Origin of the sequence: Tropicimonas isoalkanivorans (assembly GCF_900112335.1) — a bacterium.
Lineage (GTDB): Bacteria > Pseudomonadota > Alphaproteobacteria > Rhodobacterales > Rhodobacteraceae > Tropicimonas > Tropicimonas isoalkanivorans.
The window spans coordinates 286,235-341,740 of record NZ_FOLG01000003.1; the positions used below are offsets into that span (position 1 = coordinate 286,235).

The 55,506-nt window shown below is 65.0% G+C and carries 56 protein-coding genes and 2 pseudogenes (2 of these 58 only partly in view); 36 read left to right on the forward strand and 22 right to left on the reverse strand.

Annotated features, from left to right (window positions below; genetic code table 11):
• Positions 1 to 575 carry the 5' portion of an NADPH:quinone oxidoreductase family protein gene (locus BM075_RS08455; RefSeq protein WP_093360228.1) on the reverse strand. 442 nt of this gene lie to the left of the window's left edge, so only the first 575 of its 1,017 coding nucleotides appear in the window; the start codon lies at positions 573 to 575; its stop codon lies beyond the left edge, outside the window.
• Positions 572 to 1,393 (reverse strand): enoyl-CoA hydratase, encoded by an 822-nt coding sequence (locus tag BM075_RS08460; protein WP_093360229.1) that lies wholly within the window; start codon positions 1,391 to 1,393, stop codon positions 572 to 574. Before BM075_RS08460 ends, BM075_RS08455 begins: the two co-directional genes overlap by 4 nt.
• A gap of 218 nt (positions 1,394 to 1,611) precedes the next feature.
• On the opposite strand from BM075_RS08460, the gene BM075_RS08465 reads away from it, so the two are divergent.
• Genes BM075_RS08465 through BM075_RS08475 form a run of 3 tightly spaced genes read left to right on the forward strand, consistent with a single transcriptional unit; the run spans position 1,612 to position 6,329 of the window.
• Positions 1,612 to 2,619, forward strand: coding sequence for an NAD(P)H-dependent flavin oxidoreductase (locus BM075_RS08465; RefSeq protein ID WP_093360230.1), 1,008 nt, complete (start codon positions 1,612 to 1,614; stop codon positions 2,617 to 2,619).
• A gap of 20 nt (positions 2,620 to 2,639) precedes the next feature.
• A complete protein-coding gene (locus BM075_RS08470) occupies positions 2,640 to 4,166 on the forward strand; it encodes a class I adenylate-forming enzyme family protein (protein WP_177208288.1) in 1,527 nt (508 codons plus the stop codon).
• 42 nt (positions 4,167 to 4,208) lie between these two features.
• Positions 4,209 to 6,329 (forward strand): acetate--CoA ligase family protein, encoded by a 2,121-nt coding sequence (locus BM075_RS08475; protein ID WP_093360232.1) that lies wholly within the window; start codon positions 4,209 to 4,211, stop codon positions 6,327 to 6,329.
• Between the two features lie 22 nt (positions 6,330 to 6,351).
• Here BM075_RS08475 and BM075_RS08480 read toward each other — a convergent pair whose 3' ends face one another.
• From BM075_RS08480 to BM075_RS08510, 7 genes are read right to left on the reverse strand one after another with little or no spacing between them, the layout of a single operon-like run.
• Entirely contained in the window at positions 6,352 to 6,804 is a 453-nt protein-coding gene (locus BM075_RS08480; RefSeq protein WP_093360233.1) for an acyl-CoA thioesterase, read from the reverse strand.
• Positions 6,801 to 7,826, reverse strand: coding sequence for a glutathione S-transferase family protein (locus BM075_RS08485; RefSeq protein ID WP_177208289.1), 1,026 nt, complete (start codon positions 7,824 to 7,826; stop codon positions 6,801 to 6,803). Before BM075_RS08485 ends, BM075_RS08480 begins: the two co-directional genes overlap by 4 nt.
• 4 nt (positions 7,827 to 7,830) lie before the next feature.
• Positions 7,831 to 9,036, reverse strand: a complete 1,206-nt coding sequence (locus tag BM075_RS08490; protein ID WP_093360235.1) for a CaiB/BaiF CoA transferase family protein — start codon at positions 9,034 to 9,036, stop codon at positions 7,831 to 7,833.
• Positions 9,033 to 9,869, reverse strand: a complete 837-nt coding sequence (locus BM075_RS08495) for an ABC transporter permease (protein ID WP_093360236.1) — start codon at positions 9,867 to 9,869, stop codon at positions 9,033 to 9,035. The genes BM075_RS08490 and BM075_RS08495 overlap by 4 nt, the downstream gene beginning before the upstream one ends.
• On the reverse strand, positions 9,857 to 10,672 hold the full coding sequence (locus BM075_RS08500) for an ABC transporter permease (protein ID WP_093360237.1): 816 nt from the start codon (positions 10,670 to 10,672) through the stop codon (positions 9,857 to 9,859). Before BM075_RS08500 ends, BM075_RS08495 begins: the two co-directional genes overlap by 13 nt.
• Positions 10,669 to 11,763, reverse strand: a complete 1,095-nt coding sequence (locus BM075_RS08505) for an ABC transporter ATP-binding protein (protein WP_093360238.1) — start codon at positions 11,761 to 11,763, stop codon at positions 10,669 to 10,671. The genes BM075_RS08500 and BM075_RS08505 overlap by 4 nt, the downstream gene beginning before the upstream one ends.
• A 2-nt stretch (positions 11,764 to 11,765) precedes the next feature.
• A complete protein-coding gene (locus BM075_RS08510) occupies positions 11,766 to 12,818 on the reverse strand; it encodes an ABC transporter substrate-binding protein (protein WP_177208290.1) in 1,053 nt (350 codons plus the stop codon).
• A 220-nt stretch (positions 12,819 to 13,038) separates the two neighbouring features.
• On the opposite strand from BM075_RS08510, the gene BM075_RS08515 reads away from it, so the two are divergent.
• Genes BM075_RS08515 through BM075_RS08530 form a run of 4 tightly spaced genes read left to right on the forward strand, consistent with a single transcriptional unit; the run spans position 13,039 to position 17,151 of the window.
• Complete coding sequence (locus BM075_RS08515; protein WP_093360240.1) at positions 13,039 to 14,166, forward strand: acyl-CoA dehydrogenase family protein; 1,128 nt, start codon at positions 13,039 to 13,041, stop codon at positions 14,164 to 14,166.
• Between the two features lie 2 nt (positions 14,167 to 14,168).
• Positions 14,169 to 15,056 carry an SDR family oxidoreductase gene (locus BM075_RS08520; protein WP_093360241.1) on the forward strand — a complete coding sequence of 296 codons (888 nt, stop codon included), beginning with the start codon at positions 14,169 to 14,171 and terminating at the stop codon, positions 15,054 to 15,056.
• The gene (locus BM075_RS08525; protein ID WP_177208291.1) at positions 15,053 to 16,672 is read left to right on the forward strand and encodes an AMP-binding protein; all 1,620 of its coding nucleotides are present in this window, start codon (positions 15,053 to 15,055) and stop codon (positions 16,670 to 16,672) included. Before BM075_RS08520 ends, BM075_RS08525 begins: the two co-directional genes overlap by 4 nt.
• A gap of 50 nt (positions 16,673 to 16,722) precedes the next feature.
• Positions 16,723 to 17,151 (forward strand): PaaI family thioesterase, encoded by a 429-nt coding sequence (locus BM075_RS08530; protein ID WP_093360243.1) that lies wholly within the window; start codon positions 16,723 to 16,725, stop codon positions 17,149 to 17,151.
• 15 nt (positions 17,152 to 17,166) lie between these two features.
• On the opposite strand, the gene BM075_RS08535 is transcribed toward BM075_RS08530, so the two are convergent.
• Both BM075_RS08535 and BM075_RS08540 read right to left on the reverse strand, forming a co-directional pair.
• Entirely contained in the window at positions 17,167 to 18,207 is a 1,041-nt protein-coding gene (locus tag BM075_RS08535) for a CaiB/BaiF CoA transferase family protein (protein ID WP_093360244.1), read from the reverse strand.
• Position 18,208: 1 nt separating this feature from the next.
• Positions 18,209 to 19,339, reverse strand: coding sequence for an iron-containing alcohol dehydrogenase (locus BM075_RS08540; RefSeq protein ID WP_093360245.1), 1,131 nt, complete (start codon positions 19,337 to 19,339; stop codon positions 18,209 to 18,211).
• A 164-nt stretch (positions 19,340 to 19,503) separates the two neighbouring features.
• Here BM075_RS08540 and BM075_RS08545 point away from each other — a divergent pair, with 164 nt between their 5' ends.
• From BM075_RS08545 to BM075_RS08555, 3 genes are read left to right on the forward strand one after another with little or no spacing between them, the layout of a single operon-like run.
• Positions 19,504 to 19,875 carry a Zn-ribbon domain-containing OB-fold protein gene (locus tag BM075_RS08545; protein WP_093360246.1) on the forward strand — a complete coding sequence of 124 codons (372 nt, stop codon included), beginning with the start codon at positions 19,504 to 19,506 and terminating at the stop codon, positions 19,873 to 19,875.
• Complete coding sequence (locus tag BM075_RS08550; protein ID WP_093360247.1) at positions 19,875 to 21,023, forward strand: acetyl-CoA acetyltransferase; 1,149 nt, start codon at positions 19,875 to 19,877, stop codon at positions 21,021 to 21,023. The genes BM075_RS08545 and BM075_RS08550 overlap by 1 nt, the downstream gene beginning before the upstream one ends.
• On the forward strand, positions 21,020 to 21,814 hold the full coding sequence (locus BM075_RS08555) for an enoyl-CoA hydratase/isomerase family protein (RefSeq protein WP_218152837.1): 795 nt from the start codon (positions 21,020 to 21,022) through the stop codon (positions 21,812 to 21,814). Before BM075_RS08550 ends, BM075_RS08555 begins: the two co-directional genes overlap by 4 nt.
• Before the next feature lie 115 nt (positions 21,815 to 21,929).
• Here the strand turns inward: BM075_RS08555 and BM075_RS08560 are convergent, their stop codons facing one another.
• Together BM075_RS08560 and BM075_RS08565 are read right to left on the reverse strand one after the other, a co-directional pair.
• Positions 21,930 to 23,069, reverse strand: coding sequence for a CaiB/BaiF CoA transferase family protein (locus BM075_RS08560; protein ID WP_093360248.1), 1,140 nt, complete (start codon positions 23,067 to 23,069; stop codon positions 21,930 to 21,932).
• Between the two features lie 92 nt (positions 23,070 to 23,161).
• Complete coding sequence (locus tag BM075_RS08565; protein ID WP_245758787.1) at positions 23,162 to 24,037, reverse strand: IclR family transcriptional regulator; 876 nt, start codon at positions 24,035 to 24,037, stop codon at positions 23,162 to 23,164.
• Positions 24,038 to 24,226: 189 nt separating this feature from the next.
• Between BM075_RS08565 and BM075_RS08570 the strand changes: the two genes are divergently transcribed.
• From BM075_RS08570 to BM075_RS08615, 9 genes are all read left to right on the forward strand, one after another.
• On the forward strand, positions 24,227 to 24,988 hold the full coding sequence (locus BM075_RS08570) for an SDR family oxidoreductase (protein ID WP_093360338.1): 762 nt from the start codon (positions 24,227 to 24,229) through the stop codon (positions 24,986 to 24,988).
• Positions 24,989 to 24,999: 11 nt separating this feature from the next.
• Entirely contained in the window at positions 25,000 to 25,908 is a 909-nt protein-coding gene (locus BM075_RS08575; RefSeq protein WP_093360249.1) for an SDR family NAD(P)-dependent oxidoreductase, read from the forward strand.
• Positions 25,908 to 26,765 (forward strand): MaoC/PaaZ C-terminal domain-containing protein, encoded by an 858-nt coding sequence (locus BM075_RS08580; RefSeq protein WP_093360339.1) that lies wholly within the window; start codon positions 25,908 to 25,910, stop codon positions 26,763 to 26,765. The genes BM075_RS08575 and BM075_RS08580 overlap by 1 nt, the downstream gene beginning before the upstream one ends.
• A 184-nt stretch (positions 26,766 to 26,949) precedes the next feature.
• Positions 26,950 to 28,095, forward strand: a complete 1,146-nt coding sequence (locus BM075_RS08590; RefSeq protein ID WP_093360251.1) for an acyl-CoA dehydrogenase family protein — start codon at positions 26,950 to 26,952, stop codon at positions 28,093 to 28,095.
• 29 nt (positions 28,096 to 28,124) lie between these two features.
• The gene (locus BM075_RS08595; protein ID WP_093360252.1) at positions 28,125 to 28,604 is read left to right on the forward strand and encodes a MaoC family dehydratase; all 480 of its coding nucleotides are present in this window, start codon (positions 28,125 to 28,127) and stop codon (positions 28,602 to 28,604) included.
• Positions 28,601 to 29,848: a CaiB/BaiF CoA transferase family protein gene (locus BM075_RS08600; protein WP_093360253.1), complete on the forward strand. Its 1,248-nt coding sequence runs from the start codon at positions 28,601 to 28,603 to the stop codon at positions 29,846 to 29,848. The genes BM075_RS08595 and BM075_RS08600 overlap by 4 nt, the downstream gene beginning before the upstream one ends.
• Entirely contained in the window at positions 29,845 to 30,963 is a 1,119-nt protein-coding gene (locus BM075_RS08605; protein WP_093360254.1) for an acyl-CoA dehydrogenase family protein, read from the forward strand. Before BM075_RS08600 ends, BM075_RS08605 begins: the two co-directional genes overlap by 4 nt.
• A complete protein-coding gene (locus BM075_RS08610) occupies positions 30,960 to 32,138 on the forward strand; it encodes an acyl-CoA dehydrogenase family protein (protein WP_093360255.1) in 1,179 nt (392 codons plus the stop codon). The genes BM075_RS08605 and BM075_RS08610 overlap by 4 nt, the downstream gene beginning before the upstream one ends.
• A 15-nt stretch (positions 32,139 to 32,153) precedes the next feature.
• Positions 32,154 to 33,380 carry a CaiB/BaiF CoA transferase family protein gene (locus BM075_RS08615; RefSeq protein ID WP_093360256.1) on the forward strand — a complete coding sequence of 409 codons (1,227 nt, stop codon included), beginning with the start codon at positions 32,154 to 32,156 and terminating at the stop codon, positions 33,378 to 33,380.
• A 102-nt stretch (positions 33,381 to 33,482) separates the two neighbouring features.
• On the opposite strand, the gene BM075_RS08620 is transcribed toward BM075_RS08615, so the two are convergent.
• Positions 33,483 to 34,220, reverse strand: coding sequence for an enoyl-CoA hydratase/isomerase family protein (locus BM075_RS08620; RefSeq protein WP_245758788.1), 738 nt, complete (start codon positions 34,218 to 34,220; stop codon positions 33,483 to 33,485).
• A 185-nt stretch (positions 34,221 to 34,405) separates the two neighbouring features.
• Between BM075_RS08620 and BM075_RS08625 the strand changes: the two genes are divergently transcribed.
• On the forward strand, positions 34,406 to 35,227 hold the full coding sequence (locus tag BM075_RS08625; protein ID WP_093360258.1) for an IclR family transcriptional regulator: 822 nt from the start codon (positions 34,406 to 34,408) through the stop codon (positions 35,225 to 35,227).
• Here BM075_RS08625 and BM075_RS08630 read toward each other — a convergent pair.
• Complete coding sequence (locus tag BM075_RS08630) at positions 35,181 to 35,987, reverse strand: enoyl-CoA hydratase/isomerase family protein (RefSeq protein ID WP_093360259.1); 807 nt, start codon at positions 35,985 to 35,987, stop codon at positions 35,181 to 35,183. The genes BM075_RS08625 and BM075_RS08630 overlap by 47 nt on opposite strands.
• 244 nt (positions 35,988 to 36,231) lie before the next feature.
• Between BM075_RS08630 and BM075_RS08635 the strand changes: the two genes are divergently transcribed.
• From BM075_RS08635 to BM075_RS08680, 10 genes are all read left to right on the forward strand, one after another.
• Complete coding sequence (locus BM075_RS08635) at positions 36,232 to 37,452, forward strand: acyl-CoA dehydrogenase family protein (protein WP_093360260.1); 1,221 nt, start codon at positions 36,232 to 36,234, stop codon at positions 37,450 to 37,452.
• Positions 37,449 to 38,603 carry an acyl-CoA dehydrogenase family protein gene (locus tag BM075_RS08640; protein ID WP_093360261.1) on the forward strand — a complete coding sequence of 385 codons (1,155 nt, stop codon included), beginning with the start codon at positions 37,449 to 37,451 and terminating at the stop codon, positions 38,601 to 38,603. The genes BM075_RS08635 and BM075_RS08640 overlap by 4 nt, the downstream gene beginning before the upstream one ends.
• Positions 38,604 to 38,606: 3 nt before the next feature.
• On the forward strand, positions 38,607 to 39,452 hold the full coding sequence (locus tag BM075_RS08645) for an SDR family oxidoreductase (protein WP_093360262.1): 846 nt from the start codon (positions 38,607 to 38,609) through the stop codon (positions 39,450 to 39,452).
• A 34-nt stretch (positions 39,453 to 39,486) separates the two neighbouring features.
• Positions 39,487 to 40,245 (forward strand): electron transfer flavoprotein subunit beta/FixA family protein, encoded by a 759-nt coding sequence (locus tag BM075_RS08650; protein WP_093360263.1) that lies wholly within the window; start codon positions 39,487 to 39,489, stop codon positions 40,243 to 40,245.
• Positions 40,245 to 41,171, forward strand: coding sequence for an electron transfer flavoprotein subunit alpha/FixB family protein (locus tag BM075_RS08655; RefSeq protein WP_093360264.1), 927 nt, complete (start codon positions 40,245 to 40,247; stop codon positions 41,169 to 41,171). The genes BM075_RS08650 and BM075_RS08655 overlap by 1 nt, the downstream gene beginning before the upstream one ends.
• On the forward strand, positions 41,171 to 42,040 hold the full coding sequence (locus BM075_RS08660; protein WP_093360265.1) for an alpha/beta fold hydrolase: 870 nt from the start codon (positions 41,171 to 41,173) through the stop codon (positions 42,038 to 42,040). The genes BM075_RS08655 and BM075_RS08660 overlap by 1 nt, the downstream gene beginning before the upstream one ends.
• A complete protein-coding gene (locus tag BM075_RS08665) occupies positions 42,041 to 42,868 on the forward strand; it encodes an enoyl-CoA hydratase/isomerase family protein (RefSeq protein ID WP_093360266.1) in 828 nt (275 codons plus the stop codon).
• A gap of 110 nt (positions 42,869 to 42,978) precedes the next feature.
• Positions 42,979 to 43,719, forward strand: coding sequence for an SDR family NAD(P)-dependent oxidoreductase (locus BM075_RS08670; RefSeq protein ID WP_093360267.1), 741 nt, complete (start codon positions 42,979 to 42,981; stop codon positions 43,717 to 43,719).
• On the forward strand, positions 43,719 to 45,575 hold the full coding sequence (locus BM075_RS08675) for a feruloyl-CoA synthase (protein ID WP_093360268.1): 1,857 nt from the start codon (positions 43,719 to 43,721) through the stop codon (positions 45,573 to 45,575). Before BM075_RS08670 ends, BM075_RS08675 begins: the two co-directional genes overlap by 1 nt.
• Positions 45,562 to 46,755, forward strand: a complete 1,194-nt coding sequence (locus BM075_RS08680) for an MFS transporter (protein WP_093360269.1) — start codon at positions 45,562 to 45,564, stop codon at positions 46,753 to 46,755. Before BM075_RS08675 ends, BM075_RS08680 begins: the two co-directional genes overlap by 14 nt.
• 4 nt (positions 46,756 to 46,759) lie before the next feature.
• Here the strand turns inward: BM075_RS08680 and BM075_RS24785 are convergent, their stop codons facing one another.
• The 4 genes and pseudogenes from BM075_RS24785 to BM075_RS08695 form a co-directional block, all read right to left on the reverse strand.
• On the reverse strand, positions 46,760 to 46,948 hold the full coding sequence (locus BM075_RS24785) for a hypothetical protein (RefSeq protein ID WP_245758789.1): 189 nt from the start codon (positions 46,946 to 46,948) through the stop codon (positions 46,760 to 46,762).
• 166 nt (positions 46,949 to 47,114) lie between these two features.
• Positions 47,115 to 47,603: pseudogene (locus tag BM075_RS25160) on the reverse strand (oxidoreductase); the annotation flags it as partial.
• A gap of 325 nt (positions 47,604 to 47,928) precedes the next feature.
• Positions 47,929 to 48,669 (reverse strand): SDR family NAD(P)-dependent oxidoreductase, encoded by a 741-nt coding sequence (locus BM075_RS08690; protein ID WP_093360270.1) that lies wholly within the window; start codon positions 48,667 to 48,669, stop codon positions 47,929 to 47,931.
• A gap of 1 nt (position 48,670) precedes the next feature.
• A complete protein-coding gene (locus BM075_RS08695; RefSeq protein WP_177208292.1) occupies positions 48,671 to 49,573 on the reverse strand; it encodes an SDR family NAD(P)-dependent oxidoreductase in 903 nt (300 codons plus the stop codon).
• 206 nt (positions 49,574 to 49,779) lie between these two features.
• On the opposite strand from BM075_RS08695, the gene BM075_RS08700 reads away from it, so the two are divergent.
• The 6 genes and pseudogenes from BM075_RS08700 (at position 49,780) to BM075_RS24400 (ending at position 54,606) form a co-directional block, all read left to right on the forward strand.
• Positions 49,780 to 50,565, forward strand: coding sequence for an enoyl-CoA hydratase-related protein (locus BM075_RS08700; RefSeq protein ID WP_093360272.1), 786 nt, complete (start codon positions 49,780 to 49,782; stop codon positions 50,563 to 50,565).
• Between the two features lie 24 nt (positions 50,566 to 50,589).
• A complete protein-coding gene (locus BM075_RS08705) occupies positions 50,590 to 51,141 on the forward strand; it encodes a TRAP transporter small permease subunit (protein ID WP_093360273.1) in 552 nt (183 codons plus the stop codon).
• Positions 51,142 to 51,163: 22 nt separating this feature from the next.
• Positions 51,164 to 52,477 (forward strand): TRAP transporter large permease, encoded by a 1,314-nt coding sequence (locus BM075_RS08710; protein ID WP_093360274.1) that lies wholly within the window; start codon positions 51,164 to 51,166, stop codon positions 52,475 to 52,477.
• Positions 52,467 to 53,441 carry a DMT family transporter gene (locus BM075_RS08715; RefSeq protein WP_143089837.1) on the forward strand — a complete coding sequence of 325 codons (975 nt, stop codon included), beginning with the start codon at positions 52,467 to 52,469 and terminating at the stop codon, positions 53,439 to 53,441. The genes BM075_RS08710 and BM075_RS08715 overlap by 11 nt, the downstream gene beginning before the upstream one ends.
• A gap of 168 nt (positions 53,442 to 53,609) precedes the next feature.
• Positions 53,610 to 54,158: pseudogene (locus tag BM075_RS24790) on the forward strand (aldo/keto reductase); the annotation flags it as partial.
• A gap of 82 nt (positions 54,159 to 54,240) precedes the next feature.
• The gene (locus BM075_RS24400; RefSeq protein ID WP_245758790.1) at positions 54,241 to 54,606 is read left to right on the forward strand and encodes an SDR family NAD(P)-dependent oxidoreductase; all 366 of its coding nucleotides are present in this window, start codon (positions 54,241 to 54,243) and stop codon (positions 54,604 to 54,606) included.
• A 25-nt stretch (positions 54,607 to 54,631) separates the two neighbouring features.
• Here the strand turns inward: BM075_RS24400 and BM075_RS08730 are convergent, their stop codons facing one another.
• The 3 genes in view from BM075_RS08730 to BM075_RS08740 are tightly spaced (at most 51 nt apart) and all read right to left on the reverse strand, a layout consistent with a single transcriptional unit that may run on beyond the window.
• Positions 54,632 to 54,892: a hypothetical protein gene (locus tag BM075_RS08730; RefSeq protein WP_143089839.1), complete on the reverse strand. Its 261-nt coding sequence runs from the start codon at positions 54,890 to 54,892 to the stop codon at positions 54,632 to 54,634.
• A gap of 51 nt (positions 54,893 to 54,943) precedes the next feature.
• Positions 54,944 to 55,282, reverse strand: a complete 339-nt coding sequence (locus BM075_RS08735) for a type 2 periplasmic-binding domain-containing protein (protein ID WP_093360278.1) — start codon at positions 55,280 to 55,282, stop codon at positions 54,944 to 54,946.
• Positions 55,283 to 55,506 carry the 3' portion of a type 2 periplasmic-binding domain-containing protein gene (locus tag BM075_RS08740; protein WP_143089840.1) on the reverse strand. The gene runs 76 nt beyond the window's last position, so the window shows 224 of its 300 coding nt (coding positions 77–300); the start codon falls outside the window, past its right edge; its stop codon occupies positions 55,283 to 55,285.

Consider the following 55,506-nt stretch of genomic DNA (forward strand, 5'->3'; position numbering starts at 1 on the left):
CCTGCGCCGAGCCGCAAGGCCGCGGCCACCTTCTCGTCCGAGGACACCAGTGCGATGGGGGTCGCTCCCAGAAGCCGCGCATATTGCAGGGCCATGGAACCCACGCCCCCCGCGGCGCCGGTGACCAGCACGGTCTCTCCCGGCTGAAGGTCGAGCCGCAGTTTTATCGCGGCGACCACCGTCGCGATGACGGTACCCGTCGCCGCCGCGTTGGCAAAGCTGACGCCATCGGGCAGCGGCACGCAGGTATGGGCGGGGACAGCGGCGTATTCGGCAAATGCGCCGAAGGGCGGCTGCGCTGCCACCCGGTCACCGATGGATACGCCCTCCACCCATTGGCCCAGAGCCACGACCTCGCCCGCGATGTCTCGGCCGGGCACGAAGGGAAGCGTCGGCTTCACCTGGTAGCCGCCCTCGATCATCAGCAGGTCCGGAAAGTTCAGTGCTGCGCCGCCTGAGCGGATTAGCACCTCTCCGGCACCGGGCTGCGGCACCGGCACCTGCTCGATCGCCGCGTCCCGCCAGTCGCCGTAGTTGCGGACGACCAGCGCCTCCATGGTTTCGGGTAGGGTCATTCCAGGTCCTCGACGCCGGCGAAGTCCGGTGGGCGCTTTTCCTTCCAGCTGGCGACGCCCTCGCGGAAGTCATCGCTGTCGTTGGTCTCTATCATATGCTGGTTGGCCATGCGGACGTGGTCGTGCAGGTTCTGATACGGCACATCCCACAGAAGCTGTTTCATCCGCATCATCGAACCCGGGGCGCACCAGGTCGCGAGTTCCTCGGCATAGGCACGGGTCTCGGCCTCCAACTCTGCCGCCGGAATGGCGCGGTTCACGACGCCGAGTTGCTTGGCCTCTTCCCCCTTGAAACGGCGGGCGGACAGCAAAAGGTCGAGCGCATTCGCGTGTCCCGCGACGCGCGCAAGCATCCAGGCCATCCCGTATTCCGCCGACAGCCCGCGGCGCGCGAAGGCGGTGGTGAATACCGCATCTTTAGAGGCGAGCCGGACGTCGCACATGAGCGCATAAACCATCCCGAGCCCGGCGCAGGCGCCGTTGATCATGCCGATCACGGGCTTGCGGATGCGGGCGAAATAGGTGTGCCGGGTCTGGTAGTCCGGGCGGGCGTCGATGTCGAAGGCGCGGGGCAGCTTCGTCAGCAAGGCCTTCGGGTCGATATCGCCGAAGCCGTTGATGTCGCCGCCCGCACAGAAGGCCCGCCCTGCGCCGGTCAGAATGATGGCGCGCACCTCTCTGTCGCCATCCGCGCGCCACATGGCGTCGTGCAATTCGGCGACGATCTCGTCGTTGAGAGAGTTCATCGCCTCCGGTCGGTTCAGCGTGATCGTGGCGACCCGGTTGCGGGCCTCGTAGAGGATTGTCTCGTAAGTCATTGGTCTTCCGGAAGATCTGGGACGGCCTGACGGCCTTTTACGTGATATTTGCGCGTCGCGGGAGTTTTGACGAGCCGTCCTGCACCAATCATCACGGTTGTGTCGATCCCCGCCGCAACCGGCCCAGCGGCTTCAAGCTTCGACCCGCGCCGTCATAGTCAGTCACGCCACAGTGTCGCCAAGGGGCCATCCGCCCGCACGACAGGAGAGACAGTAACATGCGAGACCCGATCTTCCGAACCGAGATCACACGAATGCTGGACATCCGTCACCCGATCCTCTGTGGAGGGCTGGGACCGGGCGTATCCGACGGCGCCTATGTCGCGGCGGTCGTGAATGCGGGCGGCATGGGATTCGTGGTCTCGTCCGGCTATGATGCGCCGGACGAGTTTGAGCGGCAGCTGGCCATCTGCCGCGAGCGGGTTGGAGGGCGCGGTTTCGGCGTCAACCTCTACATCTCGCGGCAGGCGGGCGGGATCGAACGGGTGACGGACCTGCTGCCGCTGCTCAAGCGGCACGGGGTCACCTGTGTCGAGACGGCTGGCGCCAGCCCCGAACCGATCGTGCCGGTCCTGAAGGGCATGGACATCCGCATCCTGCACAAAGTACCCGCGATCCGTTATGTCGCCACCGCCGAGCGTGTCGGCGCCGATGCGGTGATTGTCGTGGGCCAGGAATGCGGCGGACATCCCGGCGTCTATATGATCGGCTCCATGGTGCAGGCCGCACAGGCGCCGCGCGCCACGGCTCTTCCCACGATCGTTGCCGGAGGATTTGCCACGGGACGGCAGCTGGTCTCGGCACTCGCCATGGGCAATGCAGCCATGTTGATGGGGTCGCGGATGATGGTTGCCGAGGAACTCTGGATCGACAGGAAGATCAAGGACTTTGCAGTGCGTTCCGACGGCAGCGAAGGGATGGTCGTCAAGAAGATCTTCCGCGACAATCATCGGGTGCTGGGCAATGACAGCGCCCGGGCCGTCCTTGCGCTCGAGGCCGAAGGCAATACCGATTTCGACAGCTACCGCCCGCATGTCGTCGGCGGCGTCACGCGCGAGGCCTATCGGTCCGGCGATCCGTCGACCGGAATGATCGACTGGGGCCAGGCGATGGGGTTCGCCGACCGCGTGGCCAGCGTCGAATCGATCTTCGACGAGATCATCGACGACGCCTCCGCAGCGATGGCGCATCTGGGAACTGTCCAGGCGGGGAAGGCCGTGGCATGAGCGGAACGCAGGAGGCCAACATGGCTGTTCACGAGCCGGGCGCACCGGACTGCCGGACGGTTCCCGATCTCGTCGACCGGGCAGCACAGGAGGCGCCGGAAGCGCCCGCCCTCCTGACCGCCGATGTCGCGCTGAGTTACGGCGACCTTGCCCGTATCACGCGCGACCTAGCGGCAGAGTTGAAGGCGCGCGGGCTCGAACCCGGAGACCGGTTGCTGATTGTCGCCGAGAACGACCTCGCGTCTCCCGTTCTGATGCTGGCGGCGGAACGTGTCGGGGCTTGGCCTGCGATCCTGAATGCCCGGGTCCCCGCAGTCGAGATCGCCAAGCTGCACAACCTAATCGACCCGCGTCTGACGGTGGTGACATCGGACGCGGGATCGGAGAAATCACGCGCGGCTATGGAGGGGCATGATTTCGCGCCGCTCATGATCGAGGGGGCTGGCACCGTCGGCTGCGCGGTGCACGCCCCGGGGCCAGCCGATACGACCGATCCGCCTGCCGGAGACGTGGCGCTGGTGCTGTTCTCCTCCGGGACAACGGGCATCCCCAAGGCAGTCCTGCACGGCCATACAGGCCTGTTGAAGCTGGGCGAAACCCTGCGGCAGGTGCGGCAGGTCTGCGCCGGGGGACGGTATGACGGCGGCGCGCCGCTGAGCCACGTCATGGGCATCTCGACCCTGATGTCGGTGCTGGCGGCACGCGCTTCTCTGCGCCTTCTGCCAAGGCTCGACATTCCGGACTTGGCGGCCCAGCTTGCGGCAGGGCAACTGACACACCTGTCCTACGTGCCGACAGTGTACACCCGCCTGCTGGACCACATCGACCACCACGGCATCGACGTTTCCGGTCACCGGCTCGAATACATCTCGTCGGGGGGTGCGCCGCTCGATCCGACGCTGAAGGCCCGCGTCGAAGCCCTGTTCGGGACGGTTCTGGTGAATGGCTACGGGATGACCGAATGCTGCCCGATCGCCCGCACACCTCCCGAACCCGGCGCCGCGCCCGGCTATATCGGCAAGGCCGAGCCCGGTTCCGAGATGACGGTGCGGCGCCGGGACGGAACCGAAGCGGAGCGCGGAGAGACCGGAGAGATCTGGGCACGGGCCGCGGCGACAATGCTGGGGTATTTCCGCAACCCCGACGCCACCAAGGCGGCCATGCGGCCCGGCGGCTGGGTTGCCACGGGCGATCTGGGGTCGATGGACCGCCGCGGTGGCGTGACCATCGCAGGACGCGCCAAGGAAATGATCATCCGTTCCGGCTTCAACGTCTTTCCGGCCGAGGTTGAGGATGTCATCAACAGCCATCCCGCGGTCGTCCAGTCAGCGGTGTTCGGCAAACCTGCTCCGAACGGCGATGAGTACGTCGTCGCCGTCGTGCAACTTAGACCGGGTGAGACACTGACTTGGGGCACGCTGGTTCAGTGGCTCAAGGAACGACTCGCCGCGTACAAGGTTCCGCACCTCATCCACTTTTCGCCGGACCTGCCAATCGGCCCGACGGGCAAGATTCTCAAACGCGAACTCGCCCGCCAGTTCGGGTAATTGCCGCCACCGCTGATCCTGCACCACCTCCCAAGGACTGCCATGAACACTCGCACCTCACACCTCGTCATAGACCCGCGGCTGGACCGAATTCTCCGCCCTCGATCGGTCGCCGTGGTAGGCGCATCGAACGACATCGCGCGCATTTCCGGGCGGCCCCTGCGTTACCTGCTCGAGCACGGGTTTGACGGGACCATCTACCCGATCAATCCGAAGCGCGACGAGGTCCAGGGTCTGAAGGCGTGGCCATCTCTCGCCTCGCTGCCCGAGACGCCGGATGTAGCGATCCTGGCGATTCCTGCGGTCGCGATCCCGGACACGCTGAAGGAGGCCGGACAGATCGGCCTCCCGGGCGCCATTATCATGGCATCGGGCTTTGCAGAGGCCAGCGAGGACGGGCGCGCCTTGCAGGACTATGTGCGCGACATAGCTGCCGAGGGAGGCGTGCGGCTCATCGGCCCCAACTGTGTCGGGCTGTTCTCGACAGGCGCAAGGTTCTACGGCACCTTTACGCAATCGCTGGACGCAGGCGTTCCGCAAGACGGTGGCGTGGCAGTGGTCTCACAATCCGGCGCCTACGGGGGTTACATCGCCTGGCTGGCGCGGCAGCGGGGTCTGGGCGTCGGCACCTGGATCACAACGGGCAACGAGGTCGACCTGGAAGTCGGCGAATGCGTCGCCTGGCTTGCCGGGCAAGACGAGGTCAAGGTCATCGCGCTGTACCTCGAAGGCATTCGCAACGGTCCCGCCTTCCTCGATGGTCTTGCCCGCGCCCGGGCGGCCGGCAAACCGGTGGTTGCGATGAAGGTTGGGCGATCGGAAGCGGGCGCGCGCGCGGCGACGTCGCACACGGCCTCTCTTGCCGGTGCGGACGAAGTCTATGACGCGATCTTCCGCGAGTTCGGCGTTTACCGGGCCGAGACCACGGAAGAGCAGCTCGACATCGCCGAAGCCTGCCTGCACGGTGTGTTCCCGTCGGGCAACCGGCTGGGCATCCTCACGCTGTCGGGCGGGGTAGGCGTCCAGATGTGCGACGCGGCCGTGAAATACGGCCTGGATGTGCCGCCGATGCCGCAGGATGCGCAGGCGGAACTCAAGGCGCTACTTCCCTACGCAGCGGTCACCAACCCGATCGACACCACCGCCCAGATGATGAACGACATGTCTCTGGTCACCAAGAATTTGCAGATGGTGCTGGAGCGCGGCGGATACGATTCGCTGGTCAGCTTCCTGACCACAGTGCCCGGCGCGGAGGCCTATTCGGGACCACTTCGCGATGCGATCCTGAAGGGGGTCGAGGGGTTCGAGGAGCGGCTTGCCGTCCTGTGCATGGCCGCGCCCGAGGAGGCCAAACAGGCCTACCGCGACGCGGGGTTCGTCGTCAGCCAGGATGCCGACCGCGCGGTGCAGATCGTCGGGGCACTGACGGCATTCGGGCAATCCTTTGCGGCCGCCGCCGCAACGCGGCCTGTCCTGCCTGCACCGGATCCGACTCTGACGGCCGCCGACACCCTGTCCGAGCACGCGGCCAAGCAGGTCCTGGCGCGCGCGGGCGTGCCGTTTCTGCCCGAACGGCTTGCCAAGACGCGCGACGAGGCGGCAGCCTTTGCAAAAGAGGTTGGAACGCCGCTGGCGATGAAGGTCTCTTCGGCGCAAATTCAGCACAAGACCGAAATCGGCGGCGTGCTGCTGAATGTCTCCGGCGCCGATGCCGCCGCAGCGGCGTACCAGACGCTGGAAGCCAACGCGGCCCGCAACGCGCCCGATGCTGTGCTGGACGGGATCCTCTGCGCGCCCATGGCGCCCAAGGGTGTCGAGGTTATAGTGGGCACCCTGCGCGATCCGGTCTTCGGCCCGGTCGTGATGTTCGGTCTGGGCGGCGTGCTGGTAGAGTTGTTCCGTGATGTGACTTTCGAACGCGCGCCTTTCGACATCGGGACCGCCAGAAAGATGATCGGACGGGTCCGAAGCGCGCCGCTGCTTGCGGGTCTCCGCGGAGCAAAACCGTCGGATACCGAGGCTCTGGCAAAGTTGCTGTCGGACGTATCGTGCTTCGCGGCTGCGAATGCCGAAACCGTGGTGAGCATGGATCTGAACCCGGTTCTCGTGCTGCCGGAGGGTGATGGTGTCGTCGCGCTGGACGCAGTGGTCGAGCCAGGCTGAGAGGTTTCAGGCCGGCCCCCGCCTACCCGGCGGGCGCGCAGAGCCGTCTCATCTCGTCGGGCCAGGGCTCTGCTCGGCCAGTGGAACGCGAGAACCAGACGTTGATTGCCAACCCCTCTCCTACCAATGTGCCTTTGGGTCTTTCCGGATCGGGGCGGTCGGGATCGAGAAGCGCGATCCGGTGGGTCAGGCTTGCCCTCCCGATGCGTGTCACAGCAAGTTGACAAAGCACACGACCTGGATAGTGCATCTCGGCCCGGAAGTCGTATTCGATCCGACCCATCATCGGCCCCGCGGTACGCCCATGGCCCGGCGCGAATCCCAGCGCGTGATACCAGTCACGGAACGTCCGGTTGATGTATTCGAAGTAACGGGCGTTGTTCACATGCGTGCCATAGATGTCGCCCGGCTCAATCTCGACAAGCCGTTCCGTCACACTTAATGCGCCATCGGTCAGCGCTGCAAGTTGGGTCATGCCGTGTTCCCCTGCGAGTATGATGCGAAGTGGTTCCGCGCGGCCGCGAGGTGCGGGATGCAACCCGTTTCCTCCAAGAGCAGAGCGATGTCGGGGTCGATGGCGACGGGCATTGCCCCGATCAGGCTGCGCAGGGACTTTGCGGAATAGCGCTGGGACCGGGCGCGGAAACCGCCGCCAAGGAGACGGGCCTGGAAGTCCGGTTCCCCGGTTGTCGCGGCGCGCATGTTCGCGAGCGACCACGGCAGGAAGTCCTCTGCGATCCAGGCTAGAAGCGGGTGTAGCACCTTGCGGGTTTCGGCGGCCGGGGCGAAGATGCCTTCACAGGCGGGCGTCATCATGCGGTCAAGCCAGCGGGAAACGGCGGGGGTCGCGGCAAGCCATTTCCCGGCAGTCGGGTCCAGCCGCATCTGCACGACCTGTCCCCACAATCCGAAGTCGGCCAGCGATGGCCGGTCACCCATGAGGAAACGCCGATCCTTCAGCGCCTTGTCCAGCGCCGCCGACAGGCCGGTCAACGAGGCCTCGAAGGCAGCGGCGTTGCCCGGTTCGATGCCCGCGACCTCGAAGATCTTTGGCAGCCTCGTCGTCTCTATCCTCTCGATCTCGGCGGCGATTTCGGCCTGCGTGCCATGAGGCAAACGCATGCGGGCGGTGCGCGACAGGCTCTCCGCGCGGTCGTGGGTCCAGCGGAAGGCAGCGAGCAGACGGTTGCCCCACTCGTCCGCCGCCTCCTCGATCAGCATCGACACGAACCGAAGACCTTCGTCATCCGGAAAGATCGCAGGTTCCGGAAAGCGACGTTCAAGCGCCAGGATCACCGGGGTGCTGTCCTGCATCACTGTCCCGTCAGGGGCCACCAGCAAAGGCAGGAGCGGAAGTTTTGCAAGACTGTCGAACTCCGCTCGGGTTTCGGCGGTGCGCGGCACCCAATCGACCGGCAAGCCCTTGAAGCGCATGTAGCTGCGCAGCTTCACCGAGTAGGGCGAATGATCGGAGCCGAAAAGTCGCCATCTCGTCATGGCCTCAGCCCAGCTGTCCCGCTGCCCGGAGGCGCGCCCGCGTCTTGGCGTCGACGCCGAGCGCGTCAAGGATCGCGTCGCCGTCAATGCCCACCTCGCGCGGTGCCGCGCGATAGACCGGTGCCGCGCCATCGAGTCCGATCGGCGTGGCCACCGTGCGGCCCGCAGCCGCCTCCGGCATTAGCCCGGCCACCTCAGCCTGCACGTCCTGCGTGGCCTCGGCGGCATCCTGCACCGACCCGGTGACCACCTGTACGGCACCGAGCCGGGCCTCCCAGTCCGCCCGGTCGCGGGTGGCGAAGGCCGCATCGAACTCGGCGATCAGCATTCCCGCATTGGACGCCCGCGCTTCCGGTGTGGCAAAACGGGGGTCGTCCAGCAAGTCTGTTCGCTCTATCGCAGCGACAAGCCGGGGCCAGCCGCGCGCCTCTCCGTTGGCCAGTGTCAGGACCAACCAGCGGCCATCGCGGCACCGGTAGCTGTTGAAGCAGGCGTTTGGCATGTCTGTCCGCGCCGGGCGCGGTCTGGATCCGGCCCCGGCCAGCGCGCCCTGGATACTCACGGCGTTGACCCAATAGCCGGTGCCCATGAGTGAAGCGGTCGCCATGCCGCCCTGCCCGGTCCGTTCGCGGCGGTAGAGAGCCGCGGATATCGCCCCGAAAAGGCTGAGGGCACCGATCTGGTCCCCGGCTCCCGGCGGAAAGCGCGGGGGGTCAGCCTCTGCCGGGCCGGTAAGGCGCATCAACCCGCTGCGGGACCAGAACGCGGTGGAATCGAAGCCGGGCTTGTCGCGGTCAGGACCATCCTCGCCATGTCCGGTGAAAGCGGCGTAGATCAGCCCAGGGTTCCGGGATGAAAGCACGTCGTGTCCGATCCCGAGCCGTTCGCGAACCCGGGGCGGAAAATTCGTGACGAAAACATCCGAGTCGTCCGTCAGCCGCAAGAGGATCTCCAACGCTTCCGGGGCCTTCAGGTCCAGCGCGAGGCTTCTCTTGTTGCGTGAGATCAGATCCCAGGGGTAGGCGCTGTCCGATCCTGCCAGGTCTGGATGCAAGTGCATCCGGCGCAGCGGATCGCCCTGGCCGGGCGGCTCGATCTTGATGACGTCTGCGCCGAGGTCTCCCATCAGCGCAGCGGTGGCCGGAGACGCTATGAAGCTGCCGCAATCGACCACTCTTAGGCCCGCGAAAGGCAGTGCCTCCGGGATCATGCCCGACCTCCGCCGACACGGCCGCCGAGCAGGGTGACGGCGATCATCAGCACGCTGACCAGCAGGATCTGCAGCACCGAAACTGCGGCGACCGTGGGGTCGATGGCGGTCATGATGCTTTCGAACATCTTCTTTGGCAGCGTTGCGTCGGCACCTGCGAGAAACATCGCCACGACCAGTTCGTCGAACGAGGTTATGAATGCCAGGAAGGCCGCCGAGATCAAGCTGGGGCTGATATCGGGCAGCGTGACCCGCATTACGGCACCCAGGCGCGACGCCCCCAGCCCCATGGCGGCAAGCTCCAGGTTGCGATCGAAGGCGCGCAGGCCGGCCGTGGTCACGATGACCACGAATGGCAGCGCGAGGATCGTGTGCGCCACTGCAACACCGAGCCATGGCCCGACGAGGCCAAGTTTGTAGTAGAAGCCGAAGACCGCGATCGAGAAGACGATGTTCGGAACGATCAACGGCGCGGCGATGCCTTGTTCGAGCAGCGCCCGCCCCGGGAACCGGCCCCGCACCAGCGCAAAGGACAGCGGCACACCGAACGCCAAGGCCAGGACCGTGGTGACCACGCCCACCTTAAGGCTGCGGATCGTCGCGGCCATCCAAGCGTAGTCGTTCAGGTAGGCTTCGTACCACCGCAGGGAATAACCGGGCGGCGGGAAGGTTATGAAACTGGCGCTGCTGAACGAGACCGGCACGACGACCAGGAGCGGCAGCGTCAGGAACAGGAACACCAGTGTCACGAAGATGATCAGCGGCAGCCGCTTCGAGACGAGGGCGGCGCGGCGGGCGGCAGGTTTGGCCTGTGTCGCGGTCAGCGTGCCCATCGCAGCCACCTCCCCGCCACAACGGCCATGAGCCCGGACACCGCCAGTGTCACGGCGAGCAGGACCAGGGCCATGGCCCCCGCCAGCTCCCAGTTGAGGGATTCGCGCACCTGCTGTTCGATCACCATGGCGAACATGAAGACGCGCCCTCCGCCCAGCAGAGCAGGCGTGATGAAGAAACCAAGCGACAGGACGAACACCAGCGTGATGCCCGCGATCACCCCCTGCAGGGTCATCGGAAGGTAGATGCGTGCGAAAACCGACCAGCTTCCCGCGCCAAGCGAGCGGGCGGCGTCCGGCACTGCGGGATCGACCTTTTGCATGGCGTTGTAGATCGGCAGGATCATGAACGGCACCATGACGTGCACCATGCCAATAATCACGGCGAATGGCGTATTGAGAAGCGTGAGCGGCTTCTCGATCGCGCCCGAGGCCACCATCAGCTTGTTAACCGGACCGTTGCGGCCCAGCAGCATCATCCAGGCATAGGTGCGCACGAGGATCGAGGTCCAGAACGGCAGCATGACGACGGCAAACCCGAAGGCGCGCCATCCGCGCGACGTCGTGGCCAGCAGGTAGGACACGGGGTAGGCGAGTATCAGGGCCACGAGCGTGACTTGCGCGGCAATGCCAAACGTACGGACGAGCACCGGCATGTAGAGGTCGCTTGTCAGCAGTCCCGTGTAGACGCCGATGCCCTCGGCGAAGCTGCCGGCGAACAGGCGGACCAGTGGCCAGATGAACAGGGCCAGCAGGAAGACCAGCGCCGGTACGGCCAGCCACAGGCTCCGGTCACGACTCATGCTGCTACCTCCTTTGCGATGTGGCGCCGAAGAATTCGTGCGGTGTCCGGGTCAAAGCCCACATCCATAACCTCGCCCGGCGTCGGGCGTACCATTCCAGCCGGCAGCCGCATGATCAGGCTGCGTCCATCCTCGGTCTCCAGCAGCACGCGGTTGGTCGATCCCAGGTAGGCCGTTTCCGACACCCTCGCGCGCAGGGAGGGGCCTTCTGTACCGTAACCGGGCCGCAGACGTTCCGGGCGGACCAGCACGCTGACGGATTGCCCGGCGTCGTGCACAGATCCTCCGTGCGGCAGCCGGAGGCGAAGACTGCCGGCCTCGATTTCGCTGAAAGTATCGCCGTTCGCGAGTACCCTGGCTTCGAGGATATTCGATTCCCCGACGAACTCGGCCACACGCAGGTTGGCGGGCCGGTCGTAGATCTCTTCGGGCGTTCCGACCTGCTGAATCTCGCCCTCGAACAGGACGGCGATGCGGTCGGACATGACCAGCGCCTCCTCCTGGTCGTGCGTAATGAACACGCAAGTCAGGTGCAGCGCCTGCTGAAGCCGCCGGACTTCCATCTGCATCTGCTCGCGCAGCTGCCGGTCGAGCGCGCCGAAGGGTTCGTCCAGAAGCAAAAGACGTGGTTGGAAGACGACGGCGCGGGCAAGCGCAACGCGCTGCTGCTGCCCGCCCGAAAGCTGCTTTGGCAGGCGTTTCGCCAAGGCCCCGAGCTCGGTCATCTCCAGTACTTCGGAAACGCGGCGCGCTACCTCGGCACGGGGCGTGCGCCGCATCTTGAGCGGGAAGGCGACGTTCTGCGCTACCGTCATATGCGGGAACAGCGCGTAGTTCTGGAACACCATTCCGATGTCCCGGGCCGAAGGCGGGGCATCGGTGATATCTTCCCGACCGAGGCTAATGCGTCCCCGGTCCGGCAGTTCGAACCCGGCGACGCATTTCAGCGCCGTGGTCTTCCCCGATCCCGAAGGACCGAGGATCGTCAGGAACTCGCCGGGATCGACGTGAAGGTCGATCCCGCGCAGGGCCTGGAACCCACCGTACCATTTCTCGACGGAATCCAGTTGCAGCGGCCAGGTTGCGGTCATGGTCACCCCTGCTGCGCCAGAATCCACTTGTTCCAGCGCTCGGTGATCTCGTCGCCGTGATCGAGCCAATATTCCAGATCGACCCACCACTGGTTTTCGGCGTTGTCCGGGTAGAGCGGCAGAAACGGCTGCAGTTCGGCATCGACAAATTCGCCCGCGCGCTTGTGGGTGCCGGAATAGGTCTGCGAGGAACAGAAGATCGCCTGGTTCTCCGGGTTCGCCATGTAGGAAAGCACCTGCTGCGCCTCGGCCGCGTTCGGTGCACCCTTTGGGATACCGACGCCACCCGGCATCAGAGCGCCCCCGTCCCATGCGATGGCCAGCGGGGCGCCTTCCTTGATCAAGTTGTAGAAACGGCCGTTCCAGCCTACGGCCAGCGCCACCTCGCCATCGACCAGCAGCTGCGGCGGCTGGGCCCCGGCGGTCCACCAGATCGTCTGCGGCGCAATCTCTTCGAGCTTGGCGAAGGCACGGTCGAGGTCCAGAGGATAGAGGTCCTCGGGTGCCACGCCATCAGCCAGAAGAGCGGCCTCGAGGTTCACGGTGGGGTGATTACGCATTGCGCGCTGGCCGGGAAACTTCTCGAAATCCCAGAAATCCTGCCATCCTTCAGGTGCGTCCTCGAAGGTTTCGGTGTTGTACCCGATGACGGTGGAATAGACGAAAGCGGACATCGCCTTCTCGAAGATCGCCTGGTCGACGAATTCCGACCGGTCGACCACGTTTTCATCGATAGGTTCCAGAAGGTTCATGCGGCTGGCGCGTACGATGTCCTGCCCGCCGATCTCGGCGAGGTCCCAGATCACCGCGTTGCTGTCGACCATCGCCTTCAGCTTGCCGAAGTCGGTCGGGCTTGAGGTGACAACCTCGATGCCCGTGTCTGCTGTGAACTTGTCGAGGTAGGCGGTTTTAACCGCCTGCTCTTGCGAACCGCCCGCACCATTGTATGTGATGCGTGGCGGTTTTCCCTGTGCTCCGGCCATCTGTGCCGAGGCGAGGGCCGTCAGGCTTGCACCTGCGGCAAGCTTTGCGAATTGGCGTCTGTTTATTGTCATTTTCGAGTGTCCTCCCTGACCGTGCCTTCGAAAAATCCCCGGCAGGATGCAGGAAAACCGGCAAGACGCATCACGTCGGCGCGCGACAATTACATACGTGTTGAATGACGCCGCCCGGCTTCTTAACCGGCGCATCGACATGCCACCCATTGCAGGAGCGCGGCGCGCCCCGGGGCCCTCGCCCCGCCCCGCAAATTAGCCAAGACCACCCGAGGATCACATGTCAGCGCCAGATACAAAGGTCATGGAACGGGCCCGTCGCGCCGCTTGCGTGGCGGCCAAACATGCCGCCGCCGTCGATCTCGACGAACGCTTTCCCTATGAAGGGCATGCTGCGCTCAAGGCCGAGGGCCTGCTGGGGCTGTCAGTGCCGGGAGAATACGGCGGCCTCGACTGCGATGCCCGGACGGCGGTTGCGGTTGTCGAGGAAGTGGCCGCGGCCTGTGCCTCGACCGCGGCCCTGTTGCTGACCTGGGCCGGACCGGCCGGGGCGCTTGCCGCCTATGGCACCAAGGTGCAGAAGAATCGTTATCTGCCCGCCATCGCAAGCGGCGACTGCGCGCTTTCCTTCGCGCTCACGGAGGATCATTGCGGTTCCGACGCCGGTGCGATCCGGGCGACAGCCACACGGGCCGGCGACGACTGGGTGCTGGAGGGGCGCAAGGCGTGGATCGGCAATGCGATCAACGCCGACCTGACGCTCGTGGCGGTCAAGACCGATCCCGCGCAACGCTCGCGCGGCGTGACGACGTTCCTTGTGGACAAGGGCACAGCCGGTGTCCGCGTCGAAGAGATGTATTCCAAGATGGGCGCCCGCGGCACCCGCCACGGCGACCTCCGGTTGGAGGCGGCGCGCGTGCCGGCCACGCAGGTCCTGGGCGAGGTTGGGCGCGGTCTGCCGCAGATGCTGCATTCCCTCGACTACATTCGGCTGCTCACGGCGGCCCATGCGCTGGGAATCGCCCGTGCCGCCCATGACAGCGCGGTGACGTATGCCAGCGAGCGCGAAACCTTCGGACAGAAACTTTTCACGCATCAGGCGATCGGGTTCTCGATCGCCGATTGCGCCACCTGGATTCACGCGGCCCGGTTGATCACCGTGGACGCGGCGACACGTCTCGACAAGGGCGAAGACATCGGCGCGGCGGCAGCGATGGCGAAGCTGCACGCTTCCGAGACGGCCACCCGCGTCGCCCATGCGGCCATCCAGGTGCACGGAGCGTGGGGGCTGCTCAAGGGCAACGTGGCCGAACGCGCCTACCGTGACGCGCGGGTGACCGAGATCTGGGACGGCACGTCCGAGATCCAGCGCCTGATCATCACGCGCAGCATCTTCGGGAGGGGCTGACGATGACCGACATTCGCACGGAACGCATGGAGAAACGCCTCTGGGGTCTGAGCGTCCCGGATCTTGCAGCGCATCCCACGGTCTACGCGCCCGACCTGCTGAAGGGGCAGCGGCTGCTGATCTCTGGCGGCGGTAGCGGCATGGGCCGGGCGACGGCCGTGCTGGCCGTGAGGCTTGGCGCAGAGGTCATGATCTGCGGGCGTGACGGAGAGAAGCTGGACCGCGCCGCCGAGGAGATCGAACGCGCCACCGGGGCCCGCATTCTCACCCGCGCCATGACCATCCGCGACCCGGAACAGGTTTCCGCTGTGATGGACGACGCCTTCGACGAGCTGGGCGGGCTCGACGCGCTCGTCAACAGCGCGGGCGGCCAGTTCCCCATTGAGGCCATCGACCTGACGCCGAAGGGCTGGAACGCCGTGGTCGACACGAACCTCAACGGCACGTGGCATATGATGCAGGCGGCGGCGCGGCGCTGGCGCGATGCGGGCGTGCCCGGCTCCATCGTCAACATCGTCGCGACCATAGACCGCGGGATTCCCCATTCGGCCCACACCGCGGCGGCACGCGCCGGGGTGGTCTACCTGTCGAAATCGGTCGCTGTGGAATGGGCACCCCTTGGCATCCGCGTCAACGCGCTTGCGCCCGGCACCATCGAAACCGAGGGTTTGAACAACTACCCTCCCGCCATGCTGAGCCGGTTGGGCCAGGGCAATCCGATGCGGCGCATGGGCGACACTTGGGACATTGCCGAGGGCGTGGTCTACCTGACCGCCTCCTCGGGCAAGTTCGTGACCGGCGAACTGCTTCAGATCAACGGCGGGATGCACCTATGGGGCACCAATTGGCCGCTCGGCGTGCCGGAAAGCTTCCGGGGCACCGGCGGATGACCCTGCCCTCACATCACTCTGATCACGCGGCGCGTTACCGGGAGAGAGGCTGGTGGCATGAGGGGCCCATTCCGGACCGCCTGGCCGAGACTGCCGCACGAAGTCCCCAAAAGATCGCGGTCATCGACGACACCGGATCGTTGAGCTATTCCGAATTCGACCTTCTGGTCACCCGTGCCGCGGCGGGGCTCGCCGCTGAGGGCATCGGACCGGGCGACGCCATAGGCATCCAGCTTCCCAACCGTATCGCCTTCGCCGTCTTCCAGCAGGCTGCTGTCCGCGCCGGAGCGACGTACCTGCCGCTTCTGCCGCAGTTGCGGGAAAGCGAACTCGGTTACCTTCTGGGCGTGGTGCGAGCCAAGCTGCTCATTATTCCTGATGTTTGCCGCCGCTTCGATCATCGCGCGATGGTACCTACCCTGCGCACGGCCGTTCCGTCCCTCGCCCGCATCCTGGTGGATGGCGCCGGCGGGGACGGCTGCGAGACGGTCGCGGATTTCCTGGCAGAGCCGCATGAGACAACGCATCCCGGTTCCTTCCCTGCCCCGGATGCCGATGCGCGGCGGCTGGTGATCTTCACCTCTGGCACCGAGTCGAAGCCGAAGGCGGTGCTGCATTCGCACGCCACGACCTTCTTCCCGCTCGACAGCCACGCCCGCATTTTCGAAATGGGTCCGCAGGATGTCGTCTTCACCCCCAGTCCGGTCGGACATGGCACTGGCGCGGTCTTCGGCGTCGAACTCGGGCTGCACCTGGGCGGGACCGTGGTGCTGATGGATGGGTGGGACGCCGGCAGGGCGGTTCGGCGCATCTCCGAGACCGGCGCCACGATGATGTGGGGGGCCACGACCTTCTGCGCCGAACTGGCCGAGGCTGCGGGGCCCGACGCGCCGGACCTGTCGCGCTTCCGCCTGCTGCTGACAGCCGGGGCGCCGATACCGCGCGACCTGGTCCGGCGCGTCCGCGACAGGATCGGAGCAACCCTGGTGTCCGCATACGGGCAATCCGAAGGCCAGAACATCACCATTGCCCGACCGGGGGACCCGCCCGAGAAGATCACCGGATCGGACGGACGGTTTCTTGAAGGCATCGAACACCGGCTCGTCACGCCAGAGGGCAAGCTCGCCGCGCCGGGCACCGAGGGCGAAATCCTGTATCGCGGGCCGAACACGTGCCTCGGCTACCTCGACACCGCGCACAATGCGGACGCCTTCACCGAGGACGGGTTCTTTCGATCCGGGGATCTGGGCGTGCTGGATGGAGACGGCTACCTTCGGATCGTCGGTCGTCGCAAGGAGATCATCATTCGCGGCGGCGAGAACATCAGCCCGGCAGAAGTCGAGGACCTTGTCGGGCGCCATCCGCAGGTCGCCGAGGTCGCAGTGATCGGCCTGCCCGATGACCGGCTTGGTCAGCGCGCCTGCGCCGCGGTCATTCCGCGCCCCGGCGCGCCTCTGACACTCACGGATATCACCGGCTTCATGGCGACGCTCGGCGTGGCGAAGTTCAAGTACCCGGAGCGGCTCGAGCTCGTCGATGTCATTCCACGCACTGCAAGCGGCAAGATTCGCCGCGATGTTCTGCGCGACCAAATTCTCGAGCGGAGCGCAGATTGACAGACCAACGACCTGACCTGAACGACCAAGACAGGCAGCCGGAGCGCCCGATGGGTCATAGCACACTAACGATCCCTGAATTGCAGAAGATGGCGGACCGTTGCCCGTTCAACGCCTGGCTCGGCATTGCCATTCAGGAGGCCGTTGGCGGGCGGCTGGTGCTGACCGCCCGCTGGCGGGACGAGATGATGGGCGCGCCCGAGCGCAAGCTGATCCATGGCGGAGTGCTGGCTTCTCTGGTGGATGCCGCCGGAGATTACGCGGTCGCCACGCTGCTGGGCCATGCCTCGCCGACAGTGGACCTTCGGACAGATTATCACCGCGTCGCGGCCTATGGCACACTGACCGTCACGGCTCGGGTGGTGAAGCTGGGGCGCACCCTGTCCGTCGCCGAGGCGGAAGTCCACGATATCGAGGGCAGGCTCGCCGCCTCCGGGCGGGCAGTCTATTTGACGGCGCAAACGACCGGCAAGGAATGACGCCGGATCGGCCTTTCAACTCTCGTTCAACTCCGGGACGTCACCGGGATCGGCACGCCGCAGGTCGCGCGCCAGCGGCAGCGAAAGCATCCCCGGGCCGTCGAGGGGCACGCCGCGCGCGGCAAGGAATGGTTCGGCTTCGACCGGTGTACGGACGATGGCGCAGCATACGTCCTCCCCCGAAAAGCAGTTCTCCCAACTGGCTGCATCCTGCGCCGCGATACGGCCTGCGACCGCGGCGGCGACGCGGGGCGCATCCCCGCTCGCAGCGAGATCTGCGGGAAGGTCGATAAGGCGGCAGAAATTGGCCCAGAACTTCGGTTCCGCACAGGCGACGGCAAGCTGTCGCCCGTCCGCCGTTGTATAAAGCCGATACCGGGGCGAACCGCCTGTCGCCAAGTGGCCGTCCACCGCCGGCCACTTTCCTGTTTCCTGGCGCTCAGCCAGCGCATAGGGGGCGAACACCGGAAGACCGTCGGCCATGGCAATCTCGATCCGCATGCCGTCGCCAGTCCTGGCGCGACGCAGCAAAGCGAGCAGGATGTTCACCAGCGCCGGATAGGTCCCGCCGCCGACATCTGCCGTCAGTGCCCAGGGCATCGTCGTCGTCGCGCCTTTTCCGGTCAGCGCCATGAGGCCCGTCTCGGCGGCAAAGGTCAGATCGTGACCGGCTCTCTGCGCCATGGGGCCGTCGCTGCCGTACCCGTTGATCGAGCAATAGATGACGTCCGGCCGGATCGCCCGCACGGCGTCGTAACCCAGCCCCAGCCGGTCCATCGTGCCCGGGCGGAACTGCTCCACGAGGATGTCGGCGCTCTGGATCAGCGGTCGAAGCCGCGCCATCGAATCCGGGGCCTTCAAATCGAGGCACAGACTTCCCTTGCCCCGGTTCAGCGCGGCAAATTCCGTTTTGCTTTCGCGCATCGGGTCCCCGGTCGGCGGTCTCTCGATCTTTGTCACCTCGGCGCCTGCTTCTGACAGAAACAGCGTCGCAAGCGGGCCTGGCAAAAGCGTGGAAAAGTCGAGGACCCGGATGCCGTCAAGTGGAAGCGTCATGTCACAAAAGATCGAGGAACAGAGTGCGGAAGTCCTCTCCGGTCATCTTCGCCGGGTTCGTGAAAGTCGATACGTCTTTTAAAGCGTGCGCGACCATCTCGTCGATGAGGTCGGGTGTCACGCCTAATTCGGCCAGCGAAGCGGGAAGGCCCAGCCGCGCATTCAGCGCTTCGATCGCCTCCGGCAGGTCCCCCCCCGTAGCCACCCCGGCGGCTTCTGCAAGTCGGTCCATCCGGTCCGGGACATGCGGAGCGTTGAAGCGCAGGACACCCGGCAGGATCACGGCGTTGAGGGTTCCGTGGTGAAGCTTCAGCCGTTCGACACGCCCTGCGGCGTGGCTCATCGAATGAACGGCACCCAGACCCTTGGTGAAAGCCAAGGCACCCTGCATGGCCGCCATCATCATGTCGCTGCGCGCTGCGGCGTCGGACCCGTCGGCCACCGCGCGCTCCAGGGCCCCGCCCTTCAGCGCGCGGGCCAGGCCATCAAGACCGATGGCGTCGGCAACCGGGTTGTACAGTGGCGAGAGGACCGCCTCGATGCAATGGGTCACGGCGTCCATCCCGGTCGCGGCGGTCAGGCCGCCCGGAAGCCCGAGGGTCAGATCCGGATCGCAGATCGCCACCGTGGGGATCAGATTGGGGCTGGCAATGGTCGACTTTCGTCCGTCATGCGTCAGGATCATCGTGCCGACCGACACCTCGGTGCCGGTTCCGGCGGTCGTCGGGATCGCGATGAGCGGGCCGACCTCTCCGATCTTGCCCTGACCCTTGGCTGCCGTTTCGTACTGGGCAAGCGGGGCGGGGTGCGACAGGCGCAGGTTCACCGCCTTGGCGAGGTCGATGGACGATCCTCCGCCCACCGCCACCAGACCGTCGCAGCCTTCGGTAGCATACATCCGAAGCGCAGCTTCGACCGAGGGCTCTGTCGGGTTCGGCGGCGTTCCGTCGAACACCGCGCCCTCGGCATCTCCCAGAGCCGCCAACACGCCGTCAAGCGGGCCCGCTGCGCGAATGCCCGTGTCGGTGCAAATAAGCGGGCGGGCGATCCCAAGCCGCTTCAGTTCTGTCGCGAGGCGCTTTAGCTCCCCGGACCCAAACCAAACCTTGTTTACGAACTGGATCAGGGCCATTGCGCATCTCTCCTCTGGCAGTCCGCACCTTTCTGCATCTCGCGCGGCGGGAACGGCAGGGGAAGCGGGTGCCTCAGCGCATATGTGTCGAAGGGGCTTATGCCGCTTTTCATTGCCTCGCGGATCGCGCCATGTGCGGTGGACAAAAGGAAAGGCCTGCGCCGATGGATGTCCTCCACCCCGATACCGAATACGCTGGATTCCTCGCGGATGGCCGGTTCATGATACAGCGCAGTCGCAGCAGCGGCACCTATGTCTTTTATCCGCGCATCGCCGCTCCCGGCACCGGGGCACGGGATCTTGAATGGCTCGAGGCTTCGGGCCGCGGCACCGTACATGCCGTCACGGTGATCCCCAAGCGCGATCCCAAGGACAGCTACAACGTCGTGCTCGTGGACCTGGAGGAAGGGCCCCGCATGATGTCCCGCATAGACGACTGCGCCAACGAGGACGTGCGGATCGGCATGGCCGTAACGGCCAGGATCGTGACCGAGAACGGCAAGCCGCTTTTGGTCTTCGTGCCGGAGGCGGTCTGATGGGTTTCCCGCGTGGCAAGAGCGCCTTCGTCTCGGGCGCGACATTCGGCATCGGCGAGGCGCCCGGTTATTCCGATACCGACCTGGCGGCGCATGCCGTGCTCGACGCCCTCGAAAAGGTGAACCTGAGACCGGGCGACATAGACGGCCTGTTCGCGGCGATGCCGTCAGATCCCTTCGGGCAGATCACGCTGGCGCAGTACATGGGCATCTATCCGAAGATCCTAGAGGGCAACCGCACCGGCGGATCGTCGTTCCAGACACATGCCCACATCGCCGCCCATCTGATCGCATCTGGCGAAATCGAGACCGCCGTGATCGCCTACGGATCGAACCAGCGCAGCGCTGCGGGCGGTCTGGTCTCGTCACCCCGCGTGAGTCCGTATCAGGCACCCTACCGTCCGATGCAGCCGATTTCGTCCTACGCGCTGGCGGCGTCGCGGCATATGCACGAATACGGCACGACCAAGGAACAGCTGGCCGAGGTCGCCGTTGCAGCTCGGAAATGGGCAAACCTCAATCCAGACGCGTTCATGCAGGGCAATCTCAGCGTCGACGAGGTTGTCAACGCACGGATCATTTCCAGCCCGCTCGGCAAGTTCGACTGCTGCCTCGTGACCGATGGCGCGGCTGCGGTCGTGATGACCAGCGCCGACCGCGCGAAGGATATTGTCAATGCGCCTGCTTACCTTCTGGGCGCCGGTCAGGCGGCGACCCACTGGGACATCCTGTCGATGCCGGACCTCACGGCCACTGCCGCCGCGGAAAGCGGCAAGCGCGCATTCGCCGCGGCGAGCGTGACCCCCGACCAGATTGACGTGGTCGAACTGTACGACGCATTCACGATCAACACGATCCTGTTCCTTGAGGACCTCGGCTTCTGCCCCAAGGGTGAAGGCGGACGGTTCGTCGAAGGCGGGGCCATCGCTCCGGGAGGACAGCTTGCGGTGAACACCAACGGCGGTGGGCTGTCCTGCGTGCATCCCGGGATGTACGGTCTCTTCGTGATGTACGAGGCGATCGAGCAGATCATGGGCACCGCCGGCAAGCGGCAGCAAGCGGACGTGAACCTCGCGGTGGCGCATGGCAACGGCGGAACCCTGTCCAGCCAGGCGACCCTCATCCTCGGTTCGGAGGCGACACTGTGAGCGAAGACATGATCCCCGAACCCGTGCTTGTGGAGCGTCGTGACGGTGGCATCGTCGTTGTGACGATGAACAATCCCAAGACGAAGAACGCGCTCTCTCCCGAGATGATCCGCGGGCTCGGCGCGGTCCTCGAAGAACTGAACGGCGACGCCTCCGTGCGGGCCATCGTGATAACCGGCGCGGACGGGGCTTTCTGTTCCGGCGGCGACATCAGCCGCATGGCGAAGGACCGCCAGATATTGGACAGCCGCGCCTGGATGCGCGTGACGCAGAAGATCGCCACTTACGTGGTCAACAGCTCGAAACCGGTGATTGCGGCGGTCGAAGGTCCGGCCTTCGGCGCGGGCATGTCGCTGGCCGCCGCGGCGGATTTTGCGGTGGCCGGCGCAGGGGCGCGGTTCTGCGCCGCCTTCGCGAAGGTCTCGCTCGGTCCCGACATGGGTCTTTACTACACCGTCAGCCAGCGCACCGGCGTGCCGCAGGCCAAGCGCCTGATCATGACCGCCCGCGTTGTCGAGGTGGCGGAGGCGCAGCACATCGGCCTGGTCGACGAAGTGACGGAGACGGGCGCCGCCCTGCCCCGCGCGCTCGAACTGGCGGCAGAGTTGGCGGCCTCGGCCCCGTTGACCATTGCGGTCACGAAGGCAGTCTTCGCCGACGGCATCCTGACGCTGGAGGATGCTTTTCGCGCCGAGCGCGACCATCAGCCCTACCTGTTCCGTACCGAGGATCACCAAGGCGCCGTCGATGCCTTCAAGGCAAAGACGCCCTACACGTTCAAGGGGCGCTGACCAATCCTCCCTGGATCAGCGCACCGGCGGCGCTGCAGCGCCGCGAAAGGCCCTGGCACAGAGTGCCAGGGCCTGTTTCAATTTTGTACGCGGGACGCCGGACGCCATGCCGGGTCTACACGACGCCGCGCGCGCGCCAGTGCTTCAGGTTGGCAGCGGTCATCTCCCAACCGTCAAGGGCTTCTTCAGGCGATGTCTCCTGCCAGGCCTTCGGCGGTTCGGGCAGGTCTGGCTCGGTCCGCGAAAAGCGGGGTGCGGGACGCGGCTGCATGACGCCTCCGATCTCGACGTGGCTGCCCCGGGCGGCCAGGTGCGGATGCCCGCCAGCCTCATCCATCGTCAGCACGGGAGCAAAGCAAGTGTCCGTTCCCTCCAGCAGATCGCACCATTCGGCGCGGGTCTTCGTGGCAAAGGTCGTTTCGAACAGCGCGCGCATCTCGGGCCAGCGCGCCCGGTCGTTCTGCGGCGGCATCCGGTCGCCAAGCCCCAGCATCTCGACTAGCAGCGCGAAGAACTTCGGTTCGATCGGCGCGATAGAGATCCACTTGCCGTCGAGCGTCTTGTAGCAGTCGTAATAGGGCGCGCCACCGTCCGAGAAGTTGGTGCCTCTTTCGGTGGTGATGAGACCAGCGCCCAGCATCCCATGGAAGTTGGTCATCAGGTGTGCCGTGCCGTCCGCGATGGACGCGTCGACCACCTGCCCCTTGCCCGATCCCCTTGCCTCAAGGATGCCAGAAAGTAGCCCCAACGCCAAATAGAGCGCACCGCCGCCAAGATCGCCGACAAGGGTGAGAGGCGGCGTCGGCGGCTGGTCCTTGCGCCCGATTGCGGCCAGCGCGCCGGTGACGGCGATGTAGTTCAGGTCGTGGCCTGCGGCCTTTGCCAGCGGTCCGTCCTGGCCCCATCCCGTCATCCGGCCATAAACCAACTTCGGATTCACGTTCAGGCAATCGTCGGGCCCAAGCCCGAGACGTTCTGTCACCCCGGGACGGAAACCTTCGATCAGCCCGTCGGCCTCGGCCACGAGCGACATCACGAAGGCAATGCCCTCGGGGTCCTTCAGGTCTACCGCTACCTGCTTGCGCCCGCGCAACAGGAGATTGTACTGAATTGGCCGCGCAATTCCGAGACCGGCATCGACCTTGCGTTCTATCCTCAGCACCGTCGCACCGAGGTCTGCCAGCACCATGGCGCACATCGGGCCGGGCCCGATGCTGCCGATTTCCACGATCTTGATACCGGCCAGCGGGCCCATTGCGCGTCTCCTCTTGTCTGACAAGCGGAGGCTAGGCCGCCGGACCGCCGGACGGCCAGATGCGGCCTGACTTCAACGCATATCTGCTGGCTTCACATCCCGGCGGCGCGAATCTTACCCGTTTTCGGAACTATCCACGCCGGCGCGTTGTGTTGCAACTGAGCGTGCGGTCCGAACACCTTCACGATTTCCTCGCGCATGATCGTCAGGAATTCTTCCTTGCGGGAGTCGATCTGGTCGACCGGCGCTCCGAGACCGAGCACCAAGGGTCGATCCGTGCAGGAGGTCGGCAAGAGCATAGCAATCAGACCCGAGCCGTCCACCACCTGGTGGCGCGAGATGTAATAACCGGCCTTCCGCGTCTCAGCGAGCGATGCTATCAGGTCGGGGATGTTCACCGGCTCCCGGTCGGGGTCGCGGTAGGCATTGATACGGCGAAACATGCACCGCACGTCGTGGTCCGACATCGTGCTCAGGAGTGCGCGGCCGACCCCCGATGTGCCGATCGGACGCCGGGTGCCCAGCCCGATGTGATGCGTGGTAGATTTTGGATGCTGCGCGACATGGATGTAGAGCGCGTCATCCCCGTTGCGTGCGGCCAGCAGGACCACCCGTTCGCTGCGCGCCATCACCGCCTTGACCAGCTTGATAGCCTTGCCGTCGGAGTGCAGCGAAGGGTTGATCCACGCGCCGGTCAGCGCCACCCGGTCGGTGGGAAAGTAGGTCCGCTGCCGGGCCTGATAATCGAGGTAACCCATCGCCACCATGCTCTTGAGCAGCGCCGAAGTGCTGGACTGCGGATATCCCAACCGGGTCGATACTTCGACAACGTTCAGCGGACGACGAAGTTCGTCGAACAGCTCGAGCGTTTCCAGCGTGCGGGCGACGGATTTAACCACGTTGCGACGATGGCCCATGGGCATCGGGCGCGCAGCGTTCGGATCCATCTCCATATCATGCAGCGTCATCCCAAACCTCCCAATATCGAATGACGTTCAACATTATGAACACTTGGCCTGTTCTGTCAACGCGGGATCTGCCGGCGAAGATCACACATGTGCCGAGACATCCGCAGATATGTGGGAAAGCGGCGACCTGAGTTTCCTTACCGCCCCGCCCGGCCCTATCGCTGTGGGAACCCAACGATGGAGCGGACAATGCGTGGACTGAAGAATCGCGTGGTGATTCTCACCGGAGGCAGCAGCGGGATCGGCAAGGCAACCGCCTTGCGACTGGCCGAGGAGGGCGCGAAGGTCGCGATCTTCGACCTGAACGAGTCCGGCGCACGAGACGCAGCAGCCGAGGTGCGAGACGGCACGATCAGGGCATACGGGGTCGACATCACTGATCGCGCCGCTGTCGAGGCCGCCGTAGAGCAGGTCGAAGCCGATCTCGGGCCGGTCGAGCTTCTGGCCAATGTCGCGGGTTGGGACCTGCCAGCGCCGTTCGTCGAAACTGACCGAGACTTCTGGGACAAGGTCATCGCCATCAATCTTTATGGTCCGCTGATCATGCACCATGTCGTCCTGCCGCGCATGGCCGCACGAGGCTTCGGCCGGGTGGTGAACGTCTCTTCGGACGCCGGCCGCGTGGGGTCGTCGGGTGAGGCGGTCTATTCCGCCTGCAAGGGCGGCATCATCGCCTTTACCAAGACGATGGCGCGCGAAATGGCGCGCAAGGGCATCACGCTCAACACCGTGGCTCCCGGTCCGACCGACACACCGCTCTTTGACGGGTTCAAGGCCGCGTCGGACGTCGGCGAGAAAATCGCAGCAGGGCTGGCCAAGGCAATCCCGCTCGGCCGGCTGGGTCAGCCGGAAGACTACCCGGGCACGCTCGCCTTCCTCCTGTCGGACGACGCCGCCTTCCTGACCGGCCAGACGATCAGCGTCTCCGGCGGCCTGACGATGCACGGTTGAGGGAGGTTTCCATGGGTATTCTGGACGGAAAGACCACGATCGTTACCGGCGCAGGCGGGGGCATCGGTCGCGCGGTCGCGATGGGCCTCGCCGCCGAAGGTGCGAACGTATTGGTCAACGACATCGGCGCCAGCCTTCAGGGCGACGGCGAGGATGTGGATCTTGCGGCAAAAGTTTGCGCCGAGATCAAGGCGGCAGGCGGCCGGGCTTGCCCCTCCTCCCTTTCGATCACAGATCCGGCGGCCGGACAGGACTTGGTGACGGAAGCCATGGACACATTCGGAGGGCTCGACCTGGTGGTCAACAACGCGGGCATCCTGCGCGACCGCATGTTCCACAAGATGAGCCATCGCGATTTTCGCGATGTGCTCGAGGTTCATCTTTTCGGCTCGTTCTCTCTATCGCGCGCTGCCGCCTCGCAATTCCGGGAGCAGGAGAGCGGTGCCTTCGTCCACATGACCTCGACTTCCGCGCTGATCGGCAACTTCGGCCAGGCGAACTACATGGCTGCCAAGATGGCGCTTGTCGGCATGTCGCGTGGAATCGCCCTGGACATGGCGCGCTACGGTGTGCGTTCCAACTGTATTGCCCCGTTCGCCTGGAGCCGGATGACAAGCTCGATCCCATCGGAAACGCCCGAAGAGAAACAGCGCGTCGAGCGGTTCAAGCAAATGACCCCCGAAAAGGTCGCGCCGCTGGTCGCCTATCTAGGTTCGGACCTCGCCAAGGATGTCTCTGGCCACGTGCTCAGCGTTCGCAACAACGAGATTTATGTGTTCAACCAGATGCGCCCCGCGCACACCCTGCGCCGGCCCGAGGGCTGGACCGCCCGTGCTATAGCCGAGGCGATGCCCGAAGCGGCAGACGTTCTGACGCCGCTCGAGCGCTCCTCCGACATTTTCACATGGGATCCGATCTGATGGCCATTGACTATGAAAAACTGATGTCGGTGCAGATTCCGACAATCGAGCAGACCTATACCGAAAAGGACACGATGCTGTATGCGCTCGGGATCGGCCTCGGCAGTGACCCCGTGGACCCCGACCAGCTGCGCTACGTCTATGAGAAAGGCCTGGTCGCCGCGCCTTCGATGGCCGTGGTCCTAGCACATCCGGGCCTGTGGATCCGCGACCTCGACACCGGCATCGACTATGTGAAGGTGGTTCACGGCGAACAGGGCCTGACCCTGCACCGCCCGCTGCCCGCCGCAGCGACTGTGACCGGGGAAAGCCGCGTCACGGGCATCGTCGACAAGGGCGAGGGCCGTGGTGCAATGGTATATTCCGAACGGGTGATCCGCGACAAGGCGACGGGCGAAAAGCTTGCCACGATCACGCAGAACTCCTTCTGCCGGGCCGATGGCGGCTATGGCGGCCCCTCGGACCCGGCGCGTAAACCGCATGCGCTGCCGGAACGCGCGCCGGACCTGTCCGTCGACCTGACGACGATCCCGCAACAGGCGCTGCTTTATCGCCTCAACGCCGACGTGAACCCGCTCCACGCCGACCCCGAGATCGCGAGGAAGGCGGGCTTCGACCGTCCGATCCTGCACGGCCTCGCCACCTACGGCATCGCCTGCCACGCCTTGCTCAAAGCGGTTTGTGGCTACGACGCGAGTCGGCTCCGGTCTCTCGACGGTCGGTTCACCGCGCCGGTCTACCCTGGCGAGACGTTCCGAGCCGAGATCTGGCGTGACGGTGATATCGCAAGCTACCGGATCCGTGCGGTCGAACGCGACGTGGTCGCCATTTCCAATGGACGGGCGGAGATCGCCTGATGCCGGCGCGGGGGTCCGTCCAACGCGGACATTCAACACGCTTGTGCGGAAAGGCAGGCCGCGATGCCGCCCGCATTGATCCGCGGCCCGGCGGCTGGAAGATCGACGCAAGACAGCGATCCGCGCAGATGCGCCCGCACCAGACACACGAGGCCCCGGCCGAAGCCGACACCGAAAGCCCGATATGACCGAACTGCACCTTTCAGAAGACCAGATTCAGATCCGCGATCTTGTACGCCGGGTCGCGCGAGAAAAAGTGGCGCCGCGCGCGCAGGAAATCGACCGGACCGCTGAATATCCGCACGACATGTTCGACATGATCCGCGACCTGGGTCTGTTCGCCCTGCCGTTTCCCGAGGACTACGGCGGCACGGCGTCGATGCTTTCGGCCTGCGTCGCGGTCGAGGAACTTGCCCGGGTCTGCTACAACACGGCCTATCTTCTGGTTGTGCAATGGGTGCCGATCGGCGCAATCCTCGCCGGCGGCTCGCCGGAGCAGAAGGCACGCTGGCTGCCCGGCCTGGCCTCTGGCGAGTTGCGCGGGGCCTTGTCCCTGACTGAGCCGCAAAGCGGTTCGGACGTGGCAGGGATCAAGACCCGCGCGGTACGGGACGGCGACGACTTCCTGCTGTCTGGATCGAAGATCTGGTGCACCAACGCAGGCATGGCGGATTTCGTCCTTGTCGCCGCCAAAACCGGTGACGCGGAGAGCCGCGGCAAGATTAACCTCTTCATCGTCGAAAAGGGCATGAAGGGTTTCGAGGTCGGTCCGAAGGAGGACAAGATGGGCGCGCGCGGCGTGCCGTCCCACGCGATCTTCCTCGACAACTGCCGGGTGCCTGCAAGCGCCATGCTGGGCGACGAGGCGACCGGCTTCCGCGTTGCGATGGCTGCACTGAACGACAGCCGTCCGATCATCGGGGCGCGCGGCGTCGGTCTGGCGCAAGGCGCGCTCGATCACACCATCGAATTCGTGAAAGGCCGCCATGCCTTCGGGCAGACGGTATCAGACTTTCAAGGTGTCCGCTGGATGCTCGCCGACATGGAAGTGCAGATCGAAGCCTCGCGCAATCTGGTCTACCAAGCAGCCAAGGCGGTGGACGCCGGGGTCTCCGGCAAGCCTTTGGCGCGGCTCGCCGCCATTGCCAAATGCCATTCCACCGATACCGCGATGCGGGTCGCGACTGACGCGGTACAGCTTTTCGGTGCCTCGGGGATCTCGAACGAGTTTCCGATCAACCGATACTTCCGCGATGCCAAGGTGCTGCAGATCATCGAAGGCACCAACCAGATCCAACGCAACATCATCTCCCGCGGCCTTCTGGACTAAAGCCTGCACGAAGCGAAGGAAACGAACCAATGGACATCATCGGCCTTGGCCAATTCTACGAGGATCTTCCGGTCGGGAAGAGCTTTCGCACCATCGGTCGGACAATCACACAGACCGACATCATCAATTTCGTCACGACGACGGGCATGACCGAGGTTCTTTTCGTCAACCGAGAGTTCCAGTCGAAGGAAAGTGACATCAAAGGAGAAGTCGTTCCGGGTGCGCTGGTATTCACTTTCATGGAAGGGCTGCTGACACAAAGCACCATGCAGCACACCGGCTTTGCCTTCCTCGAGATGGACCTGAAGGTGATGGGGCCGACCGTCGGTGGCGACACCCTGTTCTGCGAAGTCGAGGTGATCGAAAGCCGCCGATCCAAGAGCCGCCCGACCCGCGGGCTGGTGCGCACGCGCAACAAGGTCTTCAACCAGAAGGGCGAGCAGGTGATGGAATACACTCCGCTTCGGATGGTCAAGGCGCGCACCGACGGGACCGGAGAGGCGGCGTGACGCGCGCCAGACCCTCCGGAGGGCCGCTGGCTGGATTGAGGGTCATCGACCTGACGGTGAACGTGCTCGGCCCGGTGGCAACGCAGATCCTCGGCGACATGGGCGCTGACGTCATCAAGATCGAGGAACCGGCGGGTGACTACACGCGCAATGTCGGACCCAGCCGCACCCCCGGCATGGGGGTGTTCTTCCTGAACATCAATCGCAACAAGCGCAGCGTCGTTCTGAACCTCAAGCTTCCTGCAGCGCGCGATGCCCTGATGAAGCTGGTGGCCGGTGCCGACGTGTTCGTGCACTCCATGCGGCCCGGAGCGGCGAAACGGTTGGGCATCTCCTACGAAGATGTCCGCGCCGTGAAACCGGACATCGTCTATGCCTCGGCCGGCGGTTTCAGGCCCGACTCTTCGCGCGCAAATGATCCGGCGTTCGACGACGTTATTCAGGGCATGTCGGGAATCGCTGCGATGAATGGACGGCAATCCGGCGTCCCGCAGTACTTGCCGACCGTGATCGCAGACAAGTTCTGCGGCCATGTGTTGGCCTCTTCCGTCGGCATGGCGTTGTTGTGGCGCGAGCGCACCGGCGAGGGCCAGGAAGTCCATGTGCCGATGTATGAGACCATGACCAGCTTCAACCTGATCGAACATCTCTGGGGTGGCGTCCTGGACCAACCGGAGCTGGGGATCGGCTACGCCAGGATGCTGACGCCGCACCGCCGGCCCTACCCGACCTCGGATGGATACATCTGCCTGCTGGCCAACACCGACGCACAATGGGAACGAATGTTCGCGGTCATGGGCCGAGCTGACCTGATCGGCGACCCGCGCTTTGCCAAGGCGGTCGAGCGGTCGCGCAACATCGACCGGCTTTATGCCATCGTGGTCGAACAGATGGCGACGCGATGCACCTCCGAATGGCACCGTCTGCTGGACGAGGCCGATATTCCGAACGGTCCGATGAACGACTTCGACGACCTTCTGGCCGATCCCTACTTCGAGGAGACGAAGTTCTTCCGGAAAGTGTCGCATCCGACAGAGGGGCGCATGATGACGATGGCCGTTCCGGTCTCGTATTCGCGATCCGGCGCTGAGATCCGCAAGCTGGCACCGCGCCTGGGAGAGGACGGAGCGGCGATCCTGGCCGAGATCGGCTTGCGACCCGATGCAGCGGCGGCCCTGGGCGCCCCTTCATCCTCAGACCCGAAGACGTCGCCGGCCGCTGCCGGCGAGGAGGCCCTACCGTGACGAATCTTTCCGAAGACCGCAGGATGCTGGTCGACAGCGCCCGAGCTTTTGCCGAGCGGCACCTGTCGCCCGATCTCACCCGCAAGCAGCAGCTGCCGGCCGGGTACGACCCGACGCTCTGGTCCGGACTTGCCGAGCTTGGCGTGCCCGCCATGCTTGTGCCCGAAGACATGGGCGGGCTGGGGCTGACGCTCTCCGACCTCGCGGCGATGCTGACCGAACTCGGCAAACCGCTGTTACCGCTGCCGGTCGTTCCCGTCGCCTTTGCCACGCTCGCTCTGGTGCACGGCGCGGACAAGGATCTGCGCGAGCGTCTTCTTCCCGCCATTGCGGCGGGCGAGGCGCTGCCGGCGGTCGCCTGGCAGGAACAGCTGGCCGGCTTGCCGGGCACGACCGTCGCGACTACCGCGCAGGAAAACGGTGATCGCTGGCAGTTGACCGGCACGAAGAGCATGGTCCTTCCCGCCGCCGACTGGACCGGGCTGATCGTGCTGGCCTCGGACGGTGGGGAGCAGGGTCTTTTCTGGGTCGAAGGCGATGCCGCCGGCATTGCGACGGAACCGCTCGCAGGCCCGGACGACAGCCTGTCCGCCACCGTCACCTTCGAAATGGCAGAGGCCATTCGCCTGCCGGGCGGTCGCGATGTCTTCGACACCGCACTGGCGGGCGCCACGCTTCTGGCATCGGCCGAGTTGCTGGGCCTGATCCATGGCGCCATGGACTTGACGCTCGACTATCTCGGGACGCGCAAGCAGTTCGGGACCGCCATCGGCGCGTTCCAGGCCTTGCAGCACCGGGCGGTGGACATGCACTTGGCACGAGTCCTGACCGGATGCTCGCTCGAGACCGCGCTGGAAGAGGCCGAGTGCGCCACGACGTCCGCCGATCGCCTGCGCGCCGCCAGCCGTGCCAAGGCCCGGGCCAGCGCCAGTGCGTTGCAGGTCACCAAGGAGGCGATCCAGATGCACGGCGGCATCGGTTTTACCGACGAGCATGTTATCGGCCGCTACCTCAAGCGCGCGCTGGTGTTGCAGGCCTGGCTCGGCAATGCCGCCGAGCAGCGCCGCCGCTACGCCGCGATGTCGCGGCCTCGCAGCACGGAGACAACCGCATGACCTACCCCCGGACCCAGGGCAGCACGACCGATTGGACCCGCATGGACGATGCGGCCTTTCGCGCCGCCGTGCGCGAGTTCTTTGCACGCCACTACCCGGAAAACCTGCGCTACGCGTCCGCGCGCCTGCGTCTGGACGAGGTCAGGGACTGGTACGCGACGCTATCTGAGCACGGCTGGATCGCACCGTCGTGGCCTCAGGAATATGGCGGCATGGGGCTCGACCCCGGCAAGCACGTCATCTTCGTCGAAGAACAGGAAGCGCACGGCGTCGCTCGCGTGCCCGATCACGGGATCATCATGGTCGGCCCCCTGCTGATCCAGGAAGGCACGGACGAGCAGCGCGCGCGCTATCTGCCTAGGATCCTCTCCGGCGAGGAAATCTGGTGCCAGGGATACTCCGAACCCGGCGCCGGGTCTGACCTTGCCAACGTCCGTACCGCCGCGGTGCGGGACGGCGACGACTACATCGTCAACGGGCAGAAGACATGGTCCACCCTGGCGCAGGACGGCACCCACATGTTCATGCTGGTGCGCACCGACCAGGATGCCAAGAAGCAAGAGGGAATTTCGTTCCTTCTGGTCGACATGACGACGCCCGGCATCACCGTCCGGCCCATGAAGACGCTCGCCGGTCATGAGGAATTCTGCGAGGTGTTTTTCGACGACGTTCGTGTGCCCGCCGCCAACATCGTCGGTGAGGTCAATCGGGGCTGGTCCATCGCCAAGGCCCTGTTGACCTTCGAACGGCTGTTCCTCGGGTCGCCCAAACTGGCACAAAGCGCCCTCTCGCGGCTCGGCACCTTGGCGGTCCTGACCGGGCAGAACGACGATCCGGTCTTTCGCGAGCGCTTTGCCGGGCTTGAGATGGATGTCGCCGATCTGAACGCGCTCTACCGCCACTTCAGCGGCATCGTGAAGGCCGGCGGCAAGCTCGGGCCTGATATCAGCTTGCAGAAGATCTACGGGACCGAAACCTTTTCCAGGATCGCCGACGCCATCGTCGAGATCGCCGGAACCGGCGCAATGATCGGCGGCCGCGCCCCGCTGGGAGACGATGGCTTCGACGTGCTTGCCGCGTTCTACAACGCCCGGCCCGCGACGATCTACGGTGGCACCAACGAAATTCAGCGCAACATCGTGGCCACCGCGGTGCTCGATCTGCCGCGCCGCTGAGACAATGGAGAAGACATGACCACCCCACCCCTCGACGGCATCCGCATTCTCGACCTCTCTCGCGTGCTGGCTGGGCCTTGGGCCGCGCAGTACCTGGCCGATCTCGGCTGCGAGGTGATCAAGGTCGAACGGGCCGGTACTGGGGACGACGCCCGGGCCTACGGGCCGCCCTATGTCAAGGACGCCGACGGCAACGACACGTCAGAGAACTTCTTTCACTTGTCATGCAATCGCGGGAAGAAATCGTTGACGGTGGACATTGCCCAGCCCGAAGGGCAGCAGATCGTCAAGCGACTGGCCGGAACCTGTGACGTGTTGGTCGAGAACTTTAAAGTCGGCAACCTCGCCAAGTACGGGCTCGACTACGACAGTCTGCACAAGGAGTTTCCACGGCTCGTCTATTGCTCGGTCACCGGTTTCGGCCAGACCGGACCCTACCGCCTTCGGCCCGGCTACGATGCGATATTTCAGGGCATGAGTGGATTGATGAGCGTCACAGGCATCGCCGAGGGCGAGCCGGGTGCGGGTCCGATGAAGGTGGGCCCTTCGATCACCGACATCATCTGCGGCCTGAACGCCGTGATTGCCGTGGTCTCCGCGCTGTATGCCCGCGACGTGAAGGGCGCGCCGGGGCAACAATTGGATCTTGCGTTGTTCGACACCGCGGTCGCGGCAATGTCACATTATGCCCAGATTTACCTGTCCTCCGGTGTCGCCCCGTTCCGCCGCGGGACGCAGGGCAACGGCGGCGTGCCCAGCCAGATGTTCTACACGAAGGACGGCGCGTTGATGTTGACGGCAGGGAATTCGGCTCAATACTGTCGGCTGTGCGAAGCGATCGGCCGCCCGGAAATGGCGCGCCATCCGCTGTACGAGGACGCGCGCACCCGCATCGCAAACCGCAGCGGGCTGTCCGCCTGGCTGCAGGAGCATTTCTTGACGGATACCACGGCACACTGGCTGGATGCGCTGGAAAAGGGCGGCGTACCCTCGGGACCGATCTATGACTTCGAAGAGGTCTTTGCCGATCCGCACATGGTGTCGCGCGGACTGAAAGTCACGGTCGAGCATCCCTTCAATCCCGCTGTGGACCTGATCGGCAGTCCGCTGCGGATGTCGGAGACCCCGGTGGCCACCCCCAAGGCGCCGCCGCTTGTTGGAGAGCACACCACAGCGCTGCTTGACGAACTCGGATACGATGCATTGACCCAGCAGGATTTCCGGGCCCGGGGTGTCATCTGACGAGCTTGCCGGCCCGTTCCCAGCACAGATCGCCTGCTGGTCCCGACTTTTTCCGGAAATCAGCCAGCGTTGCAGCGGGCGGTTTCTTTGCGTCGACGAACGTCAGGCCTTGAACATGGGTGAACGTCTTGCCTCGAACGCGGCGATACCTTCGCGCACGTCTTCCGACATCAAAACTGGCGTGCCCTCCTCGATCTCGCGTTCCAGGCCGTTGTCCAGACCACCGTCGAGTCCCTCACGCGCCAGCAGTTTCATCAGGGCCAGCCCGCGCGAGGACCGCGTCGAGAACGACGACAGCAGCTGTTCGACCTCGGTCTTGAGGTCCTCATCCGGAACAGCCTTTGTGATCAGACCCCAGTCGGCGGCCTCTGCCGCCGTGATCCATCGCACGGACAAGAACAGGTCCAGGGCACGGCGCAGGCCGACCAGCCGCGGCAGGCGCTGCGATCCTCCCCACCCCGGGACCAGACCGAACTGCCCGTGCTGGTCGCCGAATTTCGAGGACTCACCGGCAATCACCATGTCGCAGGCCATCATCAGCTCCAGACCGCCGGCCAGGCATAGCCCCTGTACCTGCGCGACAGTTATCAAACGTGAACGCTCGAACCTGCGCAGGACCTCATGCCCCTTGCGCAGGAAAACGTTCAGATCAGCTGCGTTCTGCTGGACCGACTTCACCTCGACGAGGTTCGCCCCCGTGCAAAAATGCTTGCCCTCGGCGCGGATACAGAGGGAATGGAGGGATGTGTCCGACTCGAAGTCGGTCAATTCAGAGCCGATCGCGTCCCAAACCTGCATGGACAGGCAATTCAAACGGTCGGGTTGCGACAGGACAATCACGCCTGTGCGATCCTCGACAAAGGACTTGATTAGTTTTGACGTTGTTTGCATCGCTCAAACTCCATGACACGCCAGAATAGGGGCCGACCTACAATGGCCAATTCACAGACTGGAAAGTCAAACCGCACGCGCGCCGTCTTGCCACAAGGACACATACGTGGCGCCACGCGCGTGAAAGGCGTCCGATGACGGGCAAGCCCGAAGCCCCACGTTCGATCGGCCGGCTGATCGGCACGTTCGAGATCATCGCGGTCAACGAGAACGGGCTGACGCTGGCGCAACTTGCGGAAAAACTCGAGTCGCCGAAAAGCAGCCTCCTGACCATGCTGCGGCCGCTGGTTCAGCAGGACTACCTGTCACACGAGAACGGCCGCTACTTCCTGGGACCTGCAGTGTTCGGATGGGCGTCGAAAATACTGGCCAACTCGCGTTCGGCCGAGGTGATCCGGGATTATCTCGCGCGGCTAAGGGACGCGAGTGGCGAGACGGCGATCTTCGTGACCCTAGACCGCAACAACGATGTCATCGATTACGTCGAGGTCTTCGAGAGCACCCAGGCCATAAGATACTGCGTGCAGGCCGGGGTAACACGCCCGCTTTATCCTTCGGCAGCCGGGCAGCTGATGCTGGCCTTCCAGGAGCCGGGATGGCAATCTGCCTATCTCGACCGGACCCCGCTCAAGCGGGTGACAGAGGCAACCGTGGTTGACAGGTCGAGGATTGAAGCGCGTCTGATCGAAATCCGCCGGTCCGGCATTTCATTTTCCGTTGATGGCGCGGTCAGCGGTGCGGCGGGCTTGGCGGCGCCGGTTTTTCGCGGGGGAGGGACGTTGGCCGGATGCCTGCTGCTCGGCGCGCCGTCGAACCGCGCGGTGAGGAACCGCGCGGCCCTTGAAAAGACCCTCGGACGGATCGTCCGCGAGACGTCCATAGCCTTGGGGTGCCAGGACTACGACACCCTTATACGGGAGAAGTCGGCGGAAATTGAGGCTTCCGCTTCTCGGTGAATCCCGCGACGCCCTCGCGCACTTCCGGCCCGGTGAATCCGAGGAACTCGAGTGCCAGCGACGCGTCGAAGATCGGCCCTGCCTGCCGCAGCCAGTTGTTCAGCGAGTGCTTGGTCCAGCGGATTGCGCTCGGGGCCATGTTGGCCAGTTTCGTGGCGGCCTTGAGAGCCGTCTCTTCCAGCGCGTCATCCTCCACGCACATGGATACGAGGCCGATCCGTTCCGCTTCCTCACCGGTAAGCGTGTCGCAGGTCAGCAGATAGTACTTCGCCTTTGCCATGCCGCAGAGCATCGGCCATATGATTGCCGCGTGATCGCCCGCCGCCACACCCAGTTTCGTGTGCCCGTCGATGATCTTGGCCGTCTTCGAGACGATCGAGACATCAGCCAACATTCCGCAGACCAGCCCGGCACCCACCGCCGGGCCGCGAATTGCGCTGACGATGGGCTTGTTGCAATCGATCACGTTCATCACGATGGCGCGCGCTTCCTTCCAGTTGCGGGCACGGATCTCGAAGTCGTCCATGATGCCGTGAATCATCGACATCTCGCCGCCTGCCGAGAACGCCTCCCCCTCGCCCGTCAGGATCACCGCATTGATGTCCGGGTCGGCGTCGACATCGCGCCATACCTCGCCCAGTTCGGCATGCATGGTCTGGTCCGCGGCATTCAACTTGCCGGGATTCGACATGGTGACGCGCAGGACGCGGTCTGCGGCCATGTCGAACTTGAGGCGCTGGTATCTGGCATATCGCTGCATCTGGCAGTCGTCCTTTCCTGTCTGTGTCCGCCCCTCTGGTTACGGATCTCCCCTTCACTAGCGCGGAGCAAGATCGCTTGCCCGTTGCCCGGCGTCGATGGTCGGACCTTGGCACATATGTGTTGATCCCCCTGCCCTGCCTGTTCGTCGGCTTGGCTTCCGGCCAACCGCACGTCATCTCTGACAGCCAGAACGGGGACCGATGGCGCTTTGACGCCCGGAGCCCACAGAAGGACAAGAACAGATGGAACTGAGCTTCTCCCCCGACGAACTGGCCTTCCGCGCCGAGGTGCGGGCGTTTATCCGCGACAACCTGCCCGAGGACATTCGTGCCTTTGCTCACAGGTCCGGCTACTACAAGGCCGACCAGGTGCGTCGCTGGCAGAAGATTCTGGACAGCCGGGGCTGGGCAGCCGGGCACTGGCCGGTCGAATTCGGCGGGCCGGGCTGGACGGCCGTGCAGCGCTATATCTTCAACGAGGAGCTTTTGCGCGCGCCCGCGCCAGAGCCGCTGTCCTTCAACATCAACATGGTCGGCCCGGTCATCTACACCTTCGGGACCGAAGAGCAGAAATCCCGATTTCTACCGAAGATCCGAAGCCTCGACTGGTGGTTTTGCCAGGGGTTCTCGGAACCCGGTGCGGGGTCCGATCTTGCCGCGCTGAAGACCTCTGCCGTGACGGACGGCGACAGCTACGTGATCAACGGCCAGAAGATCTGGACCTCCACCGCCCAGCACGCCGATTGGATGTTCGCCCTGGTGCGCACGGATCCGAAAGCGCCGAAGAAGCAGATGGGCATCTCGTTCCTGCTGATCGACATGAACACGCCCGGGATCGACGTGCGCCCAATCGTCACCATCGACGGCGAGCACCACACCAACGAGGTCTTCTTCGACAACGTCCGGGTGCCGGCGGAAAACCTGATCGGCGAAGAGAACAAGGGCTGGGACTACGCCAAGTTCCTGCTTGGCAGCGAACGGACGGGCATCGCCCGCGTGGGCCTGTCCAAGGGACGGATGGACCGCGCGCTGGAGCTTGCCCGTGTGGCGCCTGTGTACGGCGGCGCACGGCTGATCGAAGATCCCGGCTTCCGGCAGCGCGCCTTGAAACTCCAGGTGGAACTAAAGGCATTGGAGATCTCGGCGTTGCGCATCATTGACCGTCAGCGCCGCAATCCGTCGGACAAGCCCGACGCGGCCTCCTCGATCCTCAAGCTTCGCGGCGCCGAAACCCAGCAAGCCAGCGCCGAATTGCTTGCCGACGCGGCCGGACCCTCTGCCGCGCCGTTTTTCGACTTCCGCGAAATGTTCTCTGACAACGAGGTGCCTCAAGGCGTTGCCAGGGCCGACGGCGCCATGCGCGTGCATTTCGCCGCCCGCCCGGCAACCATCTACGGAGGCGCGAGCGAGGTGCAGAAGAACATCATAGCCAAGGCAATCCTTGGATTTAAGGACAAGCCATGAACTTTGAATACTCCGACGAACAGGCCCTGCTGTCCGACGCCGTGACCCGTTTCGTGTCCGACCGTTACGGCCTTGCCGGGGTGCGATCCGCGGCAGAGACCAAGGACGGCGTGACCGCCGCGAACTGGCAGGGCATGGCAGACATGGGGCTTCTGGGAATGCCCTTCCCCGAGCAGGCAGGCGGCTTCGGCGGCGGCCCGGTCGAAACGCAGATCGTCATGGAGGCCTTTGGCCGCGGGCACGTGCTCGATCCATGGGTGGGTGGCGTGCTCTTGCCCGGCGCGCTGCTCTCGGCGCTGGACCCCGCGCGGCTGACCGAGCTGGTTCCGGATGTGGCGACCGGCGACCTTGTCCTTGCGCTGGCACATGAAGAGGACGGCGCGCGCTACGTCACCGCCCAAGTGGTGACGAACGCCCGGCGTTGTGGCAACGGGTGGCGGCTGAGCGGGCGCAAGGTCAACGTGCTGGCCGGAGCTGCCGCAAACCGCCTCTTCGTCACCGCCCGGACTGCCGGAGCGGAGGCGGACGAGGACGGGATCTCGGTCTTCGAAGTGCCGGTGGACGCGCCCGGCCTGTCGCGGACCGCCTACCGCCAATACGACGGCCAGACCGTCGCCGCGCTGACACTGGACGACGTGTCCCTGCCCGATGGGGCACTCGTCGGCGACGAGGGCGAAGCCTTCTCTGCGTTGGAGCTGGCCCTAGACACCGCCACCGCGGCGATCTGCGCCGAGGCGGTCGGGGCGACCGAGACAATGCTTCACGCCACCGTGGACTATCTCAAGACGCGCCAGCAGTTCGGCGGCCCACTGTCACGCTTCCAGGTCCTGCAACACCGCTGTGCCGAGATGTACGTCGCCGTCGAGCAGGCCCGCTCCATGGCGCTTTACGCAGCGGTCAGCCTCGGACTGGAGGACCGGGACGAACGGCGCCGCGCCATTTCCGCCGCCAAGGTGCAATGCGCCGAGAGTGCGCGCTTTGCCGGACAAAACGCGGTCCAGATGCATGGCGGGATCGGTGTCACGGACGAACTGCTGGTCGGCCATCTGTTCCGCCGAACGACGATGATCGAACGGCAGTTCGGCGATGCCGGACATCATCTCGCCCGCCTCGACCGGCTGGGCGGCCTCGACAATCAAATGGGAGAATAGCGCATGTTCCGCGATGGACTTATGTCGGGCAAGAAGGTGCTTGTGACCGGCGGTGGCTCGGGCCTCGGACGCAGCTTCGCGTTGCGGCAGGCCGAACTCGGGGCCGAAATCGTGATCTGCGGGCGCCGGCAAGCGGTCCTGGACGAGACCGCGCAGGACCTGCTCCGGGCCGGTGCGCCGAGCGTTGATATCTTCTCCTGCGACATCCGGGATGCGGCGGCCATCGACGAGATGTTTGATGCGATCTGGGCGAAGGGCCCCCTGACCGGCCTGATCAACAACGCTGCCGGGAACTTTGTGGCCCGGACCGAGCGCTTGTCTCCGAAGGCCATGGATGCCGTCCTGAACATCGTCCTGCACGGTTCGCTCTACTGCACGACCGCGGCGGGACGGCGCTGGATCGAGGGGGGGCAGCCCGGAACCGTTCTGTCTGTCGTTTCGTCTGCTGCGACCTCGGGTCGGGCTTTCACCGTCCCGTCCGCCGCCGCCAAGGCTGGAGTCTTGGCGATGACAAAAAGCCTCGCCGTCGAATGGGGCCCCTACAACATCCGTACCGTCGCCGTCGCGCCCGGCCTGTTCCCGACCGAAGGCGCCTGGGGGAACCTGCGGCCCGACGGATCCGACAAGATCCCGCAGGCGATGGAAGTCCCGCTGCGCAGACTTGGAGACCATTCCGAGATCGCCAATCTGGTGGCCTACCTCATGTCCGACGAGGCCGGCTACATCAGCGGCGAATGCGTAACGATCGACGGCGGACGTGACCTTCTGGGCGGCGGCGGTTCGGGGATCCTCGGGTTCTTCGATTTCACCGACGCGCAATGGGAAACCGCCCGCAAGGGCAAAGGGTGATCGTCCGGATCCACCCTAGAAACAGGAGCAAAAAATGAAGGTACTTGTACCGGTCAAGCGTGTGATCGACTACAACGTGAAGGTCCGTGTGAAGGCGGACGGCAGCGGCGTCGATCTTGCGAATGTGAAGATGTCGATGAACCCCTTCGACGAGATTGCTGTCGAGGAGGCGATCCGCCTGAAGGAAGCGGGCAAGGCCACCGAGGTCGTCGCGGTTTCTATCGGCGTCAAGCAGGCGCAGGAGACGCTGCGCACCGCGCTGGCGATGGGCGCCGACCGGGCGATCCTCGTGGTCGCGGCCGACGACGTGCACACCGACATCGAACCGCTCGCCGTGGCCAAGATCCTCGCCAAGGTGATCGAGGAAGAGCAGCCCGGCCTCGTGCTGGCGGGCAAGCAGGCGATCGACAACGACCTCGGCGCCACCGGCCAGATGCTGGCCGCTCTGACGGGCTGGTCGCAGGCGACCAATGCCAACACCGTGGAGGTGGAGGGCGAGCATGCCGTGGTCACCCGTGAAGTGGACGGCGGTTTGCAGACCGTGAAGGTGAAAATGCCGACCATCGTCACCACCGACCTGCGCCTGAACGAGCCGCGCTATGCCTCGCTGCCAAACATCATGAAGGCGAAGAAGAAGCCGCTGGACGAGAAAACCGTCGCCGATCTGGGCGTCGACGTCGCGCCGCGGTTGGAGATCGTGAAGACCTCGGAACCGGCGGCACGCTCTGCCGGAGAGATGGTCGGCTCGGTCGACGAACTGGTGGCGAAGCTGAAAGAGAAGGGGGTCGTGTGATGGCCGTACTGCTGATTGCCGAGATTACCGATGGCAACCTGTCGATGGACGCCACCGCCAAGGCGGTTTCCGCCGCAAAGGCTTTGGGCGATGTGACCGTGCTGGCCGTGGGCGCTTCTGCCAAAGCCGCCGCGGACGAGGCCGCCACCATCGAGGGTGTCTCGAAGGTACTGGTCGCCGAGGACACCCTTTACACTCACCGGCTGGCCGAACCGGTTGCGGCGCTGATCGCCTCGCTGGCCGGAGACTACAGCCACATCGTTGCCCCGGCGACGACGGATGCCAAGAACATCCTACCGCGCGTCGCTGCGGCGCTGGACGTGATGGTGCTGACCGACGTGACCGAGGTCGTGGACGCAGACACTTTCGTCCGGCCGATCTACGCGGGCAACGCCATGCAGACGGTCAAGTCGAAGGACGCGACCAAGGTCATCACCTTCCGGACCTCGACCTTCGATGCTGCCGGAACGGAAGGTTCTGCCTCTGTCGAGACCATCGGCGCGGGCGATAACCCCGGCCTGTCGGAATGGATTGAGGACAAGGTGGCCGAAAGCGACCGACCGGAACTGACCAGCGCGGGCGTCGTGGTCTCGGGCGGCCGCGGCATCGGCTCCGCGGAAAACTTCGCGATCATCGAGAAGCTGGCGGACAAGCTGGGCGCGGCGGTGGGCGCGTCCCGCGCGGCGGTCGACTCGGGCTATGCGCCGAACGACTTGCAGGTCGGCCAGACCGGCAAGGTCGTGGCGCCGAATCTCTACATCGCCGTGGGCATCTCGGGCGCGATCCAGCACCTTGCGGGGATGAAGGATTCCAAAGTGATCGTGGCGATCAACAAGGACGAGGAGGCACCGATCTTTCAGGTCGCTGATTACGGCCTGGTGGCGGACCTGTTCGAAGCCATCCCTGAACTCACCGAGAAGCTGTAATGAGCCAGCCTGCGTCCCTTCCCGACGCGGCGCAGGCTCTTGCCTCCTCTGCGCGTGTCCTGCGCACCGGCTTTGACGGGGGCGAGATGGTATGGCGTTCGTGGGGCGCGGGCCCGGCGCTCGTGCTGCTGCACGGCGGGCACGGGTCATGGATGCACTGGCTGCGCAACATCGCGCCGCTGGCACGCGATTTCCGTATAATCGCGCCCGACCTGCCGGGCTTCGGCCAGTCGGACGCTCTTCCGCAGCCCAGCATGTCGGCGCTCTGCGAGGCGATCCTGGCGGGCCTCGACGTTTTGGACCTGCCCGTCAAGTTCCACATCGCCGGCTTTTCATTTGGTAGCTTTCCGGTTGGCTGCATGGCGCGCCGGCTGGCGCCGCGCCTTCATCGGCAGATGCTGGTGGGATCCGGCGGGTTGGGTCCGTTCAACCAACAGATCATCGGACGGATGCGGCGCTGGCAGGAAACGCCCGCCGGACCCGCCCGTGACGCAATCAACCGGCACAACCTTTCGGTGCTGATGTTGACCGAGCAGGCCATAGATGACACTGCCGTCGCGATCCAGACCTGGAACGCGGCGGCCACCCGCAACACCATGCGTGCCGCCGTCATGGCGGCAGACCTGCGCACCGCGCTTCTGGAGCATCCGGTGCACACGGATATCCTCTACGGAAGCGAGGACGCACTTGCCAGCGGTCACTTCGGGACACGGCGGTCGCTGGCGGAGGCACTGACGACGAAGTCGCGATTTCACTTGTTCGACGGTGCCGGGCATTGGGTTCAGTACGAGGCTGCCGATGCGGTCAACGCATGGTTCCGCGACACGATCGCATCCGATCTTGCGCGTCATCGAGAGGAAACACACTGAATGTCCGAACTCCACGACACCGGAACGCCAGATCCCGAGCGAGCCCAAGTCCGCTTGACCCGGAAGGGCAAGGTGGCGATCCTCAGTTTCGACCGACCCGAGCGCATGAACGTGTTCTCGCTGGCCATGCGGGACGCGCTGATCGACCACATCGAGACGCTGCAGTCCGACGAGGACACACGCGCCATCGTTTTGACCGGCGAAGGACCCCATTTTACCTGCGGCGGGGACCTTGACGGGTTCCACGAAACCACCGCGCTCGCAGTGCGGCAGCGGCTGCTGCACGGCTCGACCAAGTTGATGCGGTTGATGGTTGCAGGGATCAAGCCGGTGATCGGCGCGGCCGAGGGCAATTGCTATGGCGCGGGTGTTTCGATTTTGGCGGCCTGTGATCATGCGGTCGTGGCGGAGGACAGCCGACTTTGCGCGGCCTTCATCAAGGTAGGCTTTCTCCCCGATCTGGCGCTTCTGTGGTCGCTGCCGCGGCGCGTCGGACTGGGAAAGGCGAAGGAACTGGCCGGGCTGGCGCCGGTGGTCGACGGCGCCGAGGCCGTCAGGATCGGCCTTGCCGATCGTCTGGCACCGTCCGGGGGCACCCTAGCCGCCGCGCTGGAGGTCGCGCAGGCCTATGCCGAGCAACCGCCGCTCGCGACCGCGATGCTGAAGGCCGCCTTTGCGCGCGACCTCGACGCCGTTCTCGCCTACGAACAGGACATCCAGCCTGCCCTGATCGGCTCGCCCGAGCACCTGGAGGCGAAACGTGCCTTTCTCGAAAAGCGCAAGCCGGACTTCGATGCCGCGGCGCGACGGCCCGCCTTCGAGACCTGAAAATCAGATACATGTGGATATGGTTCAGACCGTTCCGACCACGCCCTAAACAGCGCAGTCTGTGATCAAACGTGGCAGAGGCAGCCGTGCCACGCGACAGGGAGGACAAAATGTCAGACAGCTTGAAGGGGCGGCGCATCCTTGTGACCGGCGCCGCATCGGGGATCGGGCGCGCCGCCGCAACCCTGTTCGAAAGCGAAGGTGCGCAGGTCGCCTGGCTCGACGTGGCCGAGGAGCGACTGGCGGCCTGCAATGTCGCCGAGGGCAGCACGCGCATTCCTTGCGACCTTGCGGACCCCGAGGCCATTGCCCGCGCCGTTCCGAAGGCTGCCGAAATGCTTGGCGGACTGGACGGCATCCTGAACTCGGCAGGCATCGCGGACACCGCAACGCTGGATGCGACCGAACTTGACGCATGGAACCGCGTGATCGCCATCAACCTGACTGCTCCCATGCTCGTCTGCCGGACGGCCCGGGCAGCACTCGACGCGGCGGGCGGCGGCAGCATTGTCAACATCGCGTCGGCCTCGGGGCTGCGTCCCGCCAACTCAGGCGCGGCGTACTCCGCCTCCAAGGCGGGTGTGATCATGCTGACGCGTTCCCTGGCGACGGAATGGGCGCCGAAGATCCGCGCCAACGCGGTCTGCCCGGGCACAGTCGACACACCGATGCTGGAAGGCCTTTTCGAACGCGATGCCGAATTCGAGGAGCGCATCCGCGCCAGCTATCCGCTCCAGCGCCTGGCATCCGCCGAAGAAATCGCCGAGGCGGCACTCTACCTGATCTCGGATCGGTCGTCCTTTGTCACCGGCATTGCGCTGGCGGTGGATGGCGGAAGGACCTTGCACTGATGGATCTCGACAAGATCAGGGCCACACCCCTGCGACCGGTGCGCATCGGCACCACCGAGGCGGAAGCCGCACGCCAGGCAGACGGTAGTGTCGTGTTGCGGCTGAAAGAGGCGCTGGGGCCCTACCCCGAGCGCCTGACAGACTGTCTGGTGCACTGGGCCCGCGAAAAGCCCAATGCCGTTTTCGTTTCGCAGCGACGCGCGGACGGCTCAGTCGAAGAAGTCACCTTTGCCGAAATGCTTGATTCGGCGGTGCGCATCGGCACCGCCCTGCTGGATCGCGGACTGACGCCCGAGCGGCCCTTGATGATCCTTTCCGAGAACGAGATCGACCAGGCACGGCTGTACCTGGGCGCGTTACATGTGGGCGTGCCTTACGCCTCGGTTTCGCCCAATTACTCTTTGCTTGCGCAGGAATTTTCCAAGCTGCGGGGGCTCATCGACCTGATGAATCCCGGGTTGATCTACGTCTCGGATGCCGATCGATACGGCCGGGCCCTGGCCGCGGTCGCGGGCGCAATCGAGGTGGTCAGTCTGACCGGTACTGTCCAGGGTCGCGAGGTCACCCCCTTCGACACCCTGCTCGACCACCGGGACGACGCCCGGGTGGAGACCGCTCACCGTGGCATCACACCCGATACAATCGGCAAGTTCCTTTTCACCTCGGGCACGACGGGCAACCCCAAGGGCGTGATCTTTCCGCAGCGGATGCTGACGAGCCAGCGGCAGCAGGTCGCCCAGACCTTTGCCTTCCTGATGGATGAACCGGCCCGCATCGTGGATTGGCTGCCCTGGCACCACACCTTCGGAGGCACCAACAATTTCGGTCTGGCGCTCTATTCCGGTGGAACCTACCGGATCGATACCGGGCGTCCGATGGCGGGCCAGTTCGAGCCGTCCATCGCCAACATCCGGGATGTCTGGCCGAATATTTATCTGAACACGCCGGCCGCTCTGGAACTGCTGTTGGCCGAGATGCGCGAGGACAGCACGTTCCGCGACCTGTTCTTCGAGAACTGCCGCTTCATCTACTACGGTGGCGCCACCCTGCCGTTGCACATCTGGTACGGGCTGGACGAGGCCTCCATCGCCGCCACCGGTATGCGGACGCTCATCACCTCCGGCGTGGGCTGCACCGAGGCCGGGCCGACCCCGACCAGCACCAACTGGGATCCCGAGTGGCAGGCCACGGTCGGCGTGCCGGTGCCGGGGATGGAGCTGAAGATCGCGCCAGTCAACGACAAGCTCGAGCTGCGGTTCAAGGGGCCCTGCGTGACCCCGGGCTACTGGAAACAGCCCGAACTGACCGCGAAAGCCTTTGACCAGGATGGGTACTATCGGTCCGGCGATGCAGTGCGCTGGATCGACCCGGAAAAGCCCGAAGCCGGACTGCGCTTCGACGGGCGCATCGCTGAGAACTACAAGCTGTCATCGGGAACCTGGGTGCATGTCGCCGATGTGCGCGCGGCGCTGATGACCGCCCTGGGGCCGCTTGCCTCCGACATTGTGATCGCAGGACCGGACCGCGCCTATCTGACCGCCATTGTATTTCCTGAAATCGGCGCTTGCGCCCGCCTTGCGGGCCTTCCCGGTGCCAGCGACAGGGCAACGGTGCTGGCGCACCCGAATGTGCACGCGGCCATTGACAAGGCACTGGCCGAAGCCGCGGCAGCCGAGCGCGGCGCGTCGCGCAAGGTGGTGCGTTGGGTTGTGACGCCGGAACCGGCGCTGCTGGACACCGGAGAACTGACAGACAAGCGGGCGATCAGCCAGAAGACCGTGCTTGCCCGCCGTGCAGCCACGGTGGAGCGCATGTACGCGGAACCGCGGCCCGAGGAAGTGCATGGCATCGACTGATGCCGGGACAGCGGAGGCCGCGGCGCCGCGTATTCTGCTGCCAGTCCTCGCCTGCGGCAACTTCGTGGCCGTGGCGTCCGCCTGGCTGATCGTCGGATTGCTGCCTCTGGTCCGGACCGACCTGGGGCTCGACGACGTCGGCGCCGCGTCGCTGGTGTCGGTCTTCACCCTGACCTACGCGCTGACCTCGCCATTCCTGGGCCTGCTGGCGGTACGCCTGGGCTATCGCCTGACGCTGGCGCTGGCGATGAGCCTGGTGACACTTACCGCCATCGCAACTGCGCTTGCACCGGGATATGGCACCCTGATCGGGGCACGCATCTTCGCTGCGCTCGGAAGCGCCGCCTTCACGCCAGTCGCCGCGGCTTTGGCGGTGGCGCGCAGCGCGCCTGGTCGGCAGGGCGTGGCGCTGGCGGTGATCTATATCGGAATCCCGATGTCGCAGATCCTCGGCATTCCTCTGGGCACCACACTTGGGTTCGCGTTTGGCTGGCATGGCGCATTCTATGCCGTTGCAGCACTATCCCTGACACAACTGGCGCTGATCTTTGTGACCGTCCCCGGTACGGGGCGGCCGCCCCGACCCGCGCCGGGCGCGATGGCCGAGGGCCTTTCCCGGCCGGGGATGCTGCCGACGCTGGCGGTCGCGGTGCTCTGCTCCTGCACGGCCAACATTTTCTACACCTTCGTGGCAGACATACTCGTCGACCGCGCCGCTCTATCCGGGGCCGGTATCAGCATGGGGCTCACCTGTCTGGGCCTGGGGACGCTATTCGGCACGTTTCTGGTCGGACGGTTGCTGGATATCGTCGGTCCACGGCGCATTCTGCTGGCCAGTTTCGCGATCGGGGCGCTGGCTCTGCCCTTCACCACGCTTACCCGCTATGGAATGCCACTAGCTTACCTCTGGATGATCCTTCTGGGAGCGACGCTCTTCACCCATATACCCGCCTTGCAGTCGCGGATCACCACGCTGGCACCGGGGCTCGCCGGGTTGCTCTTCGGACTGATCTCCTCAATGGTCTACGTTGGCGCCTCTCTGGGATCTTTCACCGGCGGGCTGGTGGCCAAGCATCTCGGGCTGATCTGGCTGGGACCGGCTTCCACCACCGTTGCTGTGGTGCTGCTGGCGGTGATCCTGGGCGACCGGCGTTGGTCACCCGCCAACCGGGCATCCTAGCGGCTCAAGGCAGCTTCGACGACGGGTGCATCGGATCCGCGCCTTCCTCGGCCAAACTGGTAAGCGTACGGGCGCGGACGTCCAGCCACCAACCCGCTTCCTTCGGCCACAGGCCATGACCGTCGATCCCGAGATCCGCCGCCGCGTGACGTGCCCAGTTCGGATCGTCGAGAAACGCGCGTCCCACAGCCACGATGTCCGCCTCGCCCGCGGCGAGGTTTGCCTCGGCCCGGCGCCCCCGCAGGATCAGCCCAAGTCGCCTCGGGCATCCCGGTTTCCCTCCTCAGGAAGTCCGAGTAGGGCCGGTGAAAGCCAAAGCCGCGACGAATGCGCGTATCCGAGGTGCGATCCGCCACCGCACCGCCGGATGAGACGTCAAGCACGTCAACCCCCGCTGTCCGCAACGCGCGGTAGAACGCCACGTTGTCCTCAAGAGTCCAGCCGCCGTCGAGTCCGTCCAGCGCCGAAAGCCGGTAAAACAGCACGGCCGCCTCTCCGACTGATGCTCGAACCCGGCGCACCATCTCGAGGCCAAAGCGCATCCGGTTGTCACGGCATCCGCCCCAGCGGTCTGTCCGGGTGTTGGAGAGCGGCGACAGGAACGCAAGCGGCAGGTAGCCGTGCGCGCCGTGGAAGTCGATTACCCGGAAACCCGCCCGGACTGCCCGGTCGGCCGCTGCGGCGAAGGCGGAAGAACTTTCTTCGATTGCGGCCTCGTCCATCTCGGCGGGCAAGGGCCAGCCTCGTCCCGCGGCGATCGCACTTGGCGCGCGGCTCCGCCAGGGCGCATGGCCGCGTGCAGCATCCGCCGGGCCAAGAGGAGCCAGCCCGTCCCACGGCGTTTGCATCGACCCCTTGCGCCCCGCATCGACAAGCTAGATACCTGCGCCCGCGCCCTCAGCTTCAATGGCTGCGGCGATGCGCGCCAGTCCGGGAACATGTGAATCGTCCCAGAGGCCAAGATCCTGATCGGTGATCCGGGCCTCTTAAAGGATGGCGGTCGCCTCCAGGACCACGAGTCCCGCTCCGCCCATGGCGAAGCGCGCCGCCTGGACCAGACGCCGGTCCGTTGCCATTCCGACGCGGCCCGCCATGTACTGCTACATCGGCGAGACCATGATGCGGTTGCGCAGCGTGACGCCGCGCAGCGTGAAGGGGCGAAAAAGGCGCGGCTCAACCAAAGACCCAGCCGCCATTGACCGGGATGATTGCCCCGGTGACGTAGCCTCCGTCGCCCGCCAGCCAGGACACCGCGGCGGCGATGTCCTGCGGCAGGCCCGGCTTGCCCAGAGGCACCACCGCGCGGATCTTCGCCTTGCGTTCCTCGTCGAAGGCACCTGTCATCCCGGTGTCTTCGATCATGCCCGGAGCGACGCCGTTCACGGTGATCCCGCGCGGCGCCAGTTCGCGCGCCAAGGCCAGCGTCAGACCGGTCGCGCCCGCCTTGGAGGCGGAATAGGCCAGCATCCCCGGCACGCTGCCGCCGGTCCGTGCCACGACCGACGACAGGACGATCACCCGCCCGCCGGGAGCGGTGATGTGCGGCGCAAGGGCGTGGGTAACAAGCAGTGGGCCCTTGACGTTCACCGCGAAGTGCTCGTCCCAGATCGGTTCGATTTCGCTCAGCGGCTGGTCGAGCCGCGTCGTGCCCATCACGCCCGCGTTGTTGACCAGCACGTCGATCTGACCCAACCGGTCCACTGCCTCGCCCGCCATCCTCGCGACGCTGTCCTTCGAGGACACGTCACAAGCGATCCATGTGGCCCCCTCGCCGATATCGGTCACGGCCCGGGTCAGCGCGTCCTCGCGGCGGCCGGTGACCACGACCTTCAGCCCGTCCGCGGCCAGCCTGCGGGCGATGCCAAGGCCGATGCCCGAGTTGCCGCCGGTGACCAGCGCCGTGCTGCGTGCCATCTCAGGAAAGACCCAGTTTGGCGCGTGTCTCGGCGTCGAGCGTGGTGGTGTAGGCCGTCGCGCCCTCGAGATCCATGATGTCGTCCTTGCGCGCGACCAGATCCTCGATTGTGGGCATCGTGTCCGGATCGCAGGTCAGACCGCGCGATTTCATCAGCCGGATGCGGGCAAAGTACCCGGCGCCGGCGGCAATGGTCTCTCCCGAGAAATCGCATTCCTTCGAGGCAAGCCACGCAACAGCGGGCGCAACCCGTTCGGGGGTCGACAATGCGAACTGCTTCTCGTCGATGATGCCCTGCGTCATCCGCGTGCCCGCCACGGGCGAGACCATGTTGATCTGAATGTCGGCTTTCTTTTTCTCGTTCTTCAGATTGTTCATCAGCCCCAGCATAGCCGTCTTGGCGGCGCCGTAATTTGACTGTCCGTAGCTGCCGACGAGACCCGAGCCCGAGGTGGTGAACACGACGCGGCCGTAACCCTGTTCGATCAGATGCGGCCAAGCGGCCTTTGTGACGTAGACCGTGCCGTTGAAATGCACCTGCATTACCGTCTCGAAATCGTCCAGCTCCATCTTGATGAAGGTCTTGTCCCGCAGGATGCCCGCGTTGTTGACGACGATGTGGATGCCGCCGAACGCCTCGATGGCAGTCGTCACGATGGAGGTGGCGCCTTCGCGGTCGGCGACAGAGGCGTAGTTCGCAACCGCTTCGCCCCCGGCGGCCCGGATCTCTTCGACCACCTTGTCAGCGGCGGCGGCGTCTCCGGCGCGGCCGTCGATCGTGCCGCCCGGATCGTTCACGACGACTTTCGCGCCGCGTTCTGCCAAAAGCATGGCGTGCGCCCGCCCCAGCCCCGCACCGGCACCCGTCACAAGCGCCACCTGTCCGTCGAACCTTACCGTCATCCTCTGTCTCCATGTCCTTCCGGCCCGGGCTGCGCGCACGCGGGTCACCATCGCCTGCCGGAATGCGCGATCATCGGTACGGTTTCCAGCCCGCGCTTCGCGACCTTTCGCGATAACACATTCATGATGAAGGCTTGGTTGGCGTTTGACGGCCAGCCCGCGTCATCGCTACCGCTTTGGGACCAAAGGTGACTTGGGGAGGAGTCATGGCAGACTTGGAAATCGGGATCACGAAGGATGGTATCTGCCGGATCACCCTGAACCGGCCCGATGCGCTCAATGCCGTGACCGACGAAATGTTCGATACCCTTGCAGTCGAGTTGCCGAAGATCGGACGCGATGCAGCGGTGCGCGTCGTTCTGCTGGGGTCCGTCGGGCGCGGCTTCTGTGCCGGTGCCGACGTCAAGGGTATGAAGGGTAACGCAAGTTCGATGCCATTCGAAACCCGTGTCGAGACCTTGCGCCGCCGCCAGGAGGCGGTTGTGGCGCTGCACGAGATGCCCAAGGTCACCATCGCCCGCATTCAGGGAGTTGCCGCCGGAGCAGGCATGGCGCTTGCAATCGCCTGCGACCTGCGCGTCGCCGCGCCCCAGGCCAGTTTCACCACGGCTTTTGCCAAAGTCGGCTTTGCCGGCGATTTCGGCATCACGTATCTGCTTGCCCGCATCATCGGACCGGACAGGGCGCAGCGTCTGCTGCTGACCTCGGAAAAGCTCGGCGCGCGGGACGCACTTGCCATTGGGCTGGTCACGCATCTGGTCGAGGGCGACCTGACCGCCGAGGCGGACGCCATATCGGCCGGGTTGGCGTCCGGGCCGGTCCTGGCGCACGGTTACATCAAGGCAAACATTCGCGAGGTCGAGTCCGGAAATTTCCGCGCATCTCTCGATGCAGAGGCCTTCCGCCAGATTCGCCTCGCCACCAGTGAAGATCATACCGAGGCAATCCGCGCGTTCGCAGAAAAGCGCCCGCCCGTGTTCCGGGGCCGCTGAGGCCCGTAGCGAAAGGAGGCCCGAGTGCTTCGCTCCATCGAAACCCTGGTAACCTGGTTCAGCCGAATTCTATTGTGGCTTGGAGGGGTCTGCGTTGTCGTTCTGACACTGCACGTCGTGGCGGACGTGTTCATGAAATACGCGTTCCACCGCCCGATCGTCGGCACTCTGGAAATCGTGTCCTGGTACTACATGGTGGGCATCGCGTTCCTGCCGGTGGCCTGGGTCCAGCTGAAGCGCCAGCACCTGATGGTCGAGATGTTCACGATGGGCATGTCGCCGCGCTCGACCGCAGTGCTCGATGCCGTCGTCGGCATCCTGGCACTGATCTACGTCGCGGTCCTCACCTTCCTCGTGTTCGAAGAAGCGGTTGTGGCAACTAGCCGGAACGAGATCCAAGACGTCACCTTCTTCGACATGCCGGTCTGGCCCGCGAGATGGATTCTGTTCGCGGGGTTTGCCTCGATGACAATCGTCATCTTCTACCAGGTCTGCCTCGACTTCGTTTTCGGGCTGACCGGGCGCGGGCACCGATCGTACCCCGACAAGACCGACACAATGAACTTCTCCGAGTGAACCGGACGCGAAAGGCAACAGAATGTCGAACCTGACCATCGGATTCCTTTCCGTTCCCATCCTGCTAACCCTGATTGCCCTGCGGGTTCCGATCGGGTTGGCACTGGGAAGCGTATCGCTCGTCGGCCTCATCATGGTCCGCGGCGTCAAGGCGACGCTGGGAATTTTCGGTGACCTTCCGATGGAGTTCGGCGCCTCCTGGACGCTGTCCGCGGTACCGATGTTCATCTTCATGGGCGCTCTGGCCTTCCACACAGGATTGACCAAGTCCTTGTTCGAGGCGGCACGACTATGGCTATCGCGCCTGCCAGGCGGGCTTGCCATCGCGACGAACTTTGCCTCGGCCGGGTTCGCCGCCGCATCCGGATCGTCGCTGGCGACCTGTGCCGCGATGGGCCGAATTGCCATTCCCGAGATGCTGCGCCGCAAGTACGACCCGGCGCTCGCATCGGGGTGTGTCGCCGCTGCGGGCACGCTGGGTGCGCTGATCCCGCCGTCCATCATGTTCGTCCTGTACGGCTGGTACACCGAGACTTCGATCGGCGCGCTCCTGATGGCTGGCATACTGCCTGGCCTGCTAACCGCCTTCGTCTATTCCATCATGATCTGGGGGCGCTGCATGGTGTGGCCGGAGCTCGGACCGCCAGCCGAGGAAAACGTTACTTGGGGCGACCGCTTCCGTATCCTGATCGAAATCTGGCCCATTCCGCTGCTGATCCTTGGCGTCGTCGGCGCGATCTATTCCGGGCTTGCCACCGCGACCGAAGCGGCCGCGATCGGCGCCTTCCTGGCCGCGCTGATCGGCCTCGCCCGGGGCACGCTGACCCGCAAGGCGATGGGCGATTCCATCGTCGAGACGCTGAACTCCACCGCCTCGATCTTCTTTGTGGCAATTGGCGCCCTGCTGTTCACCCGCTTCTTCGCCTTTGCCGGTGTGCCGGGCTTCATCGCTGAGCAGATCGCCCTTCTTGCGCTCAACCAGCTTTCGATAATCCTTGGCTTGACGGTGATCTACCTGATCCTTGGTATGTTCCTGGATCCCCTCGGTGTGCTCCTGCTGACGTTGCCGGTGATCCTGCCCATCTTCAAGGCAATGGGCATCGACCCGATTTGGGCAGGTGTGCTGGTGGTGAAATACCTCGAGATCGGGATGATCACGCCCCCGGTGGGTCTGAACGTCTACGTCGTTAAGGGCGTCGTAGGCGATACCATCGCGCTGCCGACGATCTTCAAGGGGGTTCTGTGGTTCCTCGCCGCAGAGGTTGCGATCATGACGTTGCTGATCGCTTTTCCCTCGATCTCGACCTTTCTTCCCAATCAGCTCCTTGGCGGTTGATCCCACTTCAGCCGGGCTCGACCCCCTGAAGGGGCCCAGCGATCCCACCCGGCAAAACCGTCCGTTGCTGGGGATCGCCTGCCGCCTGCTGGGATCGGCGCTGTTCGTCGGCATGGCAGCCCTTGTAAAAATGGCCGAGAACATGCCGGTTGGCATGACAGTCTTCGTACGCTCCATTCTTCCGGCCGTCGCCCTCTTTGCGTTCTTTGCCGTGCAGGGAAAGCTGGCGAGTCTGTACACCCGTCGTCCGGTCGCCCATGCGGTGCGCGCCGGCTACGGACTCGTCACGCTGGCAAGCTGGTTTCTGGCGCTGAGGATCCTGCCATTGCCCGACGTTCAGTCCCTGTTGTACCTGACGCCTATGGTGAACACGCTCCTCGCCTGGCTCATCTTGAAGGAACACGTCGGTCGGTGGCGTGCAGGTGCATTGGCGGTGGGTCTCGTCGGCATGGTCGTGATCATGGCGCCCAAGGTCACGATGGACTTCGCCCGCGCCGGTGCGCTGGTGGGGCTCGGACTCTGCCTGATCAACTCGCTGACCTATTCGATCAACGTCATTCACATACGCCAGTTGTCGCAGACCGAAGCGACCCATGTGCTGGTGTTCTACTTTTCGCTGTTCATCGCGCTGTTCGCGTTGCTCTCCCTGCCCTTCGGCTGGGTCGTCCCAAGCTGGCACGAGGTCGGCTTGCTGCTGGCGATCGGCACGCTGGGCGGGATCGGACAGATGCTGATTACAGCCAGCTACCGGTTTGCCCCCGTCGGGCTGCTGGCACCTTTCGAGTATTCCGCCCTGCTCTACGCGATCGTCATCGGCGCGGTGGTGTTCGGCGAGTATGCGGATGCCAACACTCTGGCGGGCGCCGCATTGATTGTTGCCGCCGGGCTGACGGTCTTCTTTCGCGAAAGGCGTGCCGCGCGTCGTTCCAGGCTTGTCGGACCAGCCCCGGACCAGCGCGACTGAAACATATGTGGTATCTGCGTTCGCAGGTCGGAACAGCATCGCGACCCCGCCCCCCCGGTGCCCTAAGTTGGCGCGGAACGTTCGTGCCTTTGTGCATCACGCGCGAGCGAATTGGGAGGCTCAATCAAGTACGCACGTATGGGAAATACCGGGCTGATAGGGTCTAGTATGACGCTGGGCTCGATGACCTTCGGATCGGGCACGGGCGCCTACGGGGCGATGTGTACCGTCGGACAGGATGCAGCGGACGATCTGGTGGCGCGCGCCTTCGACGCCGGTGTGAATTGCTTCAACGCCGCCTCGACTTACGGTGGGGGCGAATCCGAAGAAATCCTCGGTCGCGCCCTCGGCAAGCGTCGCGGCGACGCCGTGCTGATGAGCAAGGTGGGATTTCGCCTGACGAAGGACGTCCTCGACGGCGGCACTTCGGGCCGGTCGATCATCAAGACTTGCGACGACTGCCTGCGTACGCTCGGCACAGACTGGCTTGACGTCTTCGAGGTGCATCGCGTCGATCCCCACACACCGATGGACGAAATCCTGGCCGCGCTCGACCTGCTCGTGCAGCAGGGCAAGTGGCGCTACACAGCCTTTGCCAACTGGCCCGCATGGATGGTGGGGCGCGCTAACGCGCTGCAACAGGAGTGCCGACAGGCGCCGTTCAGGGCCACGGAGCTGCTGTACACGCTGATCAACCGCGATATCGAGGAAAGCCATATCGACCTTCTGGCGGCCGCGGCTCCTCCAGTCCATCAACCTGCTGGCCCCCTTCGTGGTCTGCCGCGAGGCACTGCGGCACATGCCCGATGCGAATTGCTTCATCGTCAACGTCGCCTCGGCCAGCGGATTGATGCCTTTGGGCGCCAACGGCGCCTATCCGGCCGCCAAGGCAGGCCTAATCATAATGTCCAAGGTGCTGGCCTATGAACTGGCTCACCGGGTCCGCGTCAACGCGGTCTGCCCCGGGCCGGTGGAAACGCCGCTGCTGATGGATGCCCGCCCGGACCGTGAGGCATTTGCCGCCCAAGTCGGCAAAGCCTACGCCATGAAGCGCATCCCCCGCCCCGACGAAATCGCCAGCGCGATCTGTTTCCTCGCCTCGGACGATGCATCCTTCATTACCGGCACGGCGCTGGCCGTGGACGGGGGCCGTGTCTACCATTGACCCGACCCCTGCCCTGCCCCCCGGCCTAATCTGCCGAGAGCTGTGCGTAGATTTCGGATCTCAACGCCTCCCGATATGCCTCCCACTGCGCTTCGTCCCAGTCGTCCTCGCCGATCTCGGCGACAATCGCCCGCCAATTCTTGATCACCTCGCGATGTGCGTCCGCGATGGCCTGCGCATCCGCGACACCGCGCTCGGTCGCCTGCGCGACAAGACCCGCAGCTTCGCCGTTACGGAACCCCTTCAACGCCTCGCTCAGCGCCGGATCCCGTGCAACGAATGCCACACCTTCGGACTCAGTTTGCGTCTTCGCGCCTGCGGCCCTGCCATTCGTCACCTACTGGTAGTCTGCGATCGCGCCGGGCGCCACATCCAGCCAGATCTGCCGCTCTACACGGGTGAACCCCCTCCAGAGGTCGAAATTGACGCCGACCTGCCCGATCGACTGGAAGTTCCCCGGCGTGACCTCCGTCACGCTGTCCAGCACCTCTCCAAGCCGTAATGGCAACAACTGGCCCGGATCGAGGAGCACGCAATCGAGTTGAGCACGTTGCAGTGCCTCGTAGATCTTATTGAATGCAACGTTCACGGGCGACGCGCCCAGTTCAGCAGCCAGTTGTCCCATGGACCCCGATCCGCGCATCCGCTTGCCGGCAAAGTCGGCCTGCGTCGTCACCTAATTCCCTTTGCACATCAGATTGTAGGGCGCCGTCGAGACCGCGAAGAGGATCTCGATATTGTCCTGCTCGGCCTCCTCCTGGCAGGCCGCACAATCGATCAGGATCGATTTGGTCATCGCGGCCGCCCCGGCCCTGGGATCGGTGCCGAAGACGATCAGATCACCGATCAGGGTCAGAACCGGCAGCTCAGACGGCGTGTAGTTGAAGGTCCGCGTCGCCG

What these genes read in the sequence shown, in the direction of transcription:
- BM075_RS08460 (WP_093360229.1), bottom strand. Translation starts at nt 1,393, where the DNA reads ATGACTTACGAGACAATCCTCTACGAGGCCCGCAACCGGGTCGCCACG.
- BM075_RS08465 (WP_093360230.1), top strand. Translation starts at nt 1,612, where the DNA reads ATGCGAGACCCGATCTTCCGAACCGAGATCACACGAATGCTGGACATC.
- BM075_RS08470 (WP_177208288.1), top strand. Translation starts at nt 2,640, where the DNA reads ATGGCTGTTCACGAGCCGGGCGCACCGGACTGCCGGACGGTTCCCGAT.
- BM075_RS08475 (WP_093360232.1), top strand. Translation starts at nt 4,209, where the DNA reads ATGAACACTCGCACCTCACACCTCGTCATAGACCCGCGGCTGGACCGA.
- BM075_RS08480 (WP_093360233.1), bottom strand. Translation starts at nt 6,804, where the DNA reads ATGACCCAACTTGCAGCGCTGACCGATGGCGCATTAAGTGTGACGGAA.
- BM075_RS08485 (WP_177208289.1), bottom strand. Translation starts at nt 7,826, where the DNA reads ATGACGAGATGGCGACTTTTCGGCTCCGATCATTCGCCCTACTCGGTG.
- BM075_RS08490 (WP_093360235.1), bottom strand. Translation starts at nt 9,036, where the DNA reads ATGATCCCGGAGGCACTGCCTTTCGCGGGCCTAAGAGTGGTCGATTGC.
- BM075_RS08495 (WP_093360236.1), bottom strand. Translation starts at nt 9,869, where the DNA reads ATGGGCACGCTGACCGCGACACAGGCCAAACCTGCCGCCCGCCGCGCC.
- BM075_RS08500 (WP_093360237.1), bottom strand. Translation starts at nt 10,672, where the DNA reads ATGAGTCGTGACCGGAGCCTGTGGCTGGCCGTACCGGCGCTGGTCTTC.
- BM075_RS08505 (WP_093360238.1), bottom strand. Translation starts at nt 11,763, where the DNA reads ATGACCGCAACCTGGCCGCTGCAACTGGATTCCGTCGAGAAATGGTAC.
- BM075_RS08510 (WP_177208290.1), bottom strand. Translation starts at nt 12,818, where the DNA reads ATGACAATAAACAGACGCCAATTCGCAAAGCTTGCCGCAGGTGCAAGC.
- BM075_RS08515 (WP_093360240.1), top strand. Translation starts at nt 13,039, where the DNA reads ATGTCAGCGCCAGATACAAAGGTCATGGAACGGGCCCGTCGCGCCGCT.
- BM075_RS08520 (WP_093360241.1), top strand. Translation starts at nt 14,169, where the DNA reads ATGACCGACATTCGCACGGAACGCATGGAGAAACGCCTCTGGGGTCTG.
- BM075_RS08525 (WP_177208291.1), top strand. Translation starts at nt 15,053, where the DNA reads ATGACCCTGCCCTCACATCACTCTGATCACGCGGCGCGTTACCGGGAG.
- BM075_RS08530 (WP_093360243.1), top strand. Translation starts at nt 16,723, where the DNA reads ATGGGTCATAGCACACTAACGATCCCTGAATTGCAGAAGATGGCGGAC.
- BM075_RS08535 (WP_093360244.1), bottom strand. Translation starts at nt 18,207, where the DNA reads ATGACGCTTCCACTTGACGGCATCCGGGTCCTCGACTTTTCCACGCTT.
- BM075_RS08540 (WP_093360245.1), bottom strand. Translation starts at nt 19,339, where the DNA reads ATGGCCCTGATCCAGTTCGTAAACAAGGTTTGGTTTGGGTCCGGGGAG.
- BM075_RS08545 (WP_093360246.1), top strand. Translation starts at nt 19,504, where the DNA reads ATGGATGTCCTCCACCCCGATACCGAATACGCTGGATTCCTCGCGGAT.
- BM075_RS08550 (WP_093360247.1), top strand. Translation starts at nt 19,875, where the DNA reads ATGGGTTTCCCGCGTGGCAAGAGCGCCTTCGTCTCGGGCGCGACATTC.
- BM075_RS08560 (WP_093360248.1), bottom strand. Translation starts at nt 23,069, where the DNA reads ATGGGCCCGCTGGCCGGTATCAAGATCGTGGAAATCGGCAGCATCGGG.
- BM075_RS08565 (WP_245758787.1), bottom strand. Translation starts at nt 24,037, where the DNA reads ATGACGCTGCATGATATGGAGATGGATCCGAACGCTGCGCGCCCGATG.
- BM075_RS08570 (WP_093360338.1), top strand. Translation starts at nt 24,227, where the DNA reads ATGCGTGGACTGAAGAATCGCGTGGTGATTCTCACCGGAGGCAGCAGC.
- BM075_RS08575 (WP_093360249.1), top strand. Translation starts at nt 25,000, where the DNA reads ATGGGTATTCTGGACGGAAAGACCACGATCGTTACCGGCGCAGGCGGG.
- BM075_RS08580 (WP_093360339.1), top strand. Translation starts at nt 25,908, where the DNA reads ATGGCCATTGACTATGAAAAACTGATGTCGGTGCAGATTCCGACAATC.
- BM075_RS08590 (WP_093360251.1), top strand. Translation starts at nt 26,950, where the DNA reads ATGACCGAACTGCACCTTTCAGAAGACCAGATTCAGATCCGCGATCTT.
- BM075_RS08595 (WP_093360252.1), top strand. Translation starts at nt 28,125, where the DNA reads ATGGACATCATCGGCCTTGGCCAATTCTACGAGGATCTTCCGGTCGGG.
- BM075_RS08610 (WP_093360255.1), top strand. Translation starts at nt 30,960, where the DNA reads ATGACCTACCCCCGGACCCAGGGCAGCACGACCGATTGGACCCGCATG.
- BM075_RS08615 (WP_093360256.1), top strand. Translation starts at nt 32,154, where the DNA reads ATGACCACCCCACCCCTCGACGGCATCCGCATTCTCGACCTCTCTCGC.
- BM075_RS08625 (WP_093360258.1), top strand. Translation starts at nt 34,406, where the DNA reads ATGACGGGCAAGCCCGAAGCCCCACGTTCGATCGGCCGGCTGATCGGC.
- BM075_RS08630 (WP_093360259.1), bottom strand. Translation starts at nt 35,987, where the DNA reads ATGCAGCGATATGCCAGATACCAGCGCCTCAAGTTCGACATGGCCGCA.
- BM075_RS08635 (WP_093360260.1), top strand. Translation starts at nt 36,232, where the DNA reads ATGGAACTGAGCTTCTCCCCCGACGAACTGGCCTTCCGCGCCGAGGTG.
- BM075_RS08640 (WP_093360261.1), top strand. Translation starts at nt 37,449, where the DNA reads ATGAACTTTGAATACTCCGACGAACAGGCCCTGCTGTCCGACGCCGTG.
- BM075_RS08645 (WP_093360262.1), top strand. Translation starts at nt 38,607, where the DNA reads ATGTTCCGCGATGGACTTATGTCGGGCAAGAAGGTGCTTGTGACCGGC.
- BM075_RS08650 (WP_093360263.1), top strand. Translation starts at nt 39,487, where the DNA reads ATGAAGGTACTTGTACCGGTCAAGCGTGTGATCGACTACAACGTGAAG.
- BM075_RS08655 (WP_093360264.1), top strand. Translation starts at nt 40,245, where the DNA reads ATGGCCGTACTGCTGATTGCCGAGATTACCGATGGCAACCTGTCGATG.
- BM075_RS08660 (WP_093360265.1), top strand. Translation starts at nt 41,171, where the DNA reads ATGAGCCAGCCTGCGTCCCTTCCCGACGCGGCGCAGGCTCTTGCCTCC.
- BM075_RS08665 (WP_093360266.1), top strand. Translation starts at nt 42,041, where the DNA reads ATGTCCGAACTCCACGACACCGGAACGCCAGATCCCGAGCGAGCCCAA.
- BM075_RS08670 (WP_093360267.1), top strand. Translation starts at nt 42,979, where the DNA reads ATGTCAGACAGCTTGAAGGGGCGGCGCATCCTTGTGACCGGCGCCGCA.
- BM075_RS08675 (WP_093360268.1), top strand. Translation starts at nt 43,719, where the DNA reads ATGGATCTCGACAAGATCAGGGCCACACCCCTGCGACCGGTGCGCATC.
- BM075_RS08680 (WP_093360269.1), top strand. Translation starts at nt 45,562, where the DNA reads ATGGCATCGACTGATGCCGGGACAGCGGAGGCCGCGGCGCCGCGTATT.
- BM075_RS08690 (WP_093360270.1), bottom strand. Translation starts at nt 48,669, where the DNA reads ATGGCACGCAGCACGGCGCTGGTCACCGGCGGCAACTCGGGCATCGGC.
- BM075_RS08695 (WP_177208292.1), bottom strand. Translation starts at nt 49,573, where the DNA reads ATGACGGTAAGGTTCGACGGACAGGTGGCGCTTGTGACGGGTGCCGGT.
- BM075_RS08700 (WP_093360272.1), top strand. Translation starts at nt 49,780, where the DNA reads ATGGCAGACTTGGAAATCGGGATCACGAAGGATGGTATCTGCCGGATC.
- BM075_RS08710 (WP_093360274.1), top strand. Translation starts at nt 51,164, where the DNA reads ATGTCGAACCTGACCATCGGATTCCTTTCCGTTCCCATCCTGCTAACC.
- BM075_RS24400 (WP_245758790.1), top strand. Translation starts at nt 54,241, where the DNA reads ATGCCCGATGCGAATTGCTTCATCGTCAACGTCGCCTCGGCCAGCGGA.